50 protein-coding genes are annotated in these 57,447 nt (G+C 45.5%); 24 read left to right on the top strand and 26 right to left on the bottom strand.

Features of this window, described 5'->3' with window-relative positions; genetic code table 11:
- Window positions 1-83 precede the first annotated feature (83 nt).
- The 6 genes from AC23N5_RS30095 to AC23N5_RS30070 form a co-directional block, all read right to left on the bottom strand.
- Window positions 84-923 carry a helix-turn-helix transcriptional regulator gene (locus AC23N5_RS30095; protein ID WP_183971206.1) on the bottom strand — a complete coding sequence of 280 codons (840 nt, stop codon included), beginning with the start codon at window positions 921-923 and terminating at the stop codon, window positions 84-86.
- Window positions 924-933: 10 nt separating this feature from the next.
- Window positions 934-1,308, bottom strand: coding sequence for a helix-turn-helix transcriptional regulator (locus AC23N5_RS30090; RefSeq protein ID WP_487758356.1), 375 nt, complete (start codon window positions 1,306-1,308; stop codon window positions 934-936).
- Between the two features lie 329 nt (window positions 1,309-1,637).
- Window positions 1,638-2,306: a response regulator gene (locus AC23N5_RS30085; RefSeq protein WP_487758355.1), complete on the bottom strand. Its 669-nt coding sequence runs from the start codon at window positions 2,304-2,306 to the stop codon at window positions 1,638-1,640.
- 121 nt (window positions 2,307-2,427) lie between these two features.
- Complete coding sequence (locus AC23N5_RS30080; protein WP_487758354.1) at window positions 2,428-3,870, bottom strand: sensor histidine kinase; 1,443 nt, start codon at window positions 3,868-3,870, stop codon at window positions 2,428-2,430.
- Between the two features lie 177 nt (window positions 3,871-4,047).
- Window positions 4,048-5,625 carry an OmpP1/FadL family transporter gene (locus AC23N5_RS30075; protein WP_487758353.1) on the bottom strand — a complete coding sequence of 526 codons (1,578 nt, stop codon included), beginning with the start codon at window positions 5,623-5,625 and terminating at the stop codon, window positions 4,048-4,050.
- Between the two features lie 150 nt (window positions 5,626-5,775).
- Complete coding sequence (locus AC23N5_RS30070) at window positions 5,776-7,053, bottom strand: hypothetical protein (RefSeq protein ID WP_487758352.1); 1,278 nt, start codon at window positions 7,051-7,053, stop codon at window positions 5,776-5,778.
- 392 nt (window positions 7,054-7,445) lie between these two features.
- Here AC23N5_RS30070 and proS point away from each other — a divergent pair, with 392 nt between their 5' ends.
- On the top strand, window positions 7,446-8,921 hold the full coding sequence (gene proS, locus AC23N5_RS30065; RefSeq protein WP_487758351.1) for a proline--tRNA ligase: 1,476 nt from the start codon (window positions 7,446-7,448) through the stop codon (window positions 8,919-8,921).
- A 27-nt stretch (window positions 8,922-8,948) separates the two neighbouring features.
- Window positions 8,949-9,380 (top strand): FKBP-type peptidyl-prolyl cis-trans isomerase, encoded by a 432-nt coding sequence (locus AC23N5_RS30060; protein WP_183971213.1) that lies wholly within the window; start codon window positions 8,949-8,951, stop codon window positions 9,378-9,380.
- Window positions 9,381-9,453: 73 nt separating this feature from the next.
- On the opposite strand, the gene AC23N5_RS30055 is transcribed toward AC23N5_RS30060, so the two are convergent.
- Together AC23N5_RS30055 and AC23N5_RS30050 are read right to left on the bottom strand one after the other, a co-directional pair.
- Window positions 9,454-9,927, bottom strand: coding sequence for an NADH-quinone oxidoreductase subunit A (locus AC23N5_RS30055; protein WP_183971214.1), 474 nt, complete (start codon window positions 9,925-9,927; stop codon window positions 9,454-9,456).
- An 85-nt stretch (window positions 9,928-10,012) separates the two neighbouring features.
- A complete protein-coding gene (locus tag AC23N5_RS30050; protein WP_183971215.1) occupies window positions 10,013-12,202 on the bottom strand; it encodes a glutamine synthetase III family protein in 2,190 nt (729 codons plus the stop codon).
- Window positions 12,203-12,367: 165 nt separating this feature from the next.
- Between AC23N5_RS30050 and mtaB the strand changes: the two genes are divergently transcribed.
- Window positions 12,368-13,696, top strand: a complete 1,329-nt coding sequence (mtaB, locus tag AC23N5_RS30045) for a tRNA (N(6)-L-threonylcarbamoyladenosine(37)-C(2))-methylthiotransferase MtaB (RefSeq protein ID WP_487758350.1) — start codon at window positions 12,368-12,370, stop codon at window positions 13,694-13,696.
- A gap of 189 nt (window positions 13,697-13,885) precedes the next feature.
- Here mtaB and AC23N5_RS30040 read toward each other — a convergent pair whose 3' ends face one another.
- Window positions 13,886-14,245: a CoA-binding protein gene (locus tag AC23N5_RS30040; RefSeq protein ID WP_183971217.1), complete on the bottom strand. Its 360-nt coding sequence runs from the start codon at window positions 14,243-14,245 to the stop codon at window positions 13,886-13,888.
- A 123-nt stretch (window positions 14,246-14,368) separates the two neighbouring features.
- On the opposite strand from AC23N5_RS30040, the gene AC23N5_RS30035 reads away from it, so the two are divergent.
- Window positions 14,369-14,941, top strand: coding sequence for an HNH endonuclease (locus AC23N5_RS30035; RefSeq protein WP_183971218.1), 573 nt, complete (start codon window positions 14,369-14,371; stop codon window positions 14,939-14,941).
- A gap of 14 nt (window positions 14,942-14,955) precedes the next feature.
- Here the strand turns inward: AC23N5_RS30035 and moaA are convergent, their stop codons facing one another.
- Window positions 14,956-15,948: a GTP 3',8-cyclase MoaA gene (gene moaA, locus AC23N5_RS30030; RefSeq protein WP_183971219.1), complete on the bottom strand. Its 993-nt coding sequence runs from the start codon at window positions 15,946-15,948 to the stop codon at window positions 14,956-14,958.
- Window positions 15,949-16,134: 186 nt separating this feature from the next.
- On the opposite strand from moaA, the gene AC23N5_RS30025 reads away from it, so the two are divergent.
- Window positions 16,135-16,320 (top strand): cold-shock protein, encoded by a 186-nt coding sequence (locus tag AC23N5_RS30025; RefSeq protein ID WP_028521824.1) that lies wholly within the window; start codon window positions 16,135-16,137, stop codon window positions 16,318-16,320.
- 214 nt (window positions 16,321-16,534) lie between these two features.
- Window positions 16,535-18,289: an aspartate--tRNA ligase gene (aspS, locus tag AC23N5_RS30020; protein ID WP_487758349.1), complete on the top strand. Its 1,755-nt coding sequence runs from the start codon at window positions 16,535-16,537 to the stop codon at window positions 18,287-18,289.
- A gap of 227 nt (window positions 18,290-18,516) precedes the next feature.
- Here aspS and AC23N5_RS30015 read toward each other — a convergent pair whose 3' ends face one another.
- Window positions 18,517-19,047: a DUF6169 family protein gene (locus AC23N5_RS30015; protein WP_487758348.1), complete on the bottom strand. Its 531-nt coding sequence runs from the start codon at window positions 19,045-19,047 to the stop codon at window positions 18,517-18,519.
- Window positions 19,022-19,183 carry a hypothetical protein gene (locus tag AC23N5_RS30010; RefSeq protein WP_183971222.1) on the bottom strand — a complete coding sequence of 54 codons (162 nt, stop codon included), beginning with the start codon at window positions 19,181-19,183 and terminating at the stop codon, window positions 19,022-19,024. Before AC23N5_RS30010 ends, AC23N5_RS30015 begins: the two co-directional genes overlap by 26 nt.
- A 241-nt stretch (window positions 19,184-19,424) precedes the next feature.
- Here AC23N5_RS30010 and AC23N5_RS30005 point away from each other — a divergent pair, with 241 nt between their 5' ends.
- Entirely contained in the window at window positions 19,425-20,603 is a 1,179-nt protein-coding gene (locus tag AC23N5_RS30005) for a hypothetical protein (RefSeq protein ID WP_487758347.1), read from the top strand.
- A gap of 27 nt (window positions 20,604-20,630) precedes the next feature.
- Window positions 20,631-22,049: a hypothetical protein gene (locus tag AC23N5_RS30000; protein WP_487758346.1), complete on the top strand. Its 1,419-nt coding sequence runs from the start codon at window positions 20,631-20,633 to the stop codon at window positions 22,047-22,049.
- 86 nt (window positions 22,050-22,135) lie between these two features.
- Here AC23N5_RS30000 and AC23N5_RS29995 read toward each other — a convergent pair whose 3' ends face one another.
- From AC23N5_RS29995 to AC23N5_RS29980, 4 genes are all read right to left on the bottom strand, one after another.
- Window positions 22,136-23,254, bottom strand: coding sequence for a DUF2911 domain-containing protein (locus AC23N5_RS29995; protein ID WP_487758345.1), 1,119 nt, complete (start codon window positions 23,252-23,254; stop codon window positions 22,136-22,138).
- Window positions 23,255-23,371: 117 nt separating this feature from the next.
- On the bottom strand, window positions 23,372-23,881 hold the full coding sequence (locus AC23N5_RS29990) for a metallophosphoesterase family protein (protein WP_487758344.1): 510 nt from the start codon (window positions 23,879-23,881) through the stop codon (window positions 23,372-23,374).
- 75 nt (window positions 23,882-23,956) lie between these two features.
- Window positions 23,957-25,144, bottom strand: a complete 1,188-nt coding sequence (locus AC23N5_RS29985) for an NRAMP family divalent metal transporter (protein WP_487758343.1) — start codon at window positions 25,142-25,144, stop codon at window positions 23,957-23,959.
- A gap of 141 nt (window positions 25,145-25,285) precedes the next feature.
- The gene (locus AC23N5_RS29980) at window positions 25,286-26,968 is read right to left on the bottom strand and encodes a fatty acid--CoA ligase (protein ID WP_183971228.1); all 1,683 of its coding nucleotides are present in this window, start codon (window positions 26,966-26,968) and stop codon (window positions 25,286-25,288) included.
- Window positions 26,969-27,259: 291 nt separating this feature from the next.
- On the opposite strand from AC23N5_RS29980, the gene AC23N5_RS29975 reads away from it, so the two are divergent.
- Window positions 27,260-27,799, top strand: coding sequence for a hypothetical protein (locus AC23N5_RS29975; protein ID WP_487758342.1), 540 nt, complete (start codon window positions 27,260-27,262; stop codon window positions 27,797-27,799).
- 91 nt (window positions 27,800-27,890) lie between these two features.
- Here the strand turns inward: AC23N5_RS29975 and xerD are convergent, their stop codons facing one another.
- The 3 genes from xerD to AC23N5_RS29960 form a co-directional block, all read right to left on the bottom strand.
- The gene (gene xerD / locus AC23N5_RS29970) at window positions 27,891-28,784 is read right to left on the bottom strand and encodes a site-specific tyrosine recombinase XerD (protein WP_183971230.1); all 894 of its coding nucleotides are present in this window, start codon (window positions 28,782-28,784) and stop codon (window positions 27,891-27,893) included.
- Between the two features lie 232 nt (window positions 28,785-29,016).
- Complete coding sequence (eat, locus tag AC23N5_RS29965; protein WP_183971231.1) at window positions 29,017-30,339, bottom strand: ethanolamine permease; 1,323 nt, start codon at window positions 30,337-30,339, stop codon at window positions 29,017-29,019.
- Between the two features lie 50 nt (window positions 30,340-30,389).
- A complete protein-coding gene (locus AC23N5_RS29960; protein ID WP_487758341.1) occupies window positions 30,390-31,349 on the bottom strand; it encodes a vWA domain-containing protein in 960 nt (319 codons plus the stop codon).
- A gap of 86 nt (window positions 31,350-31,435) precedes the next feature.
- On the opposite strand from AC23N5_RS29960, the gene AC23N5_RS29955 reads away from it, so the two are divergent.
- Window positions 31,436-32,395 carry an L-threonylcarbamoyladenylate synthase gene (locus tag AC23N5_RS29955; protein ID WP_487758340.1) on the top strand — a complete coding sequence of 320 codons (960 nt, stop codon included), beginning with the start codon at window positions 31,436-31,438 and terminating at the stop codon, window positions 32,393-32,395.
- 111 nt (window positions 32,396-32,506) lie between these two features.
- Complete coding sequence (locus AC23N5_RS29950) at window positions 32,507-33,301, top strand: sterol desaturase family protein (RefSeq protein WP_183971234.1); 795 nt, start codon at window positions 32,507-32,509, stop codon at window positions 33,299-33,301.
- A 290-nt stretch (window positions 33,302-33,591) separates the two neighbouring features.
- Here AC23N5_RS29950 and AC23N5_RS29945 read toward each other — a convergent pair whose 3' ends face one another.
- On the bottom strand, window positions 33,592-34,467 hold the full coding sequence (locus tag AC23N5_RS29945; RefSeq protein ID WP_183971235.1) for a Ppx/GppA phosphatase family protein: 876 nt from the start codon (window positions 34,465-34,467) through the stop codon (window positions 33,592-33,594).
- A gap of 127 nt (window positions 34,468-34,594) precedes the next feature.
- Here AC23N5_RS29945 and AC23N5_RS29940 point away from each other — a divergent pair, with 127 nt between their 5' ends.
- The 5 genes from AC23N5_RS29940 to AC23N5_RS29920 all read left to right on the top strand — a co-directional run bounded on the left by AC23N5_RS29940 (window position 34,595) and on the right by AC23N5_RS29920 (window position 39,348).
- Entirely contained in the window at window positions 34,595-36,457 is a 1,863-nt protein-coding gene (locus AC23N5_RS29940; protein WP_183971236.1) for a carbamoyltransferase family protein, read from the top strand.
- A gap of 3 nt (window positions 36,458-36,460) precedes the next feature.
- On the top strand, window positions 36,461-37,594 hold the full coding sequence (locus tag AC23N5_RS29935) for an SGNH/GDSL hydrolase family protein (protein WP_183971237.1): 1,134 nt from the start codon (window positions 36,461-36,463) through the stop codon (window positions 37,592-37,594).
- Window positions 37,578-38,645 (top strand): hypothetical protein, encoded by a 1,068-nt coding sequence (locus AC23N5_RS29930; RefSeq protein ID WP_487758339.1) that lies wholly within the window; start codon window positions 37,578-37,580, stop codon window positions 38,643-38,645. Before AC23N5_RS29935 ends, AC23N5_RS29930 begins: the two co-directional genes overlap by 17 nt.
- Window positions 38,646-38,754: 109 nt before the next feature.
- Window positions 38,755-38,904 carry a DUF5989 family protein gene (locus AC23N5_RS29925; protein ID WP_164489795.1) on the top strand — a complete coding sequence of 50 codons (150 nt, stop codon included), beginning with the start codon at window positions 38,755-38,757 and terminating at the stop codon, window positions 38,902-38,904.
- Between the two features lie 75 nt (window positions 38,905-38,979).
- Window positions 38,980-39,348 carry an SxtJ family membrane protein gene (locus AC23N5_RS29920; protein ID WP_028521804.1) on the top strand — a complete coding sequence of 123 codons (369 nt, stop codon included), beginning with the start codon at window positions 38,980-38,982 and terminating at the stop codon, window positions 39,346-39,348.
- A 16-nt stretch (window positions 39,349-39,364) separates the two neighbouring features.
- Here AC23N5_RS29920 and AC23N5_RS29915 read toward each other — a convergent pair whose 3' ends face one another.
- The 3 genes from AC23N5_RS29915 to AC23N5_RS29905 all read right to left on the bottom strand — a co-directional run bounded on the left by AC23N5_RS29915 (window position 39,365) and on the right by AC23N5_RS29905 (window position 42,633).
- Window positions 39,365-40,495, bottom strand: coding sequence for a pyridoxal phosphate-dependent aminotransferase (locus tag AC23N5_RS29915; protein WP_487758338.1), 1,131 nt, complete (start codon window positions 40,493-40,495; stop codon window positions 39,365-39,367).
- A 177-nt stretch (window positions 40,496-40,672) separates the two neighbouring features.
- On the bottom strand, window positions 40,673-41,758 hold the full coding sequence (locus tag AC23N5_RS29910; protein WP_487758337.1) for a GRAS family protein: 1,086 nt from the start codon (window positions 41,756-41,758) through the stop codon (window positions 40,673-40,675).
- A 125-nt stretch (window positions 41,759-41,883) separates the two neighbouring features.
- On the bottom strand, window positions 41,884-42,633 hold the full coding sequence (locus tag AC23N5_RS29905) for an LOG family protein (protein ID WP_183971240.1): 750 nt from the start codon (window positions 42,631-42,633) through the stop codon (window positions 41,884-41,886).
- A gap of 59 nt (window positions 42,634-42,692) precedes the next feature.
- Between AC23N5_RS29905 and AC23N5_RS29900 the strand changes: the two genes are divergently transcribed.
- The 6 genes from AC23N5_RS29900 (at window position 42,693) to AC23N5_RS29875 (ending at window position 46,587) form a co-directional block, all read left to right on the top strand.
- Window positions 42,693-43,331 (top strand): MBL fold metallo-hydrolase, encoded by a 639-nt coding sequence (locus AC23N5_RS29900; RefSeq protein ID WP_487758336.1) that lies wholly within the window; start codon window positions 42,693-42,695, stop codon window positions 43,329-43,331.
- A 4-nt stretch (window positions 43,332-43,335) separates the two neighbouring features.
- Entirely contained in the window at window positions 43,336-44,043 is a 708-nt protein-coding gene (gene pssA, locus AC23N5_RS29895; RefSeq protein ID WP_028521799.1) for a CDP-diacylglycerol--serine O-phosphatidyltransferase, read from the top strand.
- A gap of 43 nt (window positions 44,044-44,086) precedes the next feature.
- Window positions 44,087-44,338, top strand: coding sequence for a phosphoribosylformylglycinamidine synthase subunit PurS (gene purS, locus AC23N5_RS29890; protein WP_028521798.1), 252 nt, complete (start codon window positions 44,087-44,089; stop codon window positions 44,336-44,338).
- Between the two features lie 66 nt (window positions 44,339-44,404).
- A complete protein-coding gene (locus tag AC23N5_RS29885; protein ID WP_028521797.1) occupies window positions 44,405-45,406 on the top strand; it encodes a 3-oxoacyl-ACP synthase III family protein in 1,002 nt (333 codons plus the stop codon).
- A gap of 43 nt (window positions 45,407-45,449) precedes the next feature.
- Complete coding sequence (locus AC23N5_RS29880) at window positions 45,450-45,905, top strand: DinB family protein (RefSeq protein WP_183971242.1); 456 nt, start codon at window positions 45,450-45,452, stop codon at window positions 45,903-45,905.
- 91 nt (window positions 45,906-45,996) lie between these two features.
- Window positions 45,997-46,587, top strand: coding sequence for a Pycsar system effector family protein (locus AC23N5_RS29875; RefSeq protein WP_487758335.1), 591 nt, complete (start codon window positions 45,997-45,999; stop codon window positions 46,585-46,587).
- Here the strand turns inward: AC23N5_RS29875 and AC23N5_RS29870 are convergent.
- From AC23N5_RS29870 to AC23N5_RS29860, 3 genes are read right to left on the bottom strand one after another with little or no spacing between them, the layout of a single operon-like run.
- Complete coding sequence (locus AC23N5_RS29870) at window positions 46,580-47,665, bottom strand: hypothetical protein (RefSeq protein WP_487758334.1); 1,086 nt, start codon at window positions 47,663-47,665, stop codon at window positions 46,580-46,582. The two genes, AC23N5_RS29875 and AC23N5_RS29870, sit on opposite strands and share 8 nt — an antisense overlap.
- 17 nt (window positions 47,666-47,682) lie before the next feature.
- The gene (locus tag AC23N5_RS29865; protein WP_487758333.1) at window positions 47,683-48,705 is read right to left on the bottom strand and encodes an alpha/beta hydrolase family protein; all 1,023 of its coding nucleotides are present in this window, start codon (window positions 48,703-48,705) and stop codon (window positions 47,683-47,685) included.
- A gap of 23 nt (window positions 48,706-48,728) precedes the next feature.
- The gene (locus AC23N5_RS29860) at window positions 48,729-50,054 is read right to left on the bottom strand and encodes a M20/M25/M40 family metallo-hydrolase (RefSeq protein WP_487758332.1); all 1,326 of its coding nucleotides are present in this window, start codon (window positions 50,052-50,054) and stop codon (window positions 48,729-48,731) included.
- A gap of 885 nt (window positions 50,055-50,939) precedes the next feature.
- Here AC23N5_RS29860 and AC23N5_RS29855 point away from each other — a divergent pair.
- Together AC23N5_RS29855 and AC23N5_RS29850 are read left to right on the top strand one after the other, a co-directional pair.
- Window positions 50,940-52,361 (top strand): CRTAC1 family protein, encoded by a 1,422-nt coding sequence (locus AC23N5_RS29855; protein ID WP_487758331.1) that lies wholly within the window; start codon window positions 50,940-50,942, stop codon window positions 52,359-52,361.
- Window positions 52,362-52,387: 26 nt separating this feature from the next.
- Window positions 52,388-57,447, top strand: a 5,060-nt coding sequence (locus AC23N5_RS29850) for a beta strand repeat-containing protein (protein ID WP_487758330.1), incomplete at its 3' end; no start/stop codon positions are given.

The following is a 57,447-nucleotide window of genomic DNA, read 5'->3' as shown; positions in this document are numbered from 1 at the left end:
TGTGGAATTTTTCCTTTATCGGCTAACGCAGTTATATGCTTAATCCAAGTTGCTCCACAAATTTTGGTTTTGATCCCAGTCTTTTAAGGCTGGTAAGCCATTTTTTTGTATTGATACGGTGTTGTATTAAAGTGTTTCTGAAACTGCTTGCTGAATTTGATGGGAGAGGAGTATCCAGTAATGCGCGACACCTCAATGGCTTTGAGCCCTTGCGCTAGTAAGGTTTTGGCATACTCCATTTTTTTGTCGAGGTAAGCCTGATAAAGCGTTTTTCCGTACGCTTTCTTGAACTCTACCCTAAATAGCGCGGGACTTATTCGCATTTTCTTTGCTATTTCCGATGCGTTGGGTACCTGCTGGTTGTTGTGGTTGAGTATGTAGTTTTCATAAATGAAATCCATTAAGGTCATTATGGATAACCCTCGCAAAGGAGGTGCAGCGGTCAGAGAGCCAGTTGACGTTGATATACTTGGGAGTACATATTGTTCAGATAGGGCCTTTATCAGGGCTTCTACTAATTTACACTTGTTCTCCCTAAGGCTCTGCAGGGCTATACCGTTTGGTTTTAAGACCAATCCTAAAATATACTGGATTGTTTTTGAAGGGGCTGGTGTTGGAAGAATCACCACACTCTCTTGGTTGTTCACATACGCTATTTGGGGGGCTATTAATGCTTCAAATATAGAAATAGGCATAGACAGCGTAATGATGTTGGCAGGAGCATTCAGGGGTGAAATTTGCCAACTATCAGAAGGGAAATTAATAAACAGATGATCGGTAACGATACTGATGTCCAATTGCTCAAGCTGTATTTTGGTTGAACAAAAATAAACATTACAATAGCCAGGGTGGACTGGAAGCAAATCCATTTTGGAATCAACCGTACTAATGATGACTTGCACGGCATCTAAACTGGTGTTCATAAGAGTGTAGTTAGATTTTGGTGCTTTTGTATGCCAAATACAAGCGAGAAGCGTCCACTTTGTTGTTGACATTTAAGGCTTTGTAAATTTGTTTGATTCGAAATCGGATGGTGTTGACCGACACATTCATTTCTCGGGCAATCTCATCGTATCCTTTGCCATTGGCTAATTGCCCTAAAACCGCCAATTTATTGGGGGTAAGTTTTTCAATCGCTTGTTGTAAGTTCTTGGGAGTGTTTTGCGAAATGATTTGATAGGGTAGAAGCTCTGCTTCCATCATTGCCGTCAATTTTGGCAAGTATTGGGTGGGGATTTTAAACAGAGTTGCCTCTTCAAATGTTACTGGTAGTTCTGATTCTGGTAATTGATTGATTGGTATATTCATTAGATAGAATGGGGATTTTGCTGCAATAATTATAATAAAAATAACTAAATGCAAGCGAATAAAGTAGTTAATAATAGCTATTTTTGTGTTCTGCTGTATCGTATATTTTGCCTTTAAATCGAGGGAGTGGTATATGTTTTTTGGATAATACTTTTGGTTTTATCCTATTTTTGAAAATAAATAGACAAGATAGTATAGCTATTTCACAGGCATAGTTATACCAGATTTAGTTTTTAAAGGCAGAAAATAGAGCTTATTTCTGTAAAATAAAGTTTACAAATAATAAAAAAAGAAGAGAAAATAAATGTCGAAGTAGCTCTGTCGAGTAATCAGAGCTTGCCTGCTTCTTGTGCAACCCGAACTAGCTCTGTGCTATTTTTGACTTGGGTTTTTTTAATCATATTGATGCGATGATTATTCACCGTATAAATACTGAGCCCTAGCTGTTCGGCGATATCTCTGCTACTATTGCCTTCACTGATTAATTTTAAAATGGCTTTTTCTTTCTCAGACAGAAGATGTAAAGGATAGACAGATGGTGTACTGGAGAGTGGCTGAGTGTTGACGGGGCGATATTGAATCAGGGCTTTTTGAATAATGGTGGCAATTTCTGGGGTAAAAAAAGCCGTTCGGGCGTAAGCACATCGAATAGAACGAATAATATCTTGTCGGTCTGCATTTTTGACAATGTAAGAGGTAGCCCCTTGTTGAATGCAGTCTAATACGTATTTATCGTCATTAAAAATAGAAAAAATGATTATGCGGAGCTGCGGGAATTTAGCCAACAATTGGGGGATGATGTGCAATCCCAAAGGTTGATGGTCAAAAAATAAGTCAAGCAGTAAAATGTCAGGTTGTTTATCATTGACTGATTCCCAGATTTCTTGCTCGTTTTTTGCTTCTCCAATAACGACCAAATCTGTTTCTTGACTTAAAAGCGAAATAATACCTTTCCGTACAACTTCGTGGTCGTCTGCTACAACAATTTTAATATTCATCACCAATGTCAAATGTACAGTCTATGGTATTAGTTTAACGCCAATATTAAACATAATTCTGTGGATTTGCCAAAAAATGCTACATTCTCGGGTGGAATGCAGATGTATGTCTATAAACTTATTAATTCAGTAGCGGAACTGTTGCTTTGATTTCTGTACCTTGGTTGATGATAGATTCAAGATGAAATTCGCCAGAAAGTAACTGGCACCTCTGCCGCATATTCTCAATGCCAAATTTCGATTGGCTCATTCGACAAATTTTCTTTAAATCAAACCCTGAGCCATCATCTACAATACGCACGGTAAGTGCTCCTTGCTCAATTTCTATTTCAACGAGGATTTCTTTTGCCAAAGCATGTTTAAGGGCATTGTTTAGGGCTTCTTGAACAATTCGGAAAATTCCCAATGAAACCCAATCTGAAAGTGGAGGAATGGGAGTGTTGGGTTGAAAAAACTGAAAATGTACGTTGGGATGCTGCGCTTGAAGGTCGTCAATCAATGATTGTACAGCACCCAAAATTCCAAAAGTTTCGAGGGTGGATGGGAGCAACCCCATCAAAATACGTCTTGTTTCTTCAATCGTTTTATTGGTAAGTTGAAGAATCCCTCTAAACTGATTGCACGTATTTATAGACGGTAATGAACCCTTTAAGCTTTCCAATCCATACTTTATTCCTGCGAGCATTTGGCCAATGCTATCGTGTAGTTCGTGCGCTATGCGTTTTCGTTCTTCTTCTTGACCTTTGATTAAGTATTTTTCCTGCTCAAGCACAAGGGTTAATTTGTCTTGTAAGGCTTGCATGGAGCGTTTTTGCTCGGTTTCGAGGAGTTGTTGGGTAGTTTTTAGATTTTCATTGACCCTTCTCAATTCAAGATTGACTTTGTTGACCTCGCGTTGGCTTTGTAAATTTTGAAGTAAATACTGATTTAAATAGGTAAAAGAGGGCTTGACAATTTTAAATGCAATGATGATACCAACCAAGGAAAGAATGCTCGTAAGTGCAAAGTTGATCCAAATATCCAACACACTGAAATCGCTTTCCATGTCCTCGAAATAGTTATGGACAATAGCATGTAGCTCGCTTTCGTAGAGGTCAATGTAGTTTAAAATTTCGGAGATGTTTTTTTTGTCGCCCCAGTTACCCTGTGCAGCTATTTTTAATTGTCTATCAATTTTTTGGTAAACTTGAATGGCTTTCGGAATACTATTTTGTAGGTACTTTTCCATTTGAGTACCTAAGTACGCATCTTGTTGTTCGTACGAATTTACCAATGCTTGATGATTGATATAAAATGGTCTTACTTTGGCTTGAAATTGTTGGTTGATAGCGGGAGTAACACTAGGAAAAGCGGCTATGTGGTGCAGTTGTTCTTTTAAAATAGCGGAATGGGTAAGCTGATGGTTAACATGATAATACAGTTGATTGTCTAATCTTATTTCTTGTATAAATTCTGAGGTGACAACTCGACCGATAAGCCAGATAAAAAATAGAATAACAACAGAGAAAAAATAAGCCCTAAGGATGCGATAACGAATGTTTTTACTGGTTAGAATGGTAGTCATTTTGAGGTGAGTAGGTGCTTAACGAAACGGATAGAAATTTGAAAAATACCGACAAAAGTAACTGCCTGAAAAATAAGAAACTACGAAGGACAACTCACAAAAAAAGGAGCAATAGAAATACTGCTCCTTTTTTGCTTCTTATAAAAATATTTTCTTAAAGAAAAACGGGCTTGGTTATTAGAAAAACAACCCCACTGTTCCTGTAAAATTAAGCGATGTAACGTTAAGTTTGGCAGAGAAATAATTGGACGGGTCGCTGAGTTGATAAGGCGAATACGCATCCTTTGTCTGTAAATAAGTACCTGCCAAATCAACATAAAAACGCTCGGTACGATAACCGAGTCCGCCTGATAATTGAATTTTAGAACGGTCAAGGCTGCCTTCTACGTTATAATTTTGACTGTAGGCATTGGGCAAAAAGCCTGCTCCCGCCCGCACTCTAAATTTATCCAGACGAGCTTCGCCTCCTACTCGCAGATTGACGACGTTGTTGTAGGATGATTGAATCAGGCGCTTGTTGTTCGTTTTGAATTGGTTATCATCGGCTGTGCTAATACCCATTCCTTTGTAACCCACGTACTCGGCGCTACCTGTGATAAATCCTTTTTTGCCAATAAAAATGGTAATTCCTCCATTTGCTCGCAAAGGAGTGCGCATTTTATACTCAAAGTCGTAAGGCTCAAGGTTGACCCGAGTCGTTACAATTTGGTCAAAGGCTTGCTGTCCTTGCGCGTTTGTAACGGGGTTGCCGTTGGCGTCAAACACGGGGACGCGGTTGTTCAGGATGTCAATACCAACTTCTTCCTGATAGGTCATTTGGAGGTTGCTAAACGTTGGGCTGTGGATAGAAGCACCAAGTTGTAGCATAGCGTTCGGTTTATAAATCACCCCTGCTGAAATAAAAAGGCCGCTTCCTGAGATATTTACATCCTCGCGGTAGTCCAATCCCCTAAATGCGCCTCCGTTGACAAAGCGCTCGGTGTAGTTGTTTCTACGGATGAAGGTATGACGAGAAAAACCGCCCGAAACACCCAAATAAAGCTTGTCGGCATAGTTGCCAGCATACGCAAAAGTCCACTGTGAGGAGCCGCCCGAAACTTCGACGTTGCCGCTTTGTTCAAACGATGCTCTCGATAGTGGAATAGGCCGACGGTAAGGGCCATTGTCCGATAATGCATCTATTTGGTATAAATTATAAAACGCAGATTCAATCGAGAATGGGCGGCTATTGTTGTATTCATCTTCGAGGGTTTTGACTGAAAGGCCCGTAGCCAGCTCGGCGATATTGTCGATCATAGAGCTGCGATTATTGGTTCCTCCATACGTAATCATGTTATTAGCATTCACTTGGCGAGAATAGCTAATTCCAAACGAGGTACGACGCCACTCGCGGTTATAGCTTTGTGGGTTTCCTGCCAAAATAAGCGAGAACTGCGAGAGATTTGGATTTAACTTTTGGTCACTCCGAGTATTTCCAATATAAGAAGCTTCGTTGCTAATGTTATAAAAAGTAGGACTAAGGCTAATTTCGGAGCGGTTGAAAAAAGCAATCCCTGCAGGGTTGCCAAAAATGTTGCTGGCGTCGCCACCTAGTGATGCGTGGTTTCCTCCTACTCCTTGAAAACGAGCGGTGCCGTTTTGAGTGAGGTCAGACAACTGCATGGCAGTGTTAGCGTATAAGCGACTTTGGGCGTGGGTGTGGGAAGAAACTGCTAACCCTAGCAAGATTCCCCATACGATTGGGCGGTTTTTCATGGCAGGAAGAAAAAAATTGTTAAAAGTACATTTATAATTCATAAAAAACCTCGCTACTGATGTGAATAGCGAGGTTTGAGTATTTCAACAAATGTAAATACATTCTTGAAAATAGAGGATTCTATGTTAAAAAAAACGCGTGTTTAATGACTAGCGTGGACCGCGTGAACCCGAACTTGACGAACCGCTTGAGCCACTGCTCGACGATGATGAGCTTCCACTAGATGAGCTACCGCTACTCCAGCTACTAGAGCTGCTACTACGAGACGCTCCGCTGTCGTTCCAGCTGCTCTGACGACTGCTGTTGCTGTTGTTCCAGCTATTATTGTTTGAATAATTGTTGGAATTGCTGTTGTACGATGAGCGTTGGCTACTGCCACTGCTGCTCGCTTCACCATAGCTACGGGTGGCACCACCACGTGTACCTGACGAATAAGAATTTGTACCAGTGTTTCCTGACGAATACGAACCACTGCTAGTGCGTCCACCTGCGTTAGAACTATAGCCATCGTATGAGCGATTCGAGCCTCCACGTGGGCGAGAATAGTAGGAGTCGCCTGACGACGATGAGTTGCTGTTGTAGCTTCCAGTGCGGTCTGTCGGGTCATATCCCTGACGGCGGCCTTGGTTAGTGTAGCGTGCGCTGTTGTTGCTATTGTTGTTGTAAGCGTTAGATGAACGATCAACGCGGTTGTAGTAATCAGTACCCGGACGACGACGAACATCTACAATTTGGATATTGTTGGTTGGGCCGTTGTACCAAGTATTGTTATTCCAGTAGCTACCCCCACCATAGAATGAGTTTCCGTATCCATAATAAGGTGAGTAACCCCAAGGAGAATATCCCCAAGGTGAGTTGAATGAGTTCCAGCCGTACGAATTTCCCCAAGGTGAATAGAATGGATCGTTCCAAGCATAGGCCGAGCCAAAACTGTTCCAGCCATAAGGGCTATAAAAACTATTATATCCCCAATTGCCAAGACCATAGCCTAATCCAAACATCATGGGTGAATTCCATCTATTCCAGGTATTGAACCCACTACGCCAAGGCGTATTCCAGTAATTGCCCCAATTGAGATTGTTGTAGGCAGAGCTGTAGCCATCCGAAAAACCTGCATTGTAGCCTGCATTAGGGCCAAGGTTACGGGCAATGCCGCGTGAGCTCAAGTAAGATTCGTCATAGTAATCCTCTTGGCTGTTGTTATTGTTAGTAGAACCCTGGCCTGCATAATAGTCAGGATTGAGGTTACGATTGTCAGCGGCTTGTTCGGTTGAGCGACTGGCCATTGCTACGGCTGCGCTCGACGAATTTCCGTACAAATCATCGTATTCGGCATCATCTTGGGTGGCATATTGTTTGGAGCTGCAACTCCACAATCCCATCAGGCCAAGCGCCGATAAAAGGGTGAGTGAACGAAGGGTTTTCATGGTGTTCAAAATGTTTTATGTTCAGTTAGAAATCAGTCCCTGCTACCTATAAAACGTTATTTTGATGGATTCTGATTCAGTTTCGTCACAAATTTAGGATAAAAAAGTATCTTTGCAAGGATTTTTTATAAAAAAACTAATGGGTTATTATTAGTAAAATAATTGAAAATCAAAGAATTATAAATGTCAACTTCACACTCAATACCACAAAATACTGATAATTAGCATTTAAAGCGGTATAAGTGTGTAAAATACGTTTAAGCCTTTGACTATCAGGGCATAAAAATTAAAAAATTTTAAATTGGTAGAAGGCGCATTCGACAATCAAAAATAAGAAAAAGTCAACTAAGTGACTGTAAAGTTCAAGAGTAAACCTGTAACAAATACTAACGATGGCAAACGCGATTCCGAGCCGTGGCGATAATTATTCTGAGTGGTACAACGAATTAGTTAAAAGAGCAGATTTGGCCGAAAATTCGGCGGTAAGAGGGTGTATGGTGATAAAACCGTACGGTTTTTCTATTTGGGAAAAAATGCAGCGCGCCCTCGATGATATGTTCAAAGAAACGGGGCATACCAATGCGTATTTTCCGCTTTTTATTCCCAAATCATATTTGAGTAAAGAAGCAAGCCACGTGGAGGGTTTTGCCAAAGAGTGTGCGGTCGTAACGCACTATCGCCTCAAAAATGCCCCAGATGGGAGTGGGGTAATTGTGGATCCAGATGCCAAACTAGAAGAAGAGCTAATCGTGCGCCCAACGTCGGAAACGGTGATTTGGAGTACGTATAAAAACTGGATTCAGTCGTACCGCGATTTGCCATTGTTGATTAATCAATGGGCCAACGTCGTGCGTTGGGAAATGCGTACGCGCTTGTTTTTACGCACAGCCGAATTCCTTTGGCAAGAAGGCCACACGGCGCACGCTACAGCCGACGAAGCCATGGCCGAAACCCGTCAGATGTTGGAGGTATATGCCCGCTTTGCCGAAGAATGGATGGCGATGCCCGTAATAAAAGGTTACAAAACAGAAAATGAGCGTTTTGCTGGTGCTGAAGAAACATTGTGTATCGAAGCCATGATGCAAGATGGAAAAGCCCTGCAAGCAGGAACATCTCACTTTTTAGGACAAAATTTTGCCAAAGCATTTGATGTAAAATTCCAAAGCAAAGGCGGTGGCTTAGAATACGTGTGGGGTACTTCTTGGGGCGTGAGTACGCGTTTGATGGGTGCGCTTGTGATGGCACATTCGGACGACTCAGGCTTGGTTTTGCCTCCAAAATTGGCACCAATTCAAGTGGTCATTGTGCCTATTTACCGTAACGAAGAGCAATTAGGCCAAATTTCTGAAAAAGTAAAAGAAATTATGAAGGGCTTAAAGCGCATTGGAATCAGTGTGAAGTTTGACGATTCGGATGCGAACAAACCTGGTTGGAAATTTGCTGAATATGAACTCCGTGGTGTGCCTGTTCGGTTGGCCATGGGTGCGCGCGATTTGGAGAATGGCACGGTTGAAATTGCGCGTCGTGATACGAAAGAGAAAACGACGGTTTCGCTTGAAGGAATTGTGGAGTACATTGAGCAATTGTTGGAAGATATTCAGAAAAATATCTACCAAAAAGCCTTGGCATTCCGCGAAACAAATACCCACAAGGTGGATACGTATGAGGAGTTTAAACAAGTTCTTGACGAAAAGGGAGGATTTGTGTTGGCTCACTGGGATGGTACGTCGGAAACCGAAGACCGTATTAAAGACGAAACGAAAGCCACCATTCGTTGTATTCCATACAATGCACCAGAAGAAGAAGGAACATGTATCCTGACGGGCAAACCTTCAACGCGGCGGGTATTGTTTGCGCGGGCTTATTAAGAACCATTTAATTCAAAAATAACTAACATGAGTGTAGCAAAAGCAGGTGATACCGTACAGGTACACTACAAAGGGACGTTGACCGACGGTACGTTGTTCGACTCGTCAGAAGGTCGCGAACCTCTGCAATTTCAATTAGGCTCGGGCATGGTGATTCCTGGGTTTGATAACGGGATTCAAGGAATGACCATTGGAGATAAAAAAACAGTGCATATTCCAGTAGAAGAGGCGTACGGGCCAGCACAAGAAGAGCTCATTTTGCCTTTTGAACGTTCTGAACTTCCCGCCGATATTCCGTTTGAGGTAGGTATGCAATTGAACATGCACCAAGACGGAAATCCACAGCCGATTCCTGTGACGGTGGTGCAAGTAAACGAGACCCAAATTATCGTGGACGCAAATCACCCACTGGCTGGGCAGGATTTAGTGTTTGAAATTGAATTGGTAGGAGTCAACTAAGTTGATGAACGCCAAAAAGGAAGTCCCACCGAGGTTTGTAATCTTGGTGGGACTTCGCTTTTTGGTACATTGCTTATTTCTTTGGGGCGTATTTGTCGTTGATTTTTTGGTAAAGTTGTGAGGGAACTTTCGTCTGAACGTCGGGGAGTTCTGGACGCGGACGAACCCAATCTAAGTAGCCTTTACTCCAAGCGTAGGCCAATCCTAAAATAAGTATTCCGACAAACAAAGACATTTCTACCAGCGAAAACCAGCCCCACAGCCCATCGGTTTGACGAATGAGGTTTGCTTGCCCAAAAACCACTGCCCACGGAAAAAGGAAAATGAGTTCCACTTCAAAAAGAAGAAAAACGATGGCAATCACGTAAAAACGGACGTTAAACTGCACATTGGCATTTCCGAGTGGGTCTTCCCCCGATTCGTAAGTAGTAAGCTTTTCCTCATTGGGGCGATGAGGGCGTATTACTTTGGCAAGCGTGAGCATCACCGCAATAAGCGCAATCGCCGCAAAAATGAACAAAAGAATTACCCCAAATTCTGAGACCATAAGAATGTTAGTTGACTATGCCCTTCCCGAAAGTTTTAAACTTTCGGGAAGGTATTGAAGATTATTTTACAAAAGGTATTGAATATTATTTTACAAAAAGCATTTCGCGGTATTTGACAAGTGGCCAGTCTTCATCGTCGATGAGCAATTCGAGCTTATCAACTTCGTAGCGAATTTTTTCAAAATAGTCCTTCACTTCAGAACCGTACAACACGGCGCGCTCCACGAGGTCTTCGGTATTATTTGCCTTTTTGCGGGCTTCGGTCATTGCATCCACCGATTGTTTGATGGTCAATACCCGTTGAGATACTTCCTTAATCAATTCCTTTAGGGGCTGAGCTTCTTCCGTCAAATCAAGTTCTACCAGTGCTTTGGCAGTTTGGGCCAACTGAAACTGATACTTTACTGTCGTTGAAACCACATGGTTGAGGGCCAAATCACCAATTACCCTTGACTCAATCTGGACTTTTTTGATATAGTTTTCGAGCTCAATTTCGTAGCGTGCGTGTACTTCGCGTTCGGTTAAGACACCCATTTTTTCGAGTACTGCAATCGCCGACGGTTCGATGTATTTTTCAAGCGCAACGGGGGTAGAGGCAATATTCGTGAGTCCACGTTCGGCCGCTTCCTGAATCCAATCCTCAGAATACCCGTTTCCTTGAAACAAAATACGCTTGGAATGGCGGTAGTAGTTTTTCAGAATGTCCACAATCGCCAATTCTTTTTTCTCCCCAGCTTCGAGGCGCACTTCGAGTTCTTTGCGGAACTCTTGGAGTTGGTTTGCCACAATTGTATTAAGGATAATCATTGGAGAGGCGCTGTTGGCGCTTCCACCTACGGCGCGGTACTCAAACTTATTTCCTGTAAAAGCAAACGGCGATGTACGGTTGCGGTCGGTATTGTCGCGCATGAGGGGAGGAGTGCGCGTAATTCCCAGTTTATAAAATACGTTGTCTCCTTTTTCAAGCTGAATTTCCCCACGGTTTTCAAGCGTTTCGAGCAAGCGAATTAGCTCATCGCCTAAGAAAACGGAGACAATGGCAGGAGGGGCTTCGTTGGCACCCAAGCGGTATTCGTTGCCAGCGGAAGCAATCGAGGCCCGCAACAAATCAGCGTGGTCGTGAACGGCCTTTACGGTGTTCATCATAAACGTCAAGAAACGAAGCGTTTCTTTGGGTTTGCTACTAGGCGCCAACAAGTTCACGCCTGTATCGGTCATCATCGACCAGTTGTTGTGTTTTCCACTACCATTGATACCCGCAAACGGTTTTTCGTGGAAAAGAACTTTAAAATTATGCTTTTCGGCTACTTTGTGCATCAAGTCCATCAACAGCGCGTTGTGGTCGATGGCCAAGTTGAGTTCTTCAAACGTAGGCGCACATTCAAACTGCCCTGGGGCTACCTCATTGTGACGTGTACGCACAGGAATCCCCAATTTCCAAGCTTCGTACTCAAAATCAACCATAAACGCATTTACGCGGGGCGGAATAGAGCCGAAGTAGTGGTCTTCCAATTGTTGACCTTTGGCAGGAGAGTGTCCAAAAACGGTTCTTCCCGACATCATGAGGTCAGGCCGAGCGTAGTAAAGGGCTTTATCAACCAAAAAATATTCTTGTTCCGCGCCGAGGGTTGCCGTTACTTTTTCCACATTGCGGTCGAAGTAATACATCACAGCCGTGGCGGCTTTGTCGAGCACATGAAGGGCACGTAAAATGGGCGTTTTGTAATCCAATGCCTCCCCTGTGTAAGAAATGAAGACCGACGGAATACAGAGCGTTTTACCCCCTGCGCCATTGTCCATCAAAAAAGCGGGAGAGCTAGGGTCCCAACCCGTATAGCCCCGAGCCTCAAATGTTGCCCGTAAGCCCCCGCTCGGAAAAGAAGAGGCGTCGGGCTCTTGCTGCACCAATGCACTTCCTTTAAACTTTTCAATGGCTTTTCCTTGAGCTGTGACGTCAAAAAACGCGTCGTGTTTTTCGGCAGTTCCGCCCGTTAAAGGTTGAAACCAGTGGGTATAATGCGTCGCGCCTTTGGAAGTTGCCCACGATTTCATGGCTGCGGCTACTTCATCGGCAATTTCACGGTCAATTCGAGAACCCGACTTAATGGCATTAGAAACTTTGTAATAGGCTTCGGGCGTGAGTAGCGACTTCATAACGTCGTCGCTGAAAGTATATGAACCGTAATAATCGGCTACTTTATCGCTTGGGGGTGTTACACTGATTGTTGCGCGGTTATGGGCCGTTTCAAGGGCCTTGAATCTCATATTTGCCATAAATGAAGTATCGGGTAATTAGAATGAAAATCAACTGTTTTTGGAATAGGCACCAAACATATATTTTTTTTGTTTGATTGACAAAGTTATGGGTTTCCATTGAAGGATTTGACGAATATATGGATTGTTTGTCGCCCAAACGAGTATTATCACTAATTTTGCACCATGAAAAAAGTTGCATTTTATACATTGGGGTGTAAGCTCAATTATTCCGAAACTTCCAGTATATCAAGGATGTTTGAGCAAAAAGGGTATCAAAAGGTAGCCTTTAACGAACAGCCCGATATCTTCATCATCAATACTTGTTCGGTTACAGACAATGCCGACAAAAAATGCCGTAAAATCGTCAGAGAAGCGCAAGGGATAAATCCCAACGGTTATGTAGCTATCATTGGCTGCTATGCGCAATTAAAACCGCAAGAAATTTCTGAAATTCCAGGCGTGGATGCCGTACTTGGAGCCGCCGAAAAGTTTCGGTTGATAGATTTATTGGATGGATTTGTCAAAGCGCCCGTTGCGCAGCCTGGGCGTGTGATGGCATCACCGATTGAAGAGGCCGTTGACTACCATGTTTCGTATTCTCTCAATGACCGTACGCGCACTTTTTTGAAGGTGCAAGACGGCTGTGACTATCCGTGTGCGTATTGTACCATTCCGCTGGCAAGGGGAAAAAGCCGCTCTGATACCGTAGAAAATGTGGTAAAAGCGGCACACGAAATTGCAGCACGGGGGGTAAAAGAAATTGTGCTTACGGGTGTAAATATTGGTGATTTTGGCCTTCATGACGGCAAGCGTACCGAAACATTTTTTGAACTTGTACAAGCGCTAGACGAAGTAGAGGGCATTGAGCGTTTTCGTATTTCTTCGATTGAACCCAATTTGTTGACAGACGAAATTATCGCCTTTGTGGCTCAATCAAAGCGTTTTGTACCTCATTTCCATATTCCACTTCAATCAGGTTCAAACAAAGTATTGGGCTTGATGCGCCGTCGTTACCGTCGTGAGTTGTACGTAGATAGAGTGACGAAAATCAAGGAATTGATGCCAGACTGCTGTATTGGCGTGGATGTCATTGTAGGGCACCCTGGCGAGACAAAAGAAGAGTTTTTGGAAACATATAACTTCTTGAATGAGCTTCCGATTTCGTACTTACACGTATTTACCTACTCCGAACGCCCCAATACGTTGGCGGTTGGTATCAAGCCAGTTGTGCCGCAGTCGCAGCGGGCAGAGCGGTCAAAAATGCTCCATATTTTGTCAGATAAAAAACGTAGGGCGTTTTATGAAGGCCAATTAGGCACCGAGCGGACGGTGCTGTTTGAGGATGAAGTGGTGGATGGTAATATGCAAGGCTTTACCGAAAACTACGTGCGTGTGACGGCCAAATACGACCCGCTACTCATCAATGAGGTAAAACGTTTGCAACTGATTGAGATTAACGCAGAGGGCCAAGTAGAGGTGCGGGAAGTAGAAACAGAAGTTTTTCACCACTAATAGAGTAAGTAAGGACAAAAAGCGTTCTTTTAGGGATAGTATTGGAGAGAGAATAATAAAAAAAAAGAATATCTTGTTTGATTTGAAAACCATTTCATTAACTTAGTGTTTGATAAGGGTAATCCTACTTACCAACCAAAACCACACCTTACCACTGACTTACCCGCTATCAAACACTAAAATATAGGCTTAATACGCATTAATCGAAAGAAGCACAAGTGTACAGGCTTCTTGGGCTTCGATTCCGTTTTGTGTTAACAAAGCGACAAACTCATCATTTTCTGTGCCAGGGTTAAAAATAACTCGTTTTGGATGTAATGACACAATGTAATCGTACCATTCGGGTTGATTGCGTGGCCCAACGTATAAGCTAACTGTATCAATATCGTCAAAGGCTGGTTTGTCAGTATGTATCTGTTGACCCGCAACAACGCCCTCTTTGAGACCTACCAACTCAATGGGATGGCCGTGATTGCTAATACGATGTGCCGCAAGAAATGCGTAGCGTTCTGGGTTGGTAGAAGCCCCAAGGATGAGCGTTTTTTTCATTTTAAGACTTGATTGATAGTAATTTTAAAACAATAAAAAGCACAAGTTAGTTGTACTGACAATGCACAAATGTATTGAAAAAGTACGATTGCTGGGATTGAAAAAATCAACAACACAAGAACCATGGCTGATAATAAAATAGCAAACTACTGGAACGAGAAGTGGGTACGAATTGAGTTTGAAGGAGTTGAAAATCCGCCCCATTATAGAGTGTCTAACTATGGCCGCTTGGCGAGCTTTCAGGGAGAAGATAATCAAGGGAAAGTAATCAAAGGGTCTGTGATTCAGGGGTATCGCTCCTTAAATATTCGCATTACAGGGGGCAAAACCATCAACAGATATGTGCATAAATTAGTGGCTGATTTGTTTGTAAAAAAAGAAAGTGAAAATGCTAAGTATGTTATTCACTTAGATTTTGATAAACAAAATAACCGTGCCGAAAACCTAAAATGGGTGACCAAGGACGAAATGGTGGAGCACAACCGCAACAACCCAGCGGTAATCAATCGCCAGATTCCGATACGTACCCGTAATTACAAGCTTACCGAACCCAAGGTAAGGATGATTAAGAAGATGCTGAAAAGTGATAAAAACCGCTTAAAAATGATTGCAAAGCAATTTGGGATTACGCACACTCAGCTCAATCGTATTCGGTCGGGAGAAAACTGGAAGAACGTGAAAATTGATGATGAATAAAAAAAGAGGGATTATTACCCTCCAATGGTTGACATAGATTCCGAAACCACACCCACTTTACGTCTAGCTTCGGCTTCAAAGCCATCTTTTGCCCTGTTTTGTAATGCTTCGTAAATGTACGTTTGGAGGGTCTCGTCGTTGAGCCCCTGCCGAATCAAGTCACGAATGTTAAAAACTCCATCGTCGTATAGACACGTCCTGAACTGACCTTGTGGGGTTAGGCGAAGCCGATTACACGTACCACAAAACGTGCGACTGAAGGCCGCAATGATGCCAATCGTACCTTGGTGCCCAGGAATTTGATAATTGTAAGACGTGGAGGCAGGAGGGTCGGGGAGTTTATAAATGCCAGGATAGGCTTTTTTTAGCTCGTCCAAAATTCGACGATAATTCCAAAATTCTTGGTATTCGTGCGCACCGTCGCCATTGAAAGGCATTTCTTCAATAAAACGTACACTGACGGGGGAGTGGCGCGTGAGCTCGGCCATTGGGATAATGTCGTCCGTATTTTTTCCTGACATGACCACCGTGTTTATTTTGGTCGAAATGTTGTGGGCTTGCAGGGCTTCAAACGTTTGCCACACGTTCGGAAATTCATCGCGACGCGTAATGTCAAAAAAGCGTTGACGGTCGAGACTATCTAAACTGAGGTTGACCGATTTAATCCCAATTCTTTTTAAATCAGGCACTAACGGCGCAGTGAGCACCCCGTTGGTCGTGATATTGATTTGCTGTAAACCTTCGATTTGACTGAGTTCTTCCAAAAACTCCATAATTCCTCGCCGTACAAAAGGCTCTCCCCCCGTAATCCGAACTTTGTCCACCCCCATGCGTACTAAAATGCGAATAACACGCTCCATTTCTTCCCACGTCAGAAGATGCGGTTTGGGCACATATTTGATGCCTTCCTCGGGCATACAATAAAAACAACGCAAGTTACAGCGGTCGGTTACTGCCAGCCGTAAGTAGTTGATGGGGCGCCCGTGGTTGTCAATTACTTGGTTCAAAGACGTACTTGGTTAAAGGAGAAAAATCAGCAGCGTTATTGCTCAAAGTAAATAACGGAAAGCAGAATAAACAAGTTCTAGGCTGCCAGAAACTAAAAAACGCACAAAAAAATTATTTTATAATTTTAATTCTCTACTTTTGTATTGGCAGTACGCCAATCATTCATTTTTTTAATTTATTTTGTAATGGAAACTGGAACAGTAAAGTTCTTCAACGAATCAAAAGGATTTGGCTTCATCGTTAGCGGTGGACAAGAAATTTTCGTACACGTATCTGGCTTGGTTGACAAAATCACCGAAGGAGATACTGTAACGTTTGATAAAGTCCAAGGGAAAAAAGGCATCAACGCCACCAACGTTAAGCTTGCTTAATTGCAACACTCCACTGATATATTGAAAATCCGATTCTAATTGGTCATAACAATGTGTCAAATCAAAGGGCAAACGGGGTTCTCCGCTTGCCCTTCTTTGTTTTTGCCCAAATCTTATAGGTTTACTTCCCATCATCCTACTCAAACGTATAAGGTTTTTATTATTTATTCCGTACTTTTGCGGACTTTTTGAGGAATTTAAGAAATAATATTCTATGCTTAGAACGCACACTTGCGGTGAACTCCGCATTTCGGATGTAAATAAAGAAGTTACCCTAAGCGGTTGGGTTCAGCGTATCCGCGATAAAGGAGGTATGATATGGATTGATTTGCGTGACCGCTACGGCATTACGCAGTTGATGGTGGAAGAAGGAAAAACAGCCGCTGACATCATTGCCAAAGTTCGTGAGCTTGGCCGCGAATTCGTTATTCAGGTCTCTGGTACAGTCTCTGAACGCTTTGCCAAAAACGATAAAATCCCAACGGGAGATATTGAATTGAAATTGAGTAGTTTGGAGGTGTTGAACCCTGCTAAATTACCGCCTTTTTTGATTGAAGACGAAACCGACGGTGGTGACGAACTTCGTATGAAGTACCGTTACTTAGATTTACGTCGTAATACGGTGCGCAAAAACCTCGAATTGCGTCACAAAGTAGCGCAACAAACGCGCATTTTTATGGATGCGCAAAACTTCATTGAGGTAGAAACACCTGTGTTGATTAAATCAACCCCTGAAGGGGCACGCGATTTTGTGGTGCCAAGCCGCATGAACCCAGGGGAGTTTTATGCCTTGCCACAATCACCGCAAACCTTTAAACAATTGTTGATGGTATCGGGCTTCGACCGTTACTTCCAGATTGTAAAGTGTTTCCGTGACGAAGACCTTCGTGCCGACCGTCAGCCTGAATTTACGCAAATCGACTGCGAAATGTCGTTTGTAACGCAGGAAGACGTATTGCAAATGTTTGAGGGATTGATTCGTCACTTATTTAAAGCTGTCAAAGGAATTGACCTTCCCGAAGTACCTCGCATGACCTACGCAACGGCCATGAAAAAGTACGGTTCAGACAAACCCGACGTGCGTTTTGGCATGGAGTTCGTGGAGTTGAAGGGCGATATTGACTTGATTTCGGGTAAAAACTTTGCGGTTTTTGATGCGGCTGAATTAGTCGTAGGGATTTGTGCCAAAGGATGCGCCGACTACACCCGCAAGCAAATCGACGAGTTGACAGAATGGGTAAAACGTCCTCAAATTGGTGCCAAAGGGCTAGTGTACGCGCGTTACAACGCTGACGGAACCATCAAATCGTCGGTAGATAAATTTTACAGTGAAGAAGACCTCAAAAAATGGGCCGAGGCGTTTGGTGCCGAGCCAGGCGACTTGTTCTTGATTTTGGCGGGCGAAGCTAATAAAACCCGTAAGCAACTCAATGAACTTCGTTTGGAAATGGGTAGCCGTTTGGGCTTGCGCAATCCTGACGAGTACAAAGTACTTTGGGTGGTTGATTTTCCATTGTTGGAGTACGGTGAAGAGGATCAACGTTGGTTTGCGATGCACCATCCGTTTACTAGCCCCAAACCCGAAGACATTCCGTTGTTAGCAACGGATTTAGGCGCGGTTCGTGCCAATGCCTACGACATGGTGATCAACGGAACGGAAGTAGGTGGAGGCTCAGTGCGGATTTTCCAACGTCCGTTACAGATGCAAATGTTTGAAATCTTGGGCTTTACGCCTGAAGAAGCCAAAGCACAGTTTGGGTTCTTGATGGATGCGTTTGAGTTTGGAGCGCCGCCACACGCGGGTATCGCCTTTGGATTCGACCGTCTGTGTTCAATCTTCGGAGGGGCAGATTCAATTCGTGACTTTATTGCGTTCCCGAAAAACAACTCTGGCCGCGACGTGATGATTGATTCGCCATCGACGATTGACCAAAAACAACTAGACGAATTAAAAATCGCTACAAAATAAGTCAGACGCTAGTCAGACTTTAGCTATAGTAAGAGCATCGGTCTGACTATCGTCTGACCTAGTCGAAACTCCTCACTGAACTTACTCAGCGAGGAGTTTTTGTTTTAGAAACCCGCTTATTTGTACAGCGAAACAATAGGAGAGCTAAACGACCCACTTACTTGCAAGGTATCGGGAAAAGCCTTGTATCTGGTAGTATTTATGACCCAAGACAAGGGGGAGGACTACTAGTCGCTCAGAAGATAACTGACAAATTCTTTACTAAACAGGCATGTTTCAAGATTCAACAGAACCACGTCTGTTTTGACTGTTTCCCCATATTCGTTTTCAACATCAACAGGAATTATATACTTTGTAATAGACACGTCTGGTTTGTATTCGGAGTTTTCAGCGTCATCAAACCATCTGTTAAATAGCTTACTTCTTTTTTGCTGCCTTCCATCGCTATAGTCGCAAACATAAATGATGCTTGAGTGAATATTATTATCTATATATTCTTTCAATATGGCTAGGATGGTATATTTTATCCTTACATCTCGTGTAGGAACTTCTGATGTATGATTGGCTGATATGGTATCGAAACCAAATTCTTTAATGTATCCACGGTAATTTGGGTTGCCACCTAGGTATTTCTCGCCTCCAACAAAATAAACGCCATAGACTAGCCCCGAATCAGTCGTGAATTCGAATATAGTAGCAAATTGACTCGAAGTGTGGGTGTAACTGTAGTGTCTAACTGAGCTTGATGCCTTTTGCATTTAATTCTTCGCTGGTTATTTCGCCGCGAAAATGGGCAAAAATAGCCTTTTTATTATCTAACATTTTTGAGGCCATGTTAGACTGTTTGCTGCCCTTCTTGAAGGTATTGTTTTTGGGAGTGTCTATTGTTTTCATGTCCTTGCAGTATTTGGCATGTATGGTACAAATGTAATACATAAATTAGACAATAAAAGTTTTACAGGGCTAGGGCCAAAATGTTAGTTTTTGTTTTGAAAGTTAAAAAGTCAATTCTACGTCTTAAATTGCGCCATTCGTCCCATTTTTGGGGAGTAAAACAATAAATTTTGCCAACTTCGAGTTTTTAAGTATCAATTTGTGATTAACAATACGCATTTAACAGCCCAAACCATCCAATATGAGCTTCTTTGAACGTGTCAAAGCCTATTTTAGTCGCGATAACTTTCAAAAAGACCCCGAATTGGTGTCTTTTGATGAATTGGAGCCACCCAAGGTCGCTGCTCCAATGCCTGCGCCCGTAACGGCGACTATGCCTACGTTACCCACTACGGGTTCTATCATGCCTGCGGTGGTTGCGGCTCCGTCACAACCTTTGTTTGCGGAAGAGCCTCAGTCGGAGACGAAATCGTGGGTGATGACGCCCCCTAGCCAAAAAATCGAGTGGCCAAATTGGCTAGAAGATGAAACCCTGCTGCGTGATGAAGGGGTGATTTTTGGTTTGTCTGAGTCAAAAGCGGAGGAAAAGGTAGCTATTATCCGTAATTATTTTGTCCACCAAACGGCCGATTGGGAACGGGAAGTGGAGCGTCACGGGGAGAAAATTCAAGAATTGAACCTGTTTATTGAGCAAAAGGAAAATCGTATCACCGAGCTCAAGGAAAAATGTTCGGATATGGAAAGCCGCAACCACGACGGAGAGCACCAATTGCCTCGTACAATTGTGGGTTTGGCCTTTTCGGCGGCGATGTGCGTGGGGAATTATTTTCTGATTGACGATACCCTCCGCCCGTTGTATCCCAACAGTCAATGGATTGCAGTTGGGGTGTTTTTAGCGGGGATGTTCAACCTGTTTGGACGGGTGTCGTTGTTTCACGATACGGAAAGCAACGTGTCGTGGCGGCGAATGCTTGAAGAGGTGGGGATGCCGTTTGCTGCTGCCTTGTTTGTGTTTGTGCAAGCTATTCAAAATCAAGGTGTTTGGCGGGCAGGTGCGTTGTTTGTCTTTGTGTTTTTCTTGTTTTTGTTTGCGGGAAAATTGTTGTTAAGCAATATCACCGTATTGCGAAATGACTTGAAAATATGGTTGACAGGGACAAATTTGAAGAAAGAAAAATCAACCAAAACGGAAACTTGGGACGGCGAAGTAGCGCGACTAACGGCCGAAATCGACGCGTTACGGGTGCAGAAATGGCAGATTTTGCCCAATCTCAACAAAGCTGAGGCCGAAGTGGCTCGTTTGAACGCCCGCCGCGATGCACTTATCAAATTGTTTGAAAGTGAGTTTTACTTGGCACGTCAACTTCGCGACCGCCTAACGGATAAGCAATGGCGTGAGTTTGAAAAAGGATTTGAGTAGGTGCTTTTTATTTAGCCAAAAACAACCATGGAAGAGAACCAACAACATACCGAAAAACCTGATTTTTTGCACGGCTACAATAGCGGTGTTGAAGGATCGGAAAACCGAAATCCGTACGAAAGCTATTTGTCAAGCGAAATACATTACAATTGGCTGGTGCAACGAGTTAATGACCGTCGCAATGAAGTGCAGCGGGTTGAAAATCAGATAGAAGAGACGACGGTAAAACGCAAGGTGGCGTACGACCATTTGCAAGAATTTGTCCAGCGTTTTACCAAATCGAGCAAACGTTTGGCCGATTTAGTCATGCAACGTGACCAAATTGACGAAGAAACCGAGGCGCTTCGCAACCGCCGTAAACAAACGCAGTCGGAGTACTCGCTGTTGGCGGGCTTGTTTTTCTTTGCGGCAGGTTTGGCTTTTGTGTTTGGCGATTTGATTATCTCGCACGAAATTGTAGCCTATGCCCTCAACATCCGTAACAACTACGAAGCTTGGGCGTTTGCCATTGGTTTGGCCATGATTTCTATTTTGCTCAAACCCGCCTACGACCGCCTCATTGAAAAACCCTACACCGATCAACATACGCAGCAAGCACGCTCGCGTTATGCGTGGTTTAAGGTGGGTTTGGCAGGATTTGCGATTGTGACATTGGGGATTTTGGGCTGGTTTCGTTACGAGGCGTACCGTACCGACAAACTCAAAGAAGCCATCAATAAGTCGGTGAAAAACTTGCAGTTAAACGCTACGCCACTCGACCCAACGGCGTCAATTTCGCCCGCGCAGCAGCAAGCCTTGTTACAAAAAATTGAACAACAATTGCTACGTTCCGACGAGCTGAATTTAGGGTTGGTCAACAGCCCGTGGGCCTTGGCATCGTTTGTTTTGAGTGGAATTTTGTTTGCCTTAGCGGGTGCTGTTTCGTTGGGAATGGCCTTGCCCGTTTTGCAAAACTTCTGGTACCGCTGGTTACAAATCGACCCGCGTTTGGGGCGCTTGCGTCGTCGCCGTAAAAAATTGGTGAAAGAAATTGAAGGTGCCGAAAAAGAAGTGGCTGAAGATACGACTCAGAAGGATATTTTGGCGCACGAGCTAGAAATACTCCCTAATTTGGACGACTTACGTGCCGAACGCCTCAAACTCCGCAATGAGCTTGACGAACTGATTGAAACTACGCGTTTGGCCCAAACCGATAGCCGAATTGCGTCTTTTAACGATGGTTACGCCAAAGGTGAAATTGCGCGCGAATTGATGAACGAAGAAGAGTTTACGCAGTTTCGAAACTCGGTGATGAATACACATAATTTGGCTTTAAAAGCAGCCACCGCCGCCGACCGCAGCATTAATTATCTCACCACAGGTTCGGGCAAGAAAGGCAATTCCCTTCGCCCACACCAAATGATTCGGAAAATGATTACCGATGAATTTCGAGGAGAAGGAGAATAAGATAGGAATGTCGAGTGGGAGAGTGACGAGTGTCGAATAAATACTTTTTAATCAAAAAAGGAGGGCTTGCCCTCCTTTTTTGATGCTTAATTGATGGCTTGACCTTGTTCTAACTTTTTAATCATGGCTTCGACGCTGGTTTTGTTGAGGGCGTCGGGTGCTTGGGGAAGCGCGGCTTTCATGTATTCTAACGCTTTTTTGCTGTCGCCAATGGCCGAATAACCACGCGCTAAACCTACGTTGGTGGTAAATGTGTTGGGGTTTTTATCATAATTTACCTTGAATACCTCAAAGGCTTCTCGGGCGCGTTTGGCTGCCAGCAAGGTTCGGGCATATTGGTGGAGTTCGTTCATCGAGCCTAGTGGCAGGGCTTCCTTCATGAGTGCGTCGGCATCGGCGGTTTTGTTCATCTTTAACAACACGCCCGCTTTGGCGCTCAGGGTTTGGAAGTTTTTTTGCCCGATAAAAGGCGCTGAAATGCCTTGGTCGGCCCAAGCCAATGCTTTGTCTAAGGCAATGTTGTGTTGAACGCAGTAATTGGCGGCTTCTACAAACCCCTGCCATGCAAACCCAGGCGTGTTGCGAAGTTCGTTGGCAAACGAGGCTACTTGCGCAGCGTGAACGTCGGTTTCTACCTTGAACGCAATCTGGCGTTTTTCCCACCGCATTGCTACGGTTACGCCGTTTTCGGTTTGGTCAGTGAACTCGTATTTGAGCCATTCTTCACTTTGGGGAAGCGATTGGTTTTTGACTGCCACACGCAGGGCATCTTCGGCGGGGTCGTAGTAAAAACTACCCCAAGAGGTATGGTTTTTTGAAAAAATGAGGGTGGTTTCGTCCGCGCCTAGTATCATGTGGAGGCCGTAGGTGCCCGCAGGTAGGTCTTTTCCTTCGATTTTGACGGGGTAGGAGAACGAAATGGCCGTGTTTTCGTTGGCACCTGCGCGCCATGGAGCGGCTTTACTCGTACCAAAACCCAAGTCATTGAGGCCGTAGGGGGCAATGGGCGTTCCCCAGATTTTTCCCTCGCGACCTTTGACCCCAGGGCGATGATAAGAAATGTCGATTTTTACCACGCCAACGTATTCAGAAACAAAGGCTTTTTTATTGCCACCGTCGGGGGCGGTAGTGAGGCGGCCTTGGGCATGAAGCAGGGCGTAGGCACTAGCAATGTACCAGCCAAAAAGAAGGAAGAGACGTTTCATGGAAGATGAAGTTTTGTTTTCCTGCGAAGTAGAACAAAATTACTAGCATCTACATCCCCCTTTTTGGGGTATTTTGGCAGGAAACGAAGGTTATGGGAATAGCAAAACTATTTATAATCAGCCAATCGCTCCTCGTTTTCCCAACTCAATCACTTCCATTTGACTGATTTTACCGCTGTCTAAAACAAACCGTAATAGGGTACGTATTTTGTGAAAACCTTCTCGGCCTGCCGCGCCTGGGTTGAGGTAAAGCATATTGTGAAGCTGCGGGTCGCGCATGACGCGGAGGATGTGCGAGTGGCCACACACAAAAATATCGGGCGTGGCATTGACCAACTCTGGCCGAACGTGCGGGTTGTATTTCGGGGGAGCGCCACCAATGTGCGTCATCCACACTCGAAAACCTTCCAGCTCAAAACGTTGGTGTTCGGGGGCTTGCCAGCGGACTTCTTTGGCGTCGATGTTGCCATATACCGCTCGTAGCGGTTTAAATTGGGCTAGTTTTTCCAAAATTTCGACGCTACCCACGTCGCCCGCGTGCCAAATTTCGTCACATTGGTCAAAGTGGGTAAAAACGGCGTCGTCCAAAAAATGGTGGGTGTCAGAAATAAGACCGATACGTTTCAATGTTTGTTTACGGTTTGTAGTTTACAGTTGATGCGTTTTTGTTGTACTTGCTTTTTGCGCTTTGCCCCTTGCTTTTTATAATTTCAACAACGTCTGAATCGCCATGCCGCTCATGATGAGGACGACCAGCCAGCCCGCAAGTTGTAACCAAAGCGGGTGTTGGTAGTTGCCGACCAATCGTTTGTTGCGAGCTGCAATGAGCATAACCGACAGCGCAATGGGTAGAATAAAACCATTGACGGTACCGACAAACACCAAAATCTGAACGGGTTTGCCGACGGCCAAAAAGATAATGGTAGAAACCGTAATAAACGCGACGGTTAGGTAACGGTGGTTGCGTTCGAGGGATGGGTGGAAGGTTCGTAAAAACGAAACCGACGTATAAGCCGAACCAATGACCGACGTAATGGCGGCACTCCACATCAAGACCCCAAACAAGCGATAACCTACCTGCCCAGCGGCCAACTGAAACACCGAAGCGGGCGGATTGTCTTTGCTCAAAGTAAGTCCCGTAGCCACGACCCCTAACGTTGCTAAAAATAAGAAATATCGGATGATGGAAGTAACCAAAATACCTGTGGTAGCACTTCGGTTGACTTGGGGAAGGTACTGCGCCCCTTTTATACCCGCTTCGAGCAAGCGGTGGCCGCCCGCAAAAGTGATGTACCCGCCGACGGTTCCGCCAACGAGCGTGATGGTGGCAACGGGGTCAAATCGTTGGGGAGCAACGGTGCGTATAAGGGCCTCACCCACGGGAGGATAAGCCGAGAAAACTACGTAAGCGATAAGAAGTAACATTAAGATACCCAGATACTTGGCGAAGCTGTCCATGGCTTTGCCCGCTTCAGGAAGTAGAATCAAGGCGATGCCAATGCCTGCACTCACCAACGCGCCAATCTTGACATCCAACCCGCTCATGACTTCAATTCCTAAGCCTGCCCCTGCGACGTTACCAATGTTAAATGCCAATCCTCCGATGACTATCAGGGCTGAAAGTAAATAACCCAAGCCAAAAAATAGGTCGTTGGCGATGTCTTGGGCGCGTTTTTCGGTGATGGCAATGATGCGCCAAATATTGAGCTGTGCCCCTAAATCAAGCAAAATCGAAAGCAGAATCACAAAGCCGAAGTTGGCGAGCAGTTGCTGGGTAAAAACGGTAGTTTGGGTCAAAAAGCCTGGGCCTACCGCCGAGGTCGCCATCAGAAAGGCAGCGCCAAGAAGTGTGTTCGTGGAGGAGGGAGGGTTCGTAGATGCTTTGCTCATTAGGGAAGGGAATTTTGCACAAAATCATAAAATTTGAACACAGATACAACAGATTAAACGGATTTACACTGATTTTTCTATTGCATACCATTGTAAATCTGTCTCCTCCGTCCAGTCTGTGTTCAAATTTTCTTCCCGTTATCAATGGCCCAAAATCAACTCCTTCATCTCTACCCGAATCCGTTTTTTGTCAATTTTACCCACCGACGTTTTCGGGATTTCGGGGACAAATTTAATGTTGTCAGGCACGTACCATTTGTTGATTTCGCCGCTGTCAACCCGTGCTTGGAGTCCTGCTTTGATTCCTTCGGGTGTGAGTTTGCCTTGGTAATCGGGTTTGATGACCAAAATGGCGTGGGGGCGTTCTCCCCAACGGGGGTCGGGAAACCCAATCACCGCCGACTCGGCTACGCCTTCTACTTGCGAGAGCAAGTTCTCAATATCGAGCGAAGAAACCCATTCACCGCCCGTTTTGATGACATCCTTGACGCGGTCGGCGATGGTGACGTAATAATCGGTGCCAATCGCCGCTACGTCGCCCGTATGTAGCCATCCGCCTGCCCACAGTTTTTCCGACGCTTCAGCATCTTTATAATAGCCTTGTGACATCCATGGCCCACGTGCGACCAATTCGCCCACGGCATCGCCATCGTGTGGGAGTGAATTGCCGTCGTCGTCAATAATATCCAGTTCAACAAACGGCGCAATTTTCCCCGCTTTGGTTCGGAACGGAAGTTGTTCATCGATGCTCAACTGAAGTTGTTCGTCCGTCATGTGTACCACCGACATAATAGGCGCGGTTTCTGACATTCCGTAGCCTTGAGTCACGTTGATGCCTAGTTCTAACGCGGCTTTGGCCAGTCCTTTTGTAAGAGCAGAGCCGCCAATCAGTACGCTCCACTTACTCAAATCCACTTGTTTCGCTACGGGGCTGTTGACCAACATATTGAGAATAGTCGGAACGCAGTGAGAGAAGGTTACTTTTTCTTTTAACAACAACCTCAACAACATTTCGGGTTCGTAACGCCCTGGATACACCTGTTTAAAGTTAAGCATGGTTGCCAAGTAAGGAAAGCCCCAGCCGTGGACGTGGAACAAGGGCGTGATGGGCATATACACATCGCGGTGGTCGAGTGGCAAAGCGCGGTAGCCAGGAAAATACGCCAACAAACAAAACGTGTGCATCACGAGTTGTCGATGCGAGAAATACACCCCTTTCGGATTTCCCGTTGTACCTGTGGTGTAGAAAGTTGTAGCTAAGCTATTTTCGTCAAAATCAGAAAAATCGTATTGGTCAGAGGCGTTACTAAGGAGGCTTTCGTATTCACCTTCAAGGCGAAACGAGGTTTCGACCAATGGCGCATTGGGGTCTTGATACACTTTATCACTGACGATGATAAATTTCTCGACGGTAGTAAGTTGGTCTTTGATGGCTTCGATGATGGGTACAAAATCCTCATGCACAATCACCACTTTGTCGTCGGCGTGGTTCATGGTATAGAGAATTTGGGCGGGCGAAAGCCGAACATTGATCGTATGTAAAACCGCTCCTAAACACGGTATCGCAAAGAAACACTCCAAATAACGGTGGCTATCCCAGTCCATAACGGCCACCGTATCACCTCCTTTTACCCCTATTTCGGTGAGGACATTAGCTAGTTGACGTACTCGTTTGTCAAAGGTGGTATAATTCATCCGAAACAAGTCACGGTACACGATTTCACGTTGTGGGTTGTATTTTGTGACTTGGTTAAACAACATTTTAATAATCAATGGCGGGTCGTAAGCCGAGGGCGTGCGGGGTATAATGCGCGTTTGAATCATTGCTAGCGAAAGGTTTTTTGTTTGGGTAAATTTATGTTTTTTCTTTGAATCGCTATAAAAAGTGGTGTGCTTCGAGTAAAATAACTTTTTCACCGATGAGTCAATGCGCTATTTTCTCTTTCAAAGCTTTAATTTTGGTATATATTGTTATGTTGATTAGTAAAAAAAGCGGATTCGTAACCAACTGATACATTTTTATTTAGAAGACAAAAAAAAATTTTTGAGTAGTAAAGTAGAGTTTGGCACGTAAGTTGTTTACAAGAATAGCATAGCTCACAAAAACAGTTTGTAATGAAGCAGATTTTAGGAGTAGGTTCTCGAGTACGTCATAGCGAGTTTGGAGATGGGGTAGTGATAAATGTGAAGTCGAGTAGTTATAGTATCACATTTATTGAGTACGGGAACAAGGTCATTAAATTGGACGCTCCTTTAGAGATTGTAGAAGCGGTTGAATTAGACACCGATTTGGTTAGTCTTTTTGATGTAGAACAATCTTTGACTAAAATTCTTCAAAAATGGTTGGATGTGAGCGAAGTAGTTCCATTGGGAGATAAATGGAAGGGTGGAAAATTGATTTTGAAGCCTGGACGAAGTGATTTGGCTCCCAAAGAAATGACGATTGATAGTTTTTTCCATAAAATCGTGATGATTCGCGACCGCCTACGCGTACTGGAACAACGTATCAATGCGAGTAAATTAGATGACGAAGAAAAAGTGAATATTCAGCAGTATATCACCAAGATTTACGGTTCGATGACCTCCTTCAACCTGCTCTTCAAACAAACTGAGCACTATTTCGTGGGGGAAAAATCTAGCAGTGATAACGCATAAAAAGCTTCTCAATTCACGTTTTTATGTGATTTGAATAAGGGGTAAAGTAAAAGCGGAGATCGCGGGGGGCCATGCCCCCCGCGACTTTTTTTTAGGCCCTTGGGTGGTATTTGGTGACTACCTCGCGGAGGTATTCGCGGTCGAGGTGGGTATAGATTTCGGTAGTAGTGATTGATTCGTGGCCGAGCATTTCTTGAACGGCACGCAAATCGGCCCCACCTTCGATGAGGTGCGTGGCAAAGGAATGACGAAAAGTGTGCGGGCTGACTTTTTTGGGTATTCCAGCCACTTCAACCAGGTTTTTGATGATTAAAAATACCATGACGCGGGTAAGCTGCTTACCTCGACGGTTCAAAAACACAAAATCTTCGTGGCCTTTTTGTACTTCGAGAGCGCTACGGGTATGGTTTACGTAAAGCAAAGTTTGTTTGACGGCATCGCTGCCAATGGGCACCAGTCGGGTCTTGCTTCCTTTTCCAATCACCCGCAAAAAACCTGCGTCAAAATAACAATTTGTGATTTGTAAATCGACCAACTCAGATACCCGCAGTCCTGAACTGTACAGCACTTCCAACATGGCACGGTTGCGCATGCCTTCGGGAGTCGAAAGGTCATTGGCTTCCAACAACGCTAAAATTTCGGGGTAAGTGAGGACATCGGGCAAATGCCGCGATAAATGGGGAGATTCAATGAGTTGGGTTGGATCAATTGTAAGGATATTTTCGAGAAGTAAGTACTTGAAAAATGCTTTAAGACCTGATAAAATTCGTGCTTGTGAATGCGCCGCCAGTCCCAAATCGTGCAGGTAGCCCAAAAATCCCAAAATATCGAATTCAACCACCGCCGTGATTTCTTTTCCTCCCATCAATTCGACGTATTCGGCGAGTTTGGTGGCATCGCGTACGTAAGCTTCCACGGAGTTGTCGGCCAGACCGCGTTCGAGGAGTAAAAAATCTTTAAAGTGTTTTAGGTAAATATCCCACATAAATAAGCCCTCTTGATGATTGATGGCACAAAAGTACGGGCTTTTGGGTGGAAATCAGGAGGGCTAAAAAAACAAAAAGCTGCTCGAAATTTCGAACAGCTTTCCGACGTTATCCACACCATTTCTATAAATCCAATTTCTCGAATGAGAAAGAATTGAATTCGAGAACAAAGCTAATGCATTCTTTATTAAAATGAAATTAAAAAGTGCGAAATTTTTACTGAAACGGCTTTTATTCCTTTTGATACATACTAATTGCCCAATAAATGGTAAAACTAACTACAAGTGTTCCGACATAATAAGCGGCCAAGAGGGGATTAGACACGACGACGGCAATTAATGACACCAAAGTAAGCCCAAAAGCACACCAAGGAATGTAGGGATACGCAGGTGCACGAAAGGGCCGAGGGAGGTTGGGTTCGTTTTGGCGGAGGCGTATCACACAAATACTCCCAAAGCCATAAAGGGTAAGCGCTCCGAGCACTGATAACACGATGATGTCGGCCGAAGTATTGGACAACAAAACGATGATTCCGACTACCATATTTACCAACAACGCATTGGCGGGGGTTTGGAGCTTGGGGTGAATTTGACCCAAAATCCGTGGAAAGTGCCCAACGCGGCCCATCTCAAACGTGGCGCGTCCAGCTGCCATTAGCAACCCGTGAAACGAGGCTACCAAGCCAAACAAACCTGTTACAATAACGGCACTGTACCAAATTGAAGACTCACCGACCAAGCGTGCCAGTGCCAAAGGCAAGGGAGAGTCTGAAGAACTGCCATCGGCTTTGTAGATGACAGCCTCCCAGCCCGCAATCCCTACCGAACCGATGAAGGTAATGCTACAAAGTATGACGAGGGTAAACATCGCAGAACCAAAGCCGCGTGTTAGGTCGCGTTGGGGGTTTTTGCTTTCTTCGGCGGCGTTGGCCAGTCCTTCGATGCCTAAAAAAAACCAAATGGCAAAAGGAATGGCAGCCCATACGCCCGACCAGCCATTGGGTAGGGCATTGTGCGATAAATGCTGAACCGAAACCGCCCCGAACGTAATGGAGGCAAATAATAAAAGCCCCGCAATGGCAACAAAGGTAATTAAGAGCTCAAAAGTAGCGGCCAATTTTACCCCAATGATGTTGAGCGAGGTAAATACGATATATGCACCGATGGCGGCATACGTGGGTGGTAATTCGGGGAAAAAAAGATTGACGTGGGCGCCTATTCCAACGGCGATGGCGGGGGGAGCCAATACAAATTCAACGACTTGAGCAATGCCTGCTACAAACCCCCAGTCGCGACCTAATGCGCGAGTGGCGTAGTCAAAAATGCCGCCAGCCTTGGGAATAGCGCAGGAAAGCTCGGCGTAGCCAAACGTAAAACAGACGTACATAATGACAACGAGCCCCGTGGCAAGGGCCATGCCGAGGGAGCCGCCTTTTTCAAGGCCAAAATTCCAGCCAAAGTACATTCCTGATATAACGTAACCGACGCCCAGCCCCCAAAGTAAGGTGGGCGTAAGGGATGCTTCTAAATGGGTGTTGTTTGTTGAGTCCGACATGGTGGTGTGTCAGTGGGTTTAGTGAAAAAATGAAAAGTAACGAGGCTAGGCTATACTTGGAACGTCGATACCGTCACTAAGATGTCAAGGGCAATTAAAACGAGCGCGACCATCAAGAAATACCTGTATTTATTACTTACAACGGCCACTTTACGGCTATCAATTAGCCGATTTTCCACCGAATTGATGGCATCAACAACATCTCCAATGGCGTTTTGTTGGCTGTTGATTTCGAAATATTTTCCGTTGGTAGATTTTGCTAACTCTCTTAAATAAGCATTGTTGAGGTGCGTGGTTACAATTTGGTCGTTGTCGTCTTTTACCCATCCTGTTCCTTCTTTGATTCGGCCACCGTTGGTGGTGCCTATGCCCACAATCATGAGTTTAAGGTCAAATTTTTTGATATTGGTAAAAGTTTGACGTTCGCAGGCACCAAAATTTTCCCCGTCGGTCAGAAGTAAAATAATTTTTGAGGTATTGGTCGAACGGTTTTGGACAAGTTTTTCTACCCCCAAATCCAGCGCACTGCAAATATCAGTACCGTGGTTGCTGACTTGAGAGGTGTTGAGGGTTTGGGTAAACAAGCTGAAAGCGTTTAGGTCGAACGTAAGCGGAACTTGCAAAAATGGACTACTTGAAAAAATCATGAGGCCAAACCGATTTCCGCTGAGGGAAGTAGTGAGGCGTTGTAGTTCAAATTTGACTTTGTCGAGGCGAGAAGGCTGAACGTCAGTCGCATCCATTGATTTTGATACATCGACGAGCACCATGATGTCTTTTCCTTCAGCAATAATGTCGCGTTCGGGTTCACCAAAAAAAGGCCCTAAAATCGCTACAATCAACAGCGCAATGTAGGTAGTTCTCAAAAAAAACTTGATGACTACGCCCCGCGCAGTACTACCCAACGCCTTGGCAACGTACAAGGTTCGTCCAATGTACACACTGTACAAAATGAGGAATGCAGCAATAAAAATATACTCGACGAGTGTGAGTTCGTAGTTGAAATTCATATCAAAACCCTAAAATCCTGTTCAAATAAACAAAAAATCCCCAAAAGGTAAACCGTGAACTGTAAACTCTCCGCTAACTTTGCAGCATGGCAATGATAGGAACAGATATTTTAGCAGTAAAAAAACTCCTTGAAGCGGGGGAGGTGGTGGGAATTCCGACCGAAACGGTCTATGGTTTGGCAGGAAATGCGTTGAATGATGACGCTGTTCTTCAAATTTTTAAGGTTAAAAATCGTCCACAATTTGATCCACTGATTGTGCATACCAATTCGTTGGAGAAAGTCAAAACGTTTGTAGTCGATTTCCCACCCAAAGCCCAGCAATTGGCCGAAGCATTCTGGCCTGGGCCATTGACGCTGCTCTTGCCAAAGTCGGAAGCCATTTCTGATTTGGTAACGTCGGGGCTAGGGACGGTAGCGGTACGTATCCCGAACCATCCTCTGACGCTGGAGTTACTCTCCGAACTTGATTTTCCATTGGCTGCACCCAGTGCCAATCCTTTTGGCTACATTAGCCCGACCTCGGCGCAGCACGTTGAGAAACAGTTGGGTAAAAAAATACCTTACATTTTGGATGGAGGTGCCAGTCAAGTAGGAATTGAATCGACGATTGTGGGTTTTGAAGAAGAAGAAACGGTGGTGTATCGGTTGGGTGGAGCATCGGTAGAGGCCATCGAAAACGTAGTGGGTCCCGTCCGTTTGGTGGCACATTCAAGCTCCAATCCCAAAGCGCCAGGTATGTTAAAAAGCCATTATTCTCCCCGAAAACCGCTCTTTATTAATGCTTTGGAGGAGGTGTTGAAAGCGTATGACGCTCAAAAAGTGGGATATTTGACCTTCAAAAAAACTTCTCCGCTCGTTCCTGCCGAGCACCAGCGCATTTTATCGCCATCGGGGAGTTATGCTGAGGCGGCCAAGCACCTTTTTGCATACATGCGCCAACTTGATGCGCTTGAGGTTGAGGTGATTTGTACTGAACTTTTGCCCGAAAAAGATTTAGGCCGAGCCATCAATGATCGTATCCGACGAGCAGCGGTTCGAGAGTGAAATGCTTTATTGGACACTTTGTCCCTTTTATGAACTTCAAAGTCGGATAATTAAGGCAGTTTTTATAGTGTTACAGTCAAACACTTATCGACTTGTTGTTGTTAGAAAAACATGGAAACCATTGATTTTGCCCAGCCCGATATTTTTGCCCAAACGGCTTTCTATATGTTTTTAGGCATTTTTGGGCGTTATGTGCTCATTGCTGCCTTGTTTTACTACTTGTTTAAAGTAAAATACCAAGCTTATTTTCAGCCAAGAGAAGTCAATTTACGACCTCGTCGTCCCGAACAGCATTGGCGCGAAATTGGCTTTTCGTTTATTACATCGGTTATTTTTGCCGTTGTAGGCACGGCCATGGTGGTGCTTTGGCAGAAGGGATATACAAAAATTTATACTGATTTTAGCCAATATTCTATTCTGTGGTTTGTGTTTAGTATTGGCTTAGTTTTGTTTTTGCATGAAACGTATTACTACTGGCTCCACCGCTGGATGCACCTTCCAAAGGTATATAAATGGGTTCACAAAGCCCACCACGATAGCATCACTACCTCCGCGTGGACGTCTTTTTCTTTTCACCCGACAGAGAGTATTTTACAGGCGTTAGTTCTGCCTGCGTTGACGTTTGTGATTCCCCTGCATTACAGCGCAATTGTGGTTATTTTGCTCATAATGACTACTACGAGCGTTATCAATCACCTGAATACGGAGCTTTATCCGCGCGATTTTCATCGGCATTGGTTTGGCAAATGGTGGATAGGTGCGACGCACCATAGCCTACACCATTCGCAGTTTAAGTACAACTACGGACTGTATTTTACCTTTTGGGATAAATGGGGTAAAACCGAAAGCCCTGATTACGACAAACTTTTTGATAAAAAGACTTCCCAAGTGGGCGAATCAGCTTGAACGCATTAAAGCATAGAACTACTATTTATGGCTCCAGAGGGCTACATCATAGTAGAATAAAGTGTACGCAATTTTGCAGAAAACCACATAGCTGACTTAGATTTTTCACATAGAAAACAAATCTAAAGTCCGAAGCGGCTGTTATCTCCATTTTCTATGTGTTTATTCTAATGTGATCTATGTGGTTTGGAATGAATGCTGATTAATCTTGCATTTATTGGTACCCCAAATAGACAGCCTCTTTGTACAAGTCAAGGTTATCTTTGTGTAAACTTTTCGAATCAAGCCCGCTATTTTTTACACAAATTTTCGTACACCAACTGGATAATTCCATCTTTTAGTCCCAAGTCAGGAACGATAATTTCGGAGGCTCCCGCCCACTTCATCACCGAAATGTAGATGTCGGAAGCAGGTACGATGACGTCCGCACGGTCGGCGTTAAGGCGAAGTTTATGGACGCGGTCTTCTTGGCTGAAGGAAGCAATGTAGTTGCGCATTCGAGCAAGTTCCTCGACAGACGTAGCGTTATCGGACGTTTTTGAGACCAAGTTAAAAAGCTTAGAAATGTTGCCGCCTGTTCCTACCGCCTTTACAGGCTCATAGCTGTCCACGTTTTCTTCAATCCAGCGTTCCATTTTTTGCCAAGCGCCTTTGCTTTCTTTGCCTTCTAGCAGCCGTACTGAACCAATCTTAAAGGACTTAGAAGCCACTTTTTGACGGTTAAAATACAGGTTTAGCTCCGTACTCCCACCCCCAACGTCGATGTGGAGGTATTGTCCATCTACCAGGGCCTGAACCACCACATTATTGATAAGTTCGGCCTCTTTGCTGCCGTCGATGATGTGGATTTTTATCCCTGTTTCATGGGCGATGCGTTCAACTACCTCGTGCCCATTGGCCGATTCGCGCATGGCGGAGGTAGCGCAAGCCATGTATCCTTCCACGTCATGAAGCTCTAGCAACAGCTTGTAACACTTCATGAGTTTAATGGTGCGTTCTTGGCTTTCGGGGGTTAGACTGCCGTAAGTAAACACATCATGCCCCAAGCGGAGTGGAAAGCGGACGTACTCTACCTTTTTGAAACTGGTGTAACCTCCATCTTTCAGAACCGATGAAATTTGCAAACGTGCCGCGTTTGAGCCAATATCAATTGCTGCTATTTTCAATTTTGTCTCAATTTAAGTTTCTGCAAAAGTAAACGGGAAAGAGCTACCATTAAATAACCTATTTCCTAATTTTTTGAAATATTAGGTAATCCTGCGTAGTTTTGTTGCCTTATATAATTCTGGTTGAATGAAAATCCTTGGAATTTCAGCATTTTATCACGACTCCGCAGCCGCCCTCATCGATAACGGCGAAATTGTAGCAGCAGCACAAGAAGAGCGTTTCACTCGTAAAAAACATGACCCTAATTTCCCTACCAATGCGGTCAAATACTGTTTAGAGTACGGTGGGACTACCCTCAATGAATTGGACGCTATTGTCTTCTATGACAAGCCCCTTTTGAAATTTGAGCGCTTGCTCGAAACCTATTATACCTTTGCTCCTAAGGGGTTGAAGTCATTTATTACGGCGATTCCTGTGTGGATCAAAGAAAAAATGTTCTTGAAGCGCCTTATCAACGAGGAATTAGAAAAAATAGGTTACGACAAAAAGAAGCCCGTTAAGCTTCTGTTCCCTGAGCACCACTTATCGCACGCAGCAAGTGCTTACTATCCATCTCCCTACGAAAAGGCAGCTGTCTTGACCATCGACGGGGTGGGTGAGTGGGCTACCGCTTCTATCTGTTTGGGTGAAGGAAACAAGATGTCAATTCTCAAAGAATTGCGGTTTCCGCACTCGTTGGGGTTGTTGTATTCTGCTTTTACGTACTTCTTAGGATTTAGAGTAAACTCGGGAGAGTACAAATTGATGGGATTGGCGCCTTACGGCAACCCCACTGCTCCCGAAGTTGATAAATACATCGAGACCATTAAAAAAGAACTGATTGAAATCAAAGAAGATGGCTCTATTTGGTTAGACCAACGCTATTTTGATTATGCAACAGGCTTAAAAATGGTAAACGAAGGTGAGTGGGAGCGCATGTTTGGCATGAAGACCCGCCGTCCTGAAGACCCGCTCGAAGCCCATCACTGTAACCTCGGGTTGGCGATTCAGCGTGTGACCGAAGAGGTGGTAGTGAAAATGGCACAAGAAGCCAAACGCCTCACAGGAGCCGATTATTTGTGCCTAGCGGGTGGGGTAGCACTCAACTGCGTATCGAACGGAAAATTACAAAAATCGAACGTTTTCAAAGAAGTATATATCCAACCTGCCGCAGGTGATGCTGGTGGGGCATTAGGAGCTGCTTTGACGGGTTATTATATTTATTTTGACCAAAAACGCGTCATTAACTACACGCGTGATGCTATGAGAGGTTCTTACTTAGGACCTACTTTCTCTGACATCGACGTGGAGCTCGTCGCGAAAAAATACAAAGCTTCGTTTAAGCATTTTGACAAATTGGACGACTTAACCAAAGAAGTTGCTCAGATTTTGGCAGATGGAAACGTAGTAGGTTGGGTGCAAGGCCGTATGGAATTTGGACCACGGGCGTTGGGAGCGCGTAGTATTTTGGGCGATCCACGTAATGCCGAAATGCAGAAAAAACTCAACGTAAAAATCAAATACCGCGAGTCGTTCCGTCCGTTTGCGCCTTCGGTGTTGGCCGAAAAAGTAGGTGATTATTTCGACTACGAGGGAATTTCGCCTTATATGTTGCTGGTTCACCCTGTCAAAGATTCGCGTCGCAAACCTTTGCCAAAAGACTTTGATGGATTCGATTTGCGTAACAAGCTTTATTATTTGCGCTCTGATTTGCCATCGATTACCCACATCGACTTCTCGGCACGGATTCAGACTGTTCACCAAGATACCAACCCACGCTACTACCAGCTTATTAGCGATTTTGAGAAGTTGACAGGCTACGGAGTAATCGTAAACACCAGTTTCAACGTACGTGGGGAGCCTATCGTTAGCACGCCAAATGATGCCTACCGCTGTTTCATGCGTACCGAAATGGACTACTTGGTGGTAGGTAACTATTTGTTTGACAAACGTCAACAGCCCGAGTGGCAAGATACCGATAACTGGAAAGAAGAGTTTGTCCTCGATTAAAAAATGACTTCAAAACTCGTCACGTCTGTTTTTAGACTTTTATTGCTTGGTATTCCATTTGTCTTGTTGTTTTTCCCTGACAAATGGAATATCAAATTTGACTACCCCTATGCAGGGTTAGTTGATAACTTCTACATTCGCCTTGCCAAGGCCATGACCTTGCTTTTGGTGCTGGTAGAATTGCTCCGCATGTTTTATTACGGAGTAATCAAAAACGAAAAAAGCAACAAGATTATCGCTAACATCGCCACCTTGGGGATTATGGTGGTTTGGTTGGTGGGATTGTTGGAAATAACCTTCATGTTTATTTCGCAAAGCCACGAAGGTGACCTTAGCAAAGCCTCTCAGATTTGGTTTGCCAAATACTGGCGTCCCATCACAGCTGAGGGTTACCGCGATTTTCCTAAAACAAACGCCGAAAAGAAAAAGAAGGTATTGGTTTTGGGAGACTCGTTTGCGGCGGGGCACGGATTGGAAAATACGGAAGATCGTTTCTCTGACCAATTAGAACAAAAGCTCGGAGCAGATAACTACGCTGTTTACAATTTAGGGGTTTCAGGTTCAGACACGCGCGATGAGTTTCAGCGTTTGCAGAAGTTTCCCGTAAAGCCCGAAGTATTGGTGCTGGAGTATTTTCCGAACGACATTGAAAAAGCGGCGCGCGATGCTAAATTGACTTTGGCACAGTTTCAACCTTACGATGACATTAAAATTCCAGGAGCAGGTTCGTTGGTGATGCGTTTTTATTTTCCCAACTACCTCTATTGGCAATTTCCGCACATGCCTCCTGCGTCGATTACCGATTTTGTTCAAAAATCATACACCGACACAACGATTCTGAACCCACACTTGCGTGACTTACAGAAAATTGTGGACTATGCGCGCCAAAACAACGCTCCCATGTACGTGGTGATGGTACCGTTTTTACAGAACGTTGAAAAAAGCAATGGTTATACCAAGCCTATTGAAGACTTCTTCATTAATCAGAAAATTCCAGTCGTTCGCCTTAGCGATCATTTGGGCAGTATTCCCCCAAAGGAGCGAATTGTGGGTAAAAACGACGGTCATGCAAGCGCCAAAGTAAATGCGTTGATTGCCGACTTATTATATAAACAGATTCATGCAAGCACCCCGTAACAGTGCGAGGCAGAAAGGTTTGTTTGCATTAATTACCATCGTATTGATTGGGCTTTTTTGCGAACTAGCTTTTCGTCTAACCCTGAAAATCAGCAAAGAAATTCCTTTTGTTAGACCCGACTTAGCCGTTGAGGAACATTTTTATAAGGAATTGAAACTCGTTCAAAATTCGACTATTTCAACGGATAATGATTCGTTGGATGTGCTTATTTTGGGTGGGTCGGTTGTGGCTGATGAATGGAGGAGTAAAGTAGCTCGCTATCTGCAAGATTCGCTACGAAAAGGACTAAATACGTCTAAAGTTCGGTATTTTAACTTAGCCAATTTGGGTCATAATACCAACGACAACTTGTATAAGTACAAGATGTTGGGAGACAAACGCTTCGATTTGGTGGTTTTTTATGAAGGGATTAACGAGACCCGTTTCAACAATGTACCCGCCTCGTTGTTCCGCTCTGATTATACCCACGTGCGCTGGTACCACGATATAGCTTTGATAAAACAACACCCTGAGATGCGTTATACAGTGATTCCGTTTACAGTTCACTTGTTCTTAAATTACGCCTCTACGCTTGTGGGGAAACGGTATTTTATCAACGATACTCCCGACGAACGCTTTTATTCGGAAGCGTTTGACGTTAAAACCGCCCCTACGTATCGAAAAAATCTGAGTCAGATTGTAGCAACAGCACAGGCGCGGAAAGAGCCACTTATTTTGGTGAACTTTACCTATTACATCCCCGAAAAATGGCGCAAATCAAATTTTAAAGACCAAGAATGGGATTATGCGGGCTGTGATTTATCATCGCCTATTCGGACATGGGGAACGCCCTTGGCAGTAGAGAAAGGAATTTTGACCCACCGCGCCATGATGCAACAAATTGCGAACGAGAACAAGGGTGTATATTACCTAGATATGATGCCACTTTTGCCTCGTGAAGGCCGAAATTTCTGTGATATTTGCCATTTGACGGACGATGGTTGTCGGGTGTTTGCCAATAATGTGGCCTCCTATGTTTTGAAAAACAATATGATTCGCAGCTCATATTGAGTTGGTTATCGTAATATTGGTTATTTTTGCGGGCGTCAGAGGGTTACGCAAAACCTCGGCTAGGCTAGTAACAACGATTAAATTTGCACTATAAAAACGTTTTAAAAAAATGGATTTTCTAAAAGACTTGTTGGCGTTCTTGAGCGAGCGTAAAAAATGGTGGTTAGCTCCAATGATCATCCTTTTGTTATTGATTGGTATCATCATCGTGATTGGTGGTGGCTCGGCCGTAGCACCTTTCATTTATACATTGTTTTAATTGAATGTTATCCGTTATTGGTTATCGGACTTCCCAATAACCAGTAACGGATAACAGATAACTTTTTCCCTAAAAATGTCAGAAGCAGAAAAAAGTAAAGCCCAGTTGGTGATTGTTACTGGGCTGGTGGTGTTTTCGTTTATTTTCAAAAATGCAGCTACGTATCTTTTGTATGCGGCAGGGGCAGTGGGACTTATCAGCATTTTTATCCCAATCGTTGGCGATTTTATCGTTAAAATCTGGTTTAAAATCGCGGAAGGACTTGGCTGGTTTAACTCACGGGTTATTTTGACGGTTCTCTTTTACGTGTTTTTGTGGCCGATTGCGACACTTTATCGCCTTTCTACCAAAAACCCAATGAACGTAAAACGCCCAGATTCAAATACGGTGTATGCAGAAAGAAATCATACTTATACACCCAAAGATTTGGAGCAAATTTGGTAGTTAGCTTCCCTTTTGCTTAGTTACAGACAACATTTGTTTCGATGGCGCGGCTTTTATGCTGCGCCATCGTTTTTTTAAGGAGACGTACCACTCGGTGCATTTCTACTTCGGTGCCAATGGCAAGGCGGAGGCAGTTTTGGAGCGGATAACCTACCAAAATACGATTGGCTTGGAGGGCAAATTTGAGGTTGTTATACAAATCCTCATCGTGAAAACGGAGCAACAAAAAGTTGGCCGCTGAAGGCTGAACCGAAAACGTATGAGGGGTAGCCACTTCGTCGATAAGCTGATAAACAAAATCGCGCAAGTTGTTGATACGTTGGATATTGGCTTGCTGGAATTTGATAAACTCCGCGTTGGTAAGCGCTTCTGAAACAATAACTTCTGTAAAACAATTGACCGTAAAAGGAATCGTATATTTCTTCACTAATTGGATAAGAGCTGCGTTGCCAGCGGCATAACCAAAACGAACACTAGGCAAACCGTACCCTTTTGAAAATGTACGGAGTACGAGCAAGTTGGCATAGTGTTGTACCAATGAAAGTGCCGTTTCTCCCCCAAAATCACCGTAAGCTTCATCAATCACAAAGACACATGCTGGATGTTTTTCTAGCAATGTTTGAAGCTCTGCCAACGGAAGTGTTGCGCCCGTCGGGTTATTGGGTGATGTCAATACTACCAACGCAGGCTCCGTCACTTGAGGAAAAGACGCTAGGTCAAAACCCGTGTTTGGTGACAATACCCATTCTTTATAGCTCATCCGTTCGTTTTGACATACTTGGTGGTAAAACGTAAACGTAGGGCTTTCGAGAATGGCCGTCGAAAATACCTTCGAAAAGCAGCTGACGATTTGTTGGATGAGTTGTGAAGAACCATTTCCCAAGAGTATGTTTTCAGAGGTTACATTGGCTTGTTGGGCAATGAGCGCTTTGAGTGCGGTATTGTGAAAATCGGGATAGTGATTCCAGGCCAACGATGCCATTTTGGCGGTCAATTGCTGCTTTAATGCTTCGGGTAAATCGAAAGGCGTTTCGTTGCAGTGAAGCCGAGCGACAGTTTCAGGTGTTTCGACTGAGATAGTTTGTGGAGTAAAGGCAAATGATTTCCGTATCTCGCGGGGTACCGCCAGTTGTGCAATTGAGTTCATGGTTCTGTTATGTTAGAAAAAGGTTCAGAGAGTTATTTGAAGCGTTTAGTATGGCTTATCGTCAGCTAAGGTTGTTGAAAGTTTTACCCGCTAATTGGCGCAGATTTCCGCTGACTGTTTCTGCGCTACTCCGCGGGTATTAATTCTGTGAAATCTGCGGGGAAAACAATGAAATGATTAAACAGCCCAGAAAAGACTTGTAATTTCTTCTCCTTCAAAGACCGTGGCGTAGCGATTGGGCAGGTCGGTTTGCAAATCTGTTCCGTTGAGGTGGGTGTATTGGAACTGAGCCTCGCGTTTTTCAAGTTGGAATCCTGTTTCGGTCAGCAGTTGTTCCCATTGCTCAGTGGCGTAGTGTTTTTCTACGCGAACTTCCTCCGAATTGCCCAGAACATCGTCGATTTCACGGCTAAAGAACAGTTTCAACGCTGCTTTTTCCGTATTGGTTATGTCGAGGGTATCAATGATTCTGAACAACGCGCCGTAGTGATTGACGCAATTTTGGAAGCGACGCTGGTAATTGGGTTCGTAATGGTTTGAATTGGGTTCGCTCAAGGCCAATGCTTTAATACCGAGCGTTTTTAGTAATTCAAACACCGTTTTACGTTGCGAAGCGTGTTGAATATGGTGTAAGGCAAACGAGGCGTTGGCATAAATCCCGTCGTGTTGCGCGGGTAGAAGCGCTTGCAGCGTTTCCAAGGTATAGTTTTCGATAAATGCGACTTCCGTTACCAATTCAACCGTGAATGGAGCTTGGGCACTTACGCGTTTTACATTTTCGTGGGCAGTCGTCACGGCATCTGCAAATGGCTCAATACCAACGACGGTTAGGTGCTTGACGTGGCTGTTTTCTTTTTTAGACAACCCTTCAATGATGTTAGCCACCTGAAAACCAGTTCCGATACCGATGTCCATCAAGACGGGATGCGTGTGCTGGGCGAGGGCGTCAATCAATAAAGTATTGGTGCAATGTTGGCTCAAATTTGCCAATGGAAATTGTTGAATCAACAATTCAAACAAACGAATTTGGGGAATTTCAAAACGTTGTAAATAAATATGTTCTTGGCTCTGTGTACCTGTAGTGTGCTTACGCATGGCTTTCGTAAGCGTATAATTGAACAGTGACTCGGGGTTTTCTAAATCTTCGACTGACTCAAAATAAATGTCGCTAAGGGTTTGATTATCAGCTTCGGTGAGCGAATGAGGCATCCGACTAGCTAGGTCATGTAAAGAAGTCAAGGCGGTAGTTGCGAGAAAGTCCATTGTCGAGCGCGGTTGTGTTTTTGTTTGATGGTTCAAAGCTACAATCAATGCCTCCCAAGGTTCAAAACTGAGTTGCCAAGGCGTTGATATTTGCCATTGAATAGGGAAAAAATGAAAATGAACCGCTAACTCTTTTCAAACAACCACCAGATAGGACGACGGCGGCGTTGGATTTTAAAATTTGCCTTCAAATAACTTTGGATGTGCTGGGTTGCTTCTTCCAGGTCATCGGTGATTTTGAGCAAATTAAGGTCATCAGGAGAAATGGTTCCTTTGTCAATCATCTTTTGGAGCATTTCAATCAGGGGCTCATAGTAAGATTTTCCAATCAATACCATCGGAAAATTCTGAATCGTCCCCGTTTGAATAAGCGTTAGGGTTTCAAACAGTTCGTCCATGGTGCCTACGCCGCCAGGCATAATCACAAAAGCGTAGGAATATTTGACCAAAAGTACCTTACGGATGAAAAAGTACTTGATTTTCACCCATTTGTGCATGTAAGGGTTTTCACTTTGTTCGTGCGGAAGAATGATATTGCAACCCACCGAACGCCCGCCTGCTTCAAACGCCCCACGGTTGGCGGCTTCCATGATGCCAGGCCCACCGCCTGTCATCACGGTAAGGCCAAGTTCTTGGGCAATGCGCCGACCCATCTCACGGGCTTGTTCGTAGTGTTCGCTTCCTTCTTTGAACCTTGCCGACCCAAAAACCGTGACACAAGGGCCAACAAAGTGCAGGGCACGGATTCCTTTCAGAAATTCCCAAAAAACTTCGAGCACAAACAAAAACTCAAATCGACGGCTTTTGGGGCCTTCTAAATAGTAGTCGCCCGTGCGTTGGTCGAGGAAGGGCGGAGGGAAAGGTGGATTGGGCATAGAACTCGTCTGGTTTCGGAAATACTTTAGTAACTTAGCGGCAGAATAGCTTAACTACTATGATTCAAATCACTTCTTTTGTTTTTTCTCCTTTTTCAGAAAATACCTACGTTCTTTATGACGAGACCAAGGAAGCGGTCATCATCGACCCAGGTTGTTTGATGCAGTCGGAAAAAGAAACACTCGCTAATTTTATTTCAGAAAAAGGATTAAAAGTGACCGCTTTACTCCAAACTCATGCGCATTTGGACCATGTCTTTGGGAGCGCATTTGTAAAGCGTAAATATGGCGTAAAAATGTACATGCACAAAAAAGAATTGCCTGTATTGGAGGCGGTCGAAAGCCGCTGTAAGTTATGGGGAATTCCTGGTTTTGAACCCGTAGAGGCCGATGCGTTTTTGGAAGAAGGAGACAAAGTGACGTTTGGACAGTCGTCGTTGGACGTGGTTTTTGTGCCAGGCCACGCGCCAGGGCACATTGCCTTTATTTGCCATCCGCAAAAATTTGTCATTGGTGGCGATGTGTTGTTTAAAGGAAGCATAGGCCGTACCGATTTTCCTTTGTGCGACCATGCAGCTCTCCTGAACAGCATTCGTACCAAGTTTTTTACGCTCGACGACGATTATCAAGTATATGCAGGACACATGGAACCCACCACCATCGGCTACGAACGCCGTTATAATCCTTTTTTGAAATAAACGTATGCGCCTTTTTACGATTCCCAATTTGATGACCTGCGGCAATCTACTTTGTGGATGCTTAGGTATTGTGTTCAGCTTTCGGGGTGATTTGTTATTAGCGGGAGCTTTGATATTTTTGGCTGCGGTGTTGGACTTTTTTGATGGCTTTGCCGCGCGACTTTTAAATCAATCCTCGCCCATTGGCAAAGAATTGGATTCATTGGCCGACATGGTGACGTTTGGTGTTTTGCCTTCCATGATTGTGTTTCAATACCTCGAACGTACCAATGATTCCATCGAAATCGAGGGGATGTTGGTGTCCTTCGTGGCGTTTTTGCTGGCAGTTTTTTCGGCCTTGCGTTTGGCCAAATTCAACATTGATACCCGCCAAGCCGATTCGTTTATTGGGGTACCCACTCCCGCCAATGCCATTGTAGTGGCCTCGCTTCCTTTTATTCTTAGGATGTATCCTGAGTCTCAATCCATCATTGTGAATCCAACGGTATTGATCGGCTACACGCTCGTGATGTCGTTTTTGATGATCATGGAAGTGCCTTTATTGGCCTTTAAATTCAAAAGTTTTGGTTGGAAAGAAAATCAACTCAAATATATTTTCCTTGGGGTGTCGGTGGTTTTATTGATTTTGCTGAAATTTGCAGCTGTTCCGCTGATAGTCGGTATTTACATTTTACTCTCATTCATAGCCCCCAAATCCCCAAAAGGGGCTTAACAATCAAAATCTCCCCCATTGGGGGTGGGGGGCTTTAAGTTCTATGAAATTCATCGCCGAAATCAACGTCATGCCCCAAAAAGAAATCCTTGATCCACAAGGGAAAGCCGTTAAACTCGGGCTTCATAATTTGGGTATCGACGACGTATCTGATGTCCGTATTGGCAAACACATCACTTTGAGTTTAGACGCTGATTCAGAGGCTGCTGCCCAACAACTCGTCGAAACGGCTTGCAGTAAATTGTTGGCCAATTTGATTATGGAAGACTATACTTACACGTTGAAAGAAGCTTAGTGAAGCGATAAAGGCAGAGCATTCGGAAGGAAGTTCTGCCTTTTGTTATTTAATACTCCTACAATCATGCCATATTCCAAAATTACAGGTTTGGGTTTTTACGTACCCGAAAACGTAGTAACCAATGATGACTTGAGCAAACTGATGGATACCTCTGACCAGTGGATTCGTGAGCGGACAGGGATTCAAGAACGTCGTTACTTTACCTACGGCAAAGATACCAACGCGAGCATGGCTACTGCGGCGGCCCGTCAGGCATTGGAACGGGCGGGTTTGCAGCCATCGGATGTTGACATGATTGTGTATGCCACCATTACGCCCGACTATTTTTTCCCAGGTTCGGCGTTTTTGATGCAGCGCGAACTCGACCTCATTGGCATTCCTGTGATTGACATTCGGGAACAATGTTCGGGTTTTGTGTATGCGCTTTCGATTGCCGACCAATTTATCAAAACCAGTACGTATAAAACGATTTTGGTCATAGGGGCCGAAATTCAATCGACTTGGACTGATAAAAGCAATAAAGGCCGCAACGTTGCCGTAATTTTTGGGGATGGTGCAGGGGCTGCCGTTGTGCAAGCGACCGAAGACCCCACCCACCGCGTGCTTTCTACGCACTTACACGCCGACGGTCGTTTTGCCGAAGATTTGTTTGTGAAAGACCCAGGCAGTAGCCGCCCAGTTCGCTCGGCTACCAAAGAGATGGTGGACGAGGGAGGATTTGAAGTCATTATGAACGGAAACGCGGTCTTCAAACACGCCGTTGTTCGTTTTGCCGAAGCCATCAACGAAGCCTTGGATGCCAATGGCTACAAGCCCGAAGATATTTCGCTGCTGGTACCTCACCAAGCGAATATTCGTATCAGCGAGTACATTCGCCAGCAAATGGGTCTGCGCGAAGACCAAGTCTATAACAACATTCATAAATACGGTAATACCACCGCCGCCTCCATTCCAATTGCCCTTACCGAAGCTTGGGAAGAAGGACGCGTCAAAGAAGGCGACCTTGTTTGTTTAGCCGCTTTTGGTAGCGGTTTTACGTGGGCGTCTGCACTGATTAAATGGTAATCGTACTGGGCAACTTATCGAAGTAATCATAGCCTTTGTTTCCATGAAAACGCATTTTCTCCGACTTCTCGATTATGAACGTTGGGCCAACGCCCAATTGGTCGCTTCTATTGAATCGCTCGAAACACCTCCCGAAAGAGCTTTGTCGCTGATGAGCCATGTGCTCAATGCACAAATGGTTTGGTTTACACGCGTTGCCAATGATCATTTGGTGGTAGGCGTGTGGGACGTCTTACCTGTTGCTTGGCTTTCCGAAACGTTGGAACACAGTTACCAAAAATGGTCAAGCTTTGTAAAAGATACCGACGAAGCCGATTTTGATAAAATTATTACGTACCAAACCACCACTGGGGCTACTTTTCAGTCGTCGTTAGGTGATATTTTAACGCACTTGAGCCACCACGCGGCCTATCATCGTGGACAAATCATCAGCATTTTGAAACCCGAATTGTCGCAAGTGCCATCGACTGACTTTATACTTTGGGCGCGTCAATCTTAGGTGCTAAAGCACAAGTTATCCGTTCAAAATTAGCGGATTACGTTAAAAAAACACCCTAAAACTTTTGCACTGTTACTTAAAAAATAGACCAATGGAAGAGTTTGAACAACCCAAAGAAAAAGACAAGTCGAAGAAAGAGAAAAAGAAGAAGAAAAAAAAAGAAGGCCGTAGCGCCGAAACAATGTTTCGGACGACGTTGGCAAGTCATCTTCAGCTCAGCGCCATGGCCGACCAAAAAGCGGGCTTGATGATTTCGATTAATTCTATCATCATTTCGGTGGTTATCACTTTTTTGGTGAGTGAAGTAGAGTCTAATCCTCGGTTATTGGTGCCGATGACTTTATTGGTACTCGTTTGCCTTGCGACTATCACTTTGGCGTTGCTTTCTACCCGCCCGTCGGTACGCTCAAAAGCCGAGCGTCTGACGTTGGATAAATCCAACATTGACCTGTTGTTTTTCGGAGATTATTTGGCGCTATCGCGCGATGAGTACAAAGAAGCAATGAAGCAACTGGTGACGGAAGAAGAACGAGTGAAAGAAACGATGATTGACAATATTTACGCCCAAGGGTTTGTCATTGAACGTAAATATCGTCTGTTGAAAATCACCTATTTGGTGTTTATGATTGGTTTTCCGTTGGTTCTTCTTAGCTTTTTGGTGGTGTTGTTTGGGGTTAGTTAAGCCCTTTGATCACAACACCCGCCGCCTGTGGTTTTCCCCCACCATAAATCAGCAAGCGCTTTACATCTTTAGGATTGTCGATAATCGAATAAAAATCATCCAAGTAGCGAAGGGTGCGTTTGACGTAGCCTGGTTTTAGATGAGGGTTGTTTTGATACAAGGCATAGATTTCGGGTTTGGCGGCTTTAAACCGTGCAAAAACCTGCTGGAGCAAAGCGGGCGGATAGGTCAATCCTCGGTAAAGTCGCTCACGCACGGAGGCAAGTTCCAATTGCTCGGCAGGTTGGGCGTATTTGGCTTCTACAATACCCGAATGGTCAAAATCATAAGGAACAGGAATCGGATATTTTCCTCCTTTGGGGGCTAACAGTTTGATATTGTGCAAATAAGGTACGGACCAGTCGGTATTGCCAATCATGTATTCAAACACCGCAACCGTTGCCATTTGAAGAGAATCAATGCGGGGCATCGGAATTTGTTTGATTGTATAATCTTTGGCTTTGTTGCGTTTGGCCATATCGTCTTCGTCTTCAAGCAAAAACGCATAACTTGTTACGGGTTTTTGAAGCCCCGCCGAGTCTTCGTACGTTACCTGAGCAATTCGCGCCCGAAAACTGTAATTTGTAATCAGGTTGTACATTCGATACACCAAGTATTCGTTGAAAATGTATTCTTCGCTTTGGCAATGCGTAACGAGTTTAAGCCGATTTTGACGCTCAAAGATGGAGTTTTTGTCTTTTTTTTGCGGTAAATCCAACAGCAAAGGGGGAAAAATGCAGTTTTTGGCTGCTTTGCGGAAGTTACCGCGTACTTTGAGTTTGATAGGAATTTTTAAGTCCCCTTTCTTCTTGCGGGCATAATACAATTCGGCCCAGTGGTTGGAAGGAGAAGCGCCTCGGTCTTTTTGGAGCGCCTTGATGTTGGTGACAATGCGCAGTTTGATGACGTCATCGTTTTTAAAGAGCGGGCCAAAATTGGCCTTTTTTTCCACTTTTGCCGTGTCGGAAGAAACAGATTGGCCGAAAGTGCAAGGAGCAAACCAGGCCCAAAAAGCAACTAGATAGAGGTAATGTTTCATAGCAATGGCTGATTGGATTATTTAACAGGATTAGGCGGTGTAAGGTGGGGTGCCAGGAAGCGATAAATCTCTTGCCGCGATTCTTTGGCTAATTTTGTGTCAATGCGGTTAAATGTATGCCCGCCTGGGGCTTCTTGGTAAATTTTATACTCAAATTTTTTACCGTTGGCTTTCAGTGCGTTGATAAGTCCTTCTACTTCCAGTACGTTGACGTCCTCGTCGTTGGTATTGGTGTGAATGAGAAGTGGGGTTTTCAGTTTTTGAGCATTCCAAAGCGGCGAGCGGCGGCGGTATTCGGCCACGTTTTCGGCGGCATCTTTCCCAATGTGGTTGGGCGATGAAAACTCGTTGCGATAGCTTTGGGTTTTGTAGCCCATGCGCGCAATCAAGTCACTCACAGGCACGCCAGCGTAGGCAACGCGGTAATCTTCTGGATGGTCAAAAATATTCATGAGCGTAATCATCCCGCCGTGGCTCCATCCCATAATTCCTACGCGTTCGGCATCGACTTGTGGCATGTTTTCGACGGCCCAGCGTTTTCCTGCCAACACATCGTCGTTTTCATAGGCGCCGTAGTCGATTTGGCGGTAAAAAGTGCTTCCGTAGCCCGTGCTTCCTCGGTATTCGGGAGCGATGATGATGTACCCTTGCTCAACCATTTCGCGGACGATGTGGGCATAAAACGTATTAAAATCGCCGTGAACACCGCCGTGAATGAGCACAATCAACGGCAATTTTTTCGACTCAGCATATTTTTTTGGAATAAAAGTATAGGCAGGAATAACCACGGGATTGTAGGCACCTTGCCCAGTGGGGTTGCGTACCACGTGTGGGGGTTTGCTGGCGTACCGAACTTTGTCGATGATAGCGACATCGCCCAGTTTTTCGTACCAAAGCAGGTCGTCGATGGTCTTGGTAAGACCTTGTTCCATAAATTGGAGTTTGTCTTCCAACGCTTTCACACGTTCGTTGAGGTCGGAACTTTGTCCAAATGACCACGTTGTCAAGAACAATAAACAAACAAAATAGAGTTTTCTCATGATGAATGGGCGTTTAGGTCGTTTTATTTAGCCAAACCTGCTTCCGAAACGAGCGTCAGCAAGGCAAGTTGAATGGCTTTGTAGCTGTCTTTTTCGTCGTACCACCACTCGTTAAGGGCGTGGTTATTGCCCGTTTTTCCGCCTTGTCCGAGCGTAATGGCAGGTATTCCTTTGGAAATAGGCACGTTGGAGTTGGTCGAGCCACGGGTTAGTCGAGGCGACACCCCAAAATAGGTAGTAGCGGCCATGGCGCGTTGAATGAGCGGAAGACTTTCGGGAAGTTCGCCAGAAGGACGGTCACCGATTTTTTTGATTTCTACCGTCAAGGCAGGCCCCATGCGCTTCATGGCATTGTGCTCCACCAAGGCTTGTTGAATGGACGCTTTTAGTAACGAATCGACCATGTTGAGGTTTTCGGGAATTTCGGAACGCATATCGACTTCCATCCACGACTCAAACGCAATCGAGTTGACCGATGTCCCGCCGCCAATGCGCCCTACGTTGTAGCTCGTGCGAGCGCCCGAACGCGTAAACTTATCCGCCGCTTTGGAAAAATAATGAATGGCCGAGCCGAGCGCGTGTTGCGGATTGGCCAGCCCAAAAGCGCCCCACGAGTGACCACCAGGGCCACGAAACGTAACACGGTAACGAAACGAACCCAAACCCATGTTGATAAGCGTGCCCGTTTCGCCGCCGTCGATGGCAATCCAAGAGTCGATGCGGCGACTTTGGTCGGTAAACAAAAACTTGGTACCGCGCAAATCTCCTAAGCCTTCTTCGCCCACTGAGCCCACAAACAGCACATCCGCTTCGGTTTCTACCTTGGCCTCTTCCAGCGCTCTGACTACTGATAGCAACAAGACCAAGCCACGGGTATTGTCGGCAATGCCTGGCGCAAAGAGCGTATCGGCATTGTTGCTTACTTTAATCTTGGTTTCGAGCGGAAAAACGGTGTCCAAATGGGCGTCAAAAGCAACCGTGCGCGTGCGTTTTTTCCCCTTGCGAAGTGCGAGCACGTTTCCTTCCTTATCCGTCCAAACCGAATCAGCACCCGCTTCTTTGAGCATACTGGCAAAGCGTTCGCCGCGCTTGGTTTCCATAAATGGTGGCGCAGGAATTTCGGTGAGCATAACAAGCTCGTTTCGGTTGCGCTGGGTTTGGCCTAGAATAGACTGAAACGCGGCTTGCAATGGCTTGGTTTTGGCCAATTGCTCTACTTCTTTCAAATAAGAGCTTTCTACTTTTCCGCTTTTTCCTTCGCCGTTTTCTTGGGTATTTCCGTGCTTTGGAAGAAAGACAAAACAACTCAACAAGGTAAACAATGTGAAGGTAGAGGTACGATTTAGCATATTGATGTTGTAATTGAAGAATGAAAGTAACAGCTTAGGCCGTTAAGATGGGTATCGAGCCAAATTTAACTTTTTTCAACGAATGACACCAACTTCTTCTTTAAAGTTCTAGGTTCTTGTTACGGGCTACCTATTTCTATTTGATAACATGTGGAGAATGTGTATGTATCGGGGAAGTACATGGATGTGAGTGAGTTGGCTGCAAAATCAGAGTGTTTTCTGACGTTTTCACTCAATATGATAGAATGAAATTTTGTACCTAGAAAAACAAAAAAGGACACGTGTTGGGAATTATGGTATATATAATATATATAGTTTATTGTTTTAATTAAGCATATATATTCTTAAATATATGCCTATTTGTCGATAGGTTAATCTTCTAAAAATACTTTTAAAACTGGGTCTTATTTTTTCTCCTTTTACTTCTATTAAGTCTCTTTTTTTAATGATATGTGGCTTTATTTTAAAATAAGGGAAATAAATTATTTTCCCTTGTGCATGTAAAAACGTCTTATTTGGCATAATACTTGTTCATTTTTGACAGTATAAATATGTTTTATAATTAAGGACAGATATACTCTTAAAATGATAAATATACTGAATTTAATTTTGATTGTTTTTTGCGCCCTATTTTCGGATAGCTACAATTATATATTGCGAAAGGGCAAAAAGAATAATAGTAGGCTCACTTCAGTACATACTATCTGCTATCTGCCCAAAACGGACCACACATCAGTCGATAGATATTGAATGAGTACCTAATTAGTATGTTACATGGTTATTTACTTAAACGGGCGTATCGAGGTGATTTATAGGTGTTTGCGAATTATTGTAATCGTTCTATGCTGCACTCTTTCAAGCAAAGTCCAAGGTCAATTGGTTTTTGTGGATCGAAGCGACTTATTGCCATCTCAGGGATTTAGTAGTTGGCTACAAAAAGGCGTAACGGATATGGATGGCGATGGACGGGATGACATCGTTCGGGCGGATCGCCAAGGTTTTTTTTATATTTTATACCAACAGCCCGATGGAAAATTTACTTCACGAGCCTTGGGTTCGGTTCAGTCCTCTACGCCTTTGAGTGTTGTTTTGGCAGATATCGACAACAATGGCCATGCCGATATCTTGACGGGCGGGGAGTATACTGGAGTACGTTCAGTGATGCTGTCTCCAACGGCAAGCCGTATTATTCGCCTTCCCGAAGACAGTGTCTTTACCCAAGCATCGGCTTTAAGCGATATAAATAACGATGGTTTGCTGGATGCCTTTGTATGTAATGATGATAGTACCAATGCGGTATGGAAAAACACACCGAACGGCAGCTTTGCCCGCGATAATATGGGGTTTGCTTTTACGTCGCTTCCGCCCGAAAAACAGGCTGGCAACTATGGAATTGTATTTGCCGATGTTGATAATGACGGCGACCTTGATGCGTATGTGAGCAAATGTAAGGCAGGGGTGACTGATTCGACCGATGCACGTCGGATCAATCAATTGTTTATCAACAGCGGAGGGATCTATACCGACCGGGCCAAAGAGTACGGTCTGGCCGACAGCTCACAAACGTGGGTAACCGAATTTCAGGATATAGACAATGACGGCGATTTGGATGCTTTTATTGCCAATCATCATTCGCCTTCCCGATTAATGCTCAACGACGGTCATGGTCATTTTACTGACATTACGGCTGGGACGGGTTTGTTGGGGAACACCCCCGATGGGCTGTTGCAGGCCCTGATGCGCGATTTTGACAATGACGGGTATGTGGATTTGCTGGTCAGCGGCTTGACGGATGCCAAACTCTTTCTTAACAACGGCAATCGAACTTTTCGAGAGGTAACACTACCCCTTTTGGTGCCCAAAGCAGATACACCGCTGCGTTCGTTTGCGGTGGGCGATCTCAACCATGACGGTTTTTTAGACCTGTATTGTTCCTACCTCTTTAGAACCACGGAGCCCGATAGGCTATGGCTCAACACGCCCAATGCGAATCATTACATGGCGATACGGTTGGTGGGGACAGAGAGCAATCGCTCAGGGGTGGGGGCAAGAATCAAACTCACTACGAAGGATCGCCGTATTCTGGTGCGCGAAGTACGCGCTGGGGAGAGTTATGGCATCAGTAATAGCCTGACGCAATATGTAGGGCTGGGAGCTATCGGAACGGTAGAAAAAGTAGAAGTACTATGGCCTTCTGGTCACAAAAGCGAAGTACTGACTCCTCCAATAGACGAATTGCTCACCCTGACCGAGCCGACTTGTCAAAAACAACTCTGTGTTCCGATAAAGACAACAATAAAAAAATGAATTCCTACAAACCAATATCGACGAATATGAAAGATAGAATTGTACTCAGCTGGTTGTTTACCATAGCAACTCTTCTGTGTCTTCGTGCACAAACGACCCTGCCGACAGGGGTGGTGAATGCGTATCGGCCGGTGACGGCCATGTCGGGCAAGACCCTGACGGTGGGGGCCTCCACGGGAGCGACCCATACCTGGGCGGTCGGCGATAAGGTGTTATTCATTCAGATGACAGGTACAACAAGCAGCGGAGCTGGTCGGATGGAATATTCCACGATTGCTTCGCTGACGGGCAGTACAATCACTTTGAGCAGCCTGACGCGGACCTACGCCACGCCCTCGGCAACGGCGATGTTTCAGTTGGTGTGGGTACCCAATGACCCGGCGGGATTTATTGTGCCGAGTGGCGGGATTGTAGCGAAGGACTGGGATGGAAGTACGGGAGGGATTGTGACGTTGACCACGACGGGGACGCTGACAATGAATGGCAACATCAGTGCCGACGGAGCGGGCTTTCGGTATGCTGACGGGACAAATACAATTTTGGGCCCTGATATTTACATGGGTGGCGGCGGTGGAATATGCTATGCCGGTGGTGGTGGTGGTGGTGGTGGCTATGGTTCCCCAGGAATGAAAGGAAATGGAATACCATGCACTCAGCTTGCTACTGATGGTACTTATAATGGAGGGAATGGAGGAGGAACAACTGCTAACGCCGTTAATACCAGTGGAGGTGGAGGTGGAGGTGGAGGGGTAGGGGGTGCTGGTTCTGGGGGCGCTTCGGCTCCACACGGCGGTGGCGGTGGCGGGGGGGCAGGCTATGGAGGCGGGGCTAATGGTGGGAATTCCTCAGCGACTAATAAGACTGGCGGCCTTGGAAGTTTGACTAATACAGATACCGATGGAGGCAAAGGGTCTGATGGAATCGCGACATCCGGTGGTGGAGGGGGGGGGAATCGCTTTGTAGGAGGAGGAGGAGGAGGAGCGACAACTCTACAAAACATATCACCTCAGGGAAAGTCAGGAACTAATGGCGGAAAAGGGGGGGAAGGAGAAGCTGGCGGCGTAGCCAGAAATGGGGGTAATGGTGGAGGAACTTTGGCAACCTACCATCAATACCAATATTGTGATGGTAGTTTTCAATGTCCTGATCCGAGGGTATGGATGGGAGGAGGTGCACAAAATACTATATATGGAGGCGGAATTGTGATGGTGCAGGCGGCTTCAGTAGTTTCCAATGGCAAAACGATGTCGGCTAATGGAGATAATGGTACACTTTTATATGCAGGATATTCAGCCTCGGGAGGTACTGGAGGAGGTGGTGGGGGAATTGTTGTCTTAAATACCCACAGTGTTACCGGAGGTATACTTAATGTCTGTGCCAAAGGTGGAAATGGTGGACAAGGGCAAGCAGATGGTTCGCATGGTGGCGGTGGCGGTGGCAGCGGCGGTGGCGGAGTTGTTTGGGTGCAGGATCCCTTGGGAGGGATTGGGAATAATTCCACTGGCCTACCTCCAGCCGTGACTAATATGAATTTCTGTATCGAAGGAGGAAGTGCGTCTTTACCCGCGCTCAATCCCAAAACCGGTACGTATACGGGCATCGGGGGCGGGGGCGGAAATGGTGGCGTGTCGGTCAGCCCTAATTGTCAGGTATTCGGTACCTGTCCTGTGTTTGATTTAGCATTGAAAAAGACCTTAGCCGTCGGGCAGGCTGCCACGGTGGCTCCCGGCAGCACGGTTAAATTTACCGTGACCGTGTATAATCAGGGTTCGGTCTCCGCTTATAACGTTAAATTGTTGGATTATATTCCGACGGGCTTAACCTTAAACGATGCCAATTGGACGGCCAACGGTACTACGGCGACCTTGAACACGTCGATTGCAGGGCCGCTTGCTGCGGGAGACAGTGCCAAAGTGGACATCAACTTTACGGTCAATGCGGGTGTAACGGGAGAGTTGGTGAACCGCACCGAAATCATGAGTGCCGATGACGACACCGATCCCAACAACACGCCCCCGGTGGACCGTGACAGCAAATACGACTCTGACCCGAGTAATGACGCGGGCGGGAAAGAAAACAGCGCTTCGGACGATGCGCTCAACGGCGACGGCACAGGCACGCCGGGCGGCACGGATGCCGCTACGGACGAAGACGATGAAGACCCAGCGATCATCACCGTGACGCCTGCACCAGTGTTTGACTTGGCGTTGAAGAAGACGTTAGCAACGGGCCAGGCGGCAAGCGTCAATCCGGGTAATACGGTGAAATTTACCATCACAGTTTATAATCAAGGTAATGTGAACGCCACGGCGATTCAAATCAATGATTACATACCAACGGGTCTGACTTTGTCGGATGCCAATTGGACGGCCAACGGTATTACAGCGACATTGAACACACCGATTGCCTCGTTGGCAGCGGGAGACAGTGCCAAAGTGGACATCAGTTTTACGGTGAATGCAGGCTTTACGGGTACGGCCGTCAACAAAGCCGAAATCAGTGCTGCCACGGGCGGCACCGACATTGACAGCACGCCTGACCAAAACGTTTCCAATGATGCGGGGGGCAAAGAAAACACGGCCTCAGACGATGCGCTCAACGGCAACGGCACAGGCACTCCGGGCGGTACAGATGCTTCCACGGACGAAGACGATGAAGACCCGGCGGTCATTACCGTGACGCCTGCACCAGTGTTTGACCTGGCGTTGAAGAAGACGTTGGCGGCGGGTCAGTCGGCAAGCGTCAATCCGGGCAGTACCGTCAAATTCACGATTACCATCTATAATCAGGGTAATGTGAACGCTACGGCGATTCAGGTTTCTGATTATATTCCAACGGGTCTGACTTTGTCGGACGCCAACTGGATGGCAGTTGGGGGTATTGCGACATTAAACATGGCGATTGCTTCGTTGGCGGCGGGGGCTAACACTACCCGTGATATTACCTTTACGGTGAATGCGGGTTTTACGGGTACGGTGGTCAACAAAGCCGAAATCAGCTCTGCCACGGGCGGCACCGACATTGACAGCACGCCAGACCAAAACGCGAGTAATGACGCGGGCGGGAAAGAAAACACGGCTTCTGACGATGCGCTCAACGGCGACGGCACGGGCACAGTAGGTGGCACGGATGCGGCCACGGACGAAGACGATGAAGACCCAGCGGTCATCACCGTGACGCCTGCACCAGTGTTTGACTTGGCGTTGAAGAAGACGTTAGCAACGGGCCAGGCGGCAAGCGTCAATCCGGGTAATACGGTGAAATTTACTATCACGGTTTACAACCAAGGCAATGTGAACGCTACGGCGATTCAGGTTTCTGATTATATTCCAACGGGTCTGACTTTGTCGGACGCCAACTGGACGGCAGTTGGGGGTATTGCGACATTAAATACGGCGATTGCTTCGTTGGCGGCGGGGGCTAACACTACCCGTGATATTACCTTTACGGTGAATGCGGGTTTTACGGGTACGGTGGTCAACAAATCCGAAATCAGCTCTGCCACGGGCGGCACCGACATTGACAGCACGCCAGACCAAAACGCGAGTAATGACGCGGGCGGGAAAGAAAACAGTGCTTCTGACGATGCGCTCAACGGCGATGGCACGGGCACAGTGGGCAGTACGGATGCGGCCACGGACGAAGACGATGAAGACCCAGCGGTCATCACCGTGACGCCTGCACCAGTGTTTGACTTGGCGTTGAAGAAGACGTTGGCGGCGGGTCAGGCAGCAAGCGTCAATCCGGGCAGTACCGTCAAATTCACGATTACCATCTATAATCAGGGTAATGTGAACGCTACGGCGATTCAGGTTTCTGATTATATTCCAACGGGTCTGACTTTGTCGGACGCCAACTGGACGGCAGTTGGGGGCATTGCCACGTTGAACACGCCGATTGCCTCTTTGGCGGCGGGAGCCAGCACCACGCGTGATATTACCTTTACGGTGAATGCGGGTTTTACGGGTACGGTGGTCAACAAATCCGAAATCAGCTCTGCCACGGGCGGCACCGACATTGACAGCACGCCAGATCAAAACGCGAGTAATGACGCGGGCGGGAAAGAAAACACGGCTTCTGACGATGCGCTCAACGGCGACGGCACGGGCACAGTGGGCAGTACAGATGCGGCCACGGACGAAGACGACGCCGACCCAGCGGTCATCACCGTGACGCCTGCACCAGTGTTTGACTTGGCGTTGAAGAAGACGTTGGCGGCGGGTCAGGCAGCAAGCGTCAATCCGGGTAATACGGTGAAATTTACCATCACGGTTTACAACCAAGGCAATGTGAACGCTACGGCGATTCAGGTTTCTGATTATATTCCAACGGGTCTGACTTTGTCGGATGCCAATTGGACGGCAGTTGGGGGTATTGCGACATTAAACACGGCGATTGCCGCTTTGGCGGCGGGAGCCAGCACGACGCGAGACATCAGTTTTACGGTGAATGCAGGTTTTACGGGTACGGTGGTCAACAAAGCCGAAATCAGTGCTGCCACGGGCGGCACCGACATTGACAGCACGCCAGACCAAAACGCGAGTAATGACGCGGGCGGGAAAGAAAACAGTGCTTCTGACGATGCGCTCAACGGCGATGGCACGGGCACAGTGGGCAGTACGGATGCGGCCACGGACGAAGACGATGAAGACCCAGCGGTCATCATCGTGACGCCTGCACCAGTGTTTGACCTGGCGTTGAAGAAGACGTTGGCGGCGGGTCAGTCGGCAAGCGTCAATCCGGGCAGTACCGTCAAATTCACGATTACCATCTATAATCAGGGTAATGTGAACGCCACGGCGATTCAGGTTTCTGATTATATTCCAACGGGTCTGACTTTGTCGGACGCCAACTGGACGGCAGTTGGGGGTATTGCGACATTAAACACGGCGATTGCTTCGTTGGCGGCGGGAGCCAACACTACCCGTGATATTACCTTTACGGTGAATGCAGGCTTTACGGGCACGGTGGTCAACAAAGCCGAAATCAGTGCTGCCACGGGCGGCACTGACATTGACAGCACGCCAGACCAAAACGCGAGTAATGACGCGGGCGGGAAAGAAAACAGTGCTTCTGACGATGCGCT

This window comes from Runella sp. R5_40, assembly GCF_057652295.1.
Note: the sequence above shows the minus strand (reverse complement) of the source record. Positions and strands in the feature narration are given on the sequence as shown.

What these genes read in the sequence shown, in the direction of transcription:
- AC23N5_RS30095 (WP_183971206.1), bottom strand. Translation starts at nt 923, where the DNA reads ATGAACACCAGTTTAGATGCCGTGCAAGTCATCATTAGTACGGTTGAT.
- AC23N5_RS30090 (WP_487758356.1), bottom strand. Translation starts at nt 1,308, where the DNA reads ATGAATATACCAATCAATCAATTACCAGAATCAGAACTACCAGTAACA.
- AC23N5_RS30085 (WP_487758355.1), bottom strand. Translation starts at nt 2,306, where the DNA reads ATGAATATTAAAATTGTTGTAGCAGACGACCACGAAGTTGTACGGAAA.
- AC23N5_RS30080 (WP_487758354.1), bottom strand. Translation starts at nt 3,870, where the DNA reads ATGACTACCATTCTAACCAGTAAAAACATTCGTTATCGCATCCTTAGG.
- AC23N5_RS30075 (WP_487758353.1), bottom strand. Translation starts at nt 5,625, where the DNA reads ATGAAAAACCGCCCAATCGTATGGGGAATCTTGCTAGGGTTAGCAGTT.
- AC23N5_RS30070 (WP_487758352.1), bottom strand. Translation starts at nt 7,053, where the DNA reads ATGAAAACCCTTCGTTCACTCACCCTTTTATCGGCGCTTGGCCTGATG.
- proS (WP_487758351.1), top strand. Translation starts at nt 7,446, where the DNA reads ATGGCAAACGCGATTCCGAGCCGTGGCGATAATTATTCTGAGTGGTAC.
- AC23N5_RS30060 (WP_183971213.1), top strand. Translation starts at nt 8,949, where the DNA reads ATGAGTGTAGCAAAAGCAGGTGATACCGTACAGGTACACTACAAAGGG.
- AC23N5_RS30055 (WP_183971214.1), bottom strand. Translation starts at nt 9,927, where the DNA reads ATGGTCTCAGAATTTGGGGTAATTCTTTTGTTCATTTTTGCGGCGATT.
- AC23N5_RS30050 (WP_183971215.1), bottom strand. Translation starts at nt 12,202, where the DNA reads ATGGCAAATATGAGATTCAAGGCCCTTGAAACGGCCCATAACCGCGCA.
- mtaB (WP_487758350.1), top strand. Translation starts at nt 12,368, where the DNA reads ATGAAAAAAGTTGCATTTTATACATTGGGGTGTAAGCTCAATTATTCC.
- AC23N5_RS30040 (WP_183971217.1), bottom strand. Translation starts at nt 14,245, where the DNA reads ATGAAAAAAACGCTCATCCTTGGGGCTTCTACCAACCCAGAACGCTAC.
- AC23N5_RS30035 (WP_183971218.1), top strand. Translation starts at nt 14,369, where the DNA reads ATGGCTGATAATAAAATAGCAAACTACTGGAACGAGAAGTGGGTACGA.
- AC23N5_RS30025 (WP_028521824.1), top strand. Translation starts at nt 16,135, where the DNA reads ATGGAAACTGGAACAGTAAAGTTCTTCAACGAATCAAAAGGATTTGGC.
- aspS (WP_487758349.1), top strand. Translation starts at nt 16,535, where the DNA reads ATGCTTAGAACGCACACTTGCGGTGAACTCCGCATTTCGGATGTAAAT.
- AC23N5_RS30015 (WP_487758348.1), bottom strand. Translation starts at nt 19,047, where the DNA reads ATGCAAAAGGCATCAAGCTCAGTTAGACACTACAGTTACACCCACACT.
- AC23N5_RS30010 (WP_183971222.1), bottom strand. Translation starts at nt 19,183, where the DNA reads ATGAAAACAATAGACACTCCCAAAAACAATACCTTCAAGAAGGGCAGC.
- AC23N5_RS30005 (WP_487758347.1), top strand. Translation starts at nt 19,425, where the DNA reads ATGAGCTTCTTTGAACGTGTCAAAGCCTATTTTAGTCGCGATAACTTT.
- AC23N5_RS30000 (WP_487758346.1), top strand. Translation starts at nt 20,631, where the DNA reads ATGGAAGAGAACCAACAACATACCGAAAAACCTGATTTTTTGCACGGC.
- AC23N5_RS29995 (WP_487758345.1), bottom strand. Translation starts at nt 23,254, where the DNA reads ATGAAACGTCTCTTCCTTCTTTTTGGCTGGTACATTGCTAGTGCCTAC.
- AC23N5_RS29985 (WP_487758343.1), bottom strand. Translation starts at nt 25,144, where the DNA reads ATGAGCAAAGCATCTACGAACCCTCCCTCCTCCACGAACACACTTCTT.
- AC23N5_RS29980 (WP_183971228.1), bottom strand. Translation starts at nt 26,968, where the DNA reads ATGATTCAAACGCGCATTATACCCCGCACGCCCTCGGCTTACGACCCG.
- AC23N5_RS29975 (WP_487758342.1), top strand. Translation starts at nt 27,260, where the DNA reads ATGAAGCAGATTTTAGGAGTAGGTTCTCGAGTACGTCATAGCGAGTTT.
- xerD (WP_183971230.1), bottom strand. Translation starts at nt 28,784, where the DNA reads ATGTGGGATATTTACCTAAAACACTTTAAAGATTTTTTACTCCTCGAA.
- eat (WP_183971231.1), bottom strand. Translation starts at nt 30,339, where the DNA reads ATGTCGGACTCAACAAACAACACCCATTTAGAAGCATCCCTTACGCCC.
- AC23N5_RS29960 (WP_487758341.1), bottom strand. Translation starts at nt 31,349, where the DNA reads ATGAATTTCAACTACGAACTCACACTCGTCGAGTATATTTTTATTGCT.
- AC23N5_RS29955 (WP_487758340.1), top strand. Translation starts at nt 31,436, where the DNA reads ATGGCAATGATAGGAACAGATATTTTAGCAGTAAAAAAACTCCTTGAA.
- AC23N5_RS29950 (WP_183971234.1), top strand. Translation starts at nt 32,507, where the DNA reads ATGGAAACCATTGATTTTGCCCAGCCCGATATTTTTGCCCAAACGGCT.
- AC23N5_RS29940 (WP_183971236.1), top strand. Translation starts at nt 34,595, where the DNA reads ATGAAAATCCTTGGAATTTCAGCATTTTATCACGACTCCGCAGCCGCC.
- AC23N5_RS29935 (WP_183971237.1), top strand. Translation starts at nt 36,461, where the DNA reads ATGACTTCAAAACTCGTCACGTCTGTTTTTAGACTTTTATTGCTTGGT.
- AC23N5_RS29930 (WP_487758339.1), top strand. Translation starts at nt 37,578, where the DNA reads ATGCAAGCACCCCGTAACAGTGCGAGGCAGAAAGGTTTGTTTGCATTA.
- AC23N5_RS29925 (WP_164489795.1), top strand. Translation starts at nt 38,755, where the DNA reads ATGGATTTTCTAAAAGACTTGTTGGCGTTCTTGAGCGAGCGTAAAAAA.
- AC23N5_RS29920 (WP_028521804.1), top strand. Translation starts at nt 38,980, where the DNA reads ATGTCAGAAGCAGAAAAAAGTAAAGCCCAGTTGGTGATTGTTACTGGG.
- AC23N5_RS29915 (WP_487758338.1), bottom strand. Translation starts at nt 40,495, where the DNA reads ATGAACTCAATTGCACAACTGGCGGTACCCCGCGAGATACGGAAATCA.
- AC23N5_RS29910 (WP_487758337.1), bottom strand. Translation starts at nt 41,758, where the DNA reads ATGGACTTTCTCGCAACTACCGCCTTGACTTCTTTACATGACCTAGCT.
- AC23N5_RS29905 (WP_183971240.1), bottom strand. Translation starts at nt 42,633, where the DNA reads ATGCCCAATCCACCTTTCCCTCCGCCCTTCCTCGACCAACGCACGGGC.
- AC23N5_RS29900 (WP_487758336.1), top strand. Translation starts at nt 42,693, where the DNA reads ATGATTCAAATCACTTCTTTTGTTTTTTCTCCTTTTTCAGAAAATACC.
- pssA (WP_028521799.1), top strand. Translation starts at nt 43,336, where the DNA reads ATGCGCCTTTTTACGATTCCCAATTTGATGACCTGCGGCAATCTACTT.
- purS (WP_028521798.1), top strand. Translation starts at nt 44,087, where the DNA reads ATGAAATTCATCGCCGAAATCAACGTCATGCCCCAAAAAGAAATCCTT.
- AC23N5_RS29885 (WP_028521797.1), top strand. Translation starts at nt 44,405, where the DNA reads ATGCCATATTCCAAAATTACAGGTTTGGGTTTTTACGTACCCGAAAAC.
- AC23N5_RS29880 (WP_183971242.1), top strand. Translation starts at nt 45,450, where the DNA reads ATGAAAACGCATTTTCTCCGACTTCTCGATTATGAACGTTGGGCCAAC.
- AC23N5_RS29875 (WP_487758335.1), top strand. Translation starts at nt 45,997, where the DNA reads ATGGAAGAGTTTGAACAACCCAAAGAAAAAGACAAGTCGAAGAAAGAG.
- AC23N5_RS29870 (WP_487758334.1), bottom strand. Translation starts at nt 47,665, where the DNA reads ATGAAACATTACCTCTATCTAGTTGCTTTTTGGGCCTGGTTTGCTCCT.
- AC23N5_RS29865 (WP_487758333.1), bottom strand. Translation starts at nt 48,705, where the DNA reads ATGAGAAAACTCTATTTTGTTTGTTTATTGTTCTTGACAACGTGGTCA.
- AC23N5_RS29860 (WP_487758332.1), bottom strand. Translation starts at nt 50,054, where the DNA reads ATGCTAAATCGTACCTCTACCTTCACATTGTTTACCTTGTTGAGTTGT.